The sequence below is a fragment of the Micromonospora sp. A3M-1-15 genome (genome assembly GCF_024213425.1).
Taxonomy (GTDB): Bacteria; Actinomycetota; Actinomycetes; order Mycobacteriales; family Micromonosporaceae; genus Micromonospora; species Micromonospora chersina.
In genome coordinates, this window is the sequence record NZ_JANAVK010000001.1 from 1,772,665 (window position 1) to 1,826,997 (window position 54,333).

Here is a 54,333-nt window from a genome sequence, read left to right on the forward strand (position 1 = left end):
GTGCGCTCCTCGGCGGCGAGCGCGCGGAGCCGGGACCGGCGGGCGCCGGGCGTGCGGGGCAGGAAGCCCTCGAAGCAGAACCGGTCGCAGGGCAGCCCGGACAGCGCCAGGGCGGTGGTCACCGCGCTCGGCCCGGGGGCCGCGGTGACCGGGATCCCGGCATCGAGGGCGGCCCGGACCAGCCGGTAGCCGGGGTCGGAGACGCTGGGCATGCCGCCGTCGGTGACCAGCGCGATCGTGTAGCCGGCGGCCAGCACGTCGACCAGTTCCGGGGTCCGGCGCTCCTCGTTGCCCTCGAAGTAGGAGACGATCCGGCCGGGCACGGTCACCGCGAGGTCCCGGGCCAGCCGGGTGAGCCGGCGGGTGTCCTCGGCGGCGACCACGTCGGCGGTGGCGAGCACCTCCCGGAACCGGGCGGACGCGTCGGCCGGGTTGCCCAACGGCGCGCCGAGCAGCACCAGGCGGCCAACCTCGGACATTTCACCCACGACGTGCGCTCCTTCATCGACGGCCGTACCAATCTCGGAGACGACGGGCGCCACCGGGCACCTTCGCAGCCTACGATCGCCGGGTGACGAGTGCGTCGACAGCACAGAGCGCGAACGCGGGCGGGTCCGCCGACGATGCGGCCGCCGCCGACCGGGCCGCCGGCCCCGCGACGAGCGGTGGCCGCGGCCGGATCCCGGCCGTCGTCCGGCGACGGCTCGACACGGTCGACGCCCACCTCGGCCGGGGGCAGGCGTGGCTGGCCACCGGCGTCGTGGTGGCGATCGCGGCGATCCTGCGCTTCGTCGGGCTGAGCGGCCCCAACGGGAAGATCTTCGACGAGATCTACTACGCCCGCGACGCGTACGGGCTGATCGACCGCGGCGTCGAGTGGAACTACAAGGACAACGGCCCGTCATACGTGGTGCACCCGCCGCTGGGCAAGTGGCTCATCGGCCTCGGCGAGTGGGCCTTCGGCTACCAGGACGCGGAGACGAAGATCTCCGTGCCGGGGCACCTCATGACCACCGCCCCGGAGTTCGGCTGGCGCTTCGCGGCGGCCGTCGCCGGCACCCTGTCGGTGCTGCTGCTGGTCCGGATCGGCCGGCGGATGTTCCGGTCGACGACGTTGGGCTGCGCGGCCGGGCTGCTGCTCGCCCTGGACGGCTTCCACTTCGTGCTCTCCCGCACCGCGCTGCTCGACATCTTCCTGCTGCTGTTCGTGCTGGCCGCGTTCGGCGCCCTGGTGCTCGACCGGGACGCCCGGCGGCGGCGCTGGACCCGGGCGCTGGAGGCGGGGCTCGACCCGTCGCTGCCGGGGCGGGCCGGCCGGCCGCCGTCGACCTGGCGGGACTGGCCGTGGTGGCGGCTGGCCGCCGGGGTGCTGCTCGGCTGCGCCTGCGCGGTGAAGTGGAGCGGCCTCTACTTCGTCCCGGCCTTCGCGCTGCTGGTGCTCCTCTGGGAGGTCGGCGTCCGCCGCTCGGCCGGGGTCCGCCGCCCGTGGCGGGACGCCCTGCTGGACGAGCTGCCGTGGCTCCTGGCGGCCGGTGTGCTGATGGTCGTCACCTACGTGCTCACCTGGTCGGGCTGGCTGCTCGGCGACGACGGCTACTACCGCCTGGCCAGCCGCTACCCGAACACCCCGGGCCTGAGCGACACCCCGGTCATCGGGCCGCTGATCAACCTGTGGGAATACCACAAGGCCGCGTACGGCTTCCACACCCAGCTCGACGACCCGCACAAGTACCAGTCGTGGCCGTGGCAGTGGCTGCTGCTCGGCCGGCCGGTCGCCTTCTACTGGTCCGGCGACGGCAACTGTGGCGCGCCGAGCTGCGCCTCGGAGATCCTGCTGCTGGGCACCCCGCTGCTCTGGTGGTCGTTCCTGCCGGCGCTGGCCGCGACGGTCTGGCTCGGGCTGGCCCGGCGTGACTGGCGGGCCGGGGCGATCCTGCTCAGCGTGGCCGCCGGCCTGCTGCCCTGGTTCTGGTTCGCCCTCGACGGCCGGACGATGTTCTCCTTCTACGCCGCGCCGGCGGTGCCGTTCCTGGTGCTGGCGGTGGTCTACGTGCTCGGCGCGATCATCTCGCCCGCCCCGGCCGTCGGCACGGCGGCGCCGCCGAGCGCCGACGACACCTCCGACCGCCGGCTGGTGGGCGGGATCATCGCGGGCGCCTACGTGCTGCTGGTCGCCCTCTGCTTCGGCTACTTCTACCCGATCTTCGTGGGCCGCCTGATGGCCTACGCGGACTGGTCCGCCCGGATGTGGTTGGACGGTCGCTGGATCTGACCGGCGCGGACCCGGCGGGTGCCCCCGCCGGGTCGGAAAACCGATTGCGATCACGGGCCGGCCCGTTGCCGGTGGCAGGGACCCGGGGCTACGAAAAAGCGCGCCCCGATCGCCTGCCACGGGGGAAGCGGGCGATTGGGGCGCGCAAGACAGAGCTTAACCACAGTGCGGCACTGGCACAACGGGTCGAGCCCGGTCAGATTTCCGACGAATGCGCCACCCCACAAATGGTTTACATCGGGCACCTTACGGTGGGTCACGCAGGGAAAACATTACGAGTTCCTTACCATCCGCCGCCGCACCAGCGAACCGCCGCGCAACACCTGATCATGCCACCTGTTGCATCGACCGTCCTCGATCATCCGACCCGGATGATCTTCCATTGTGGATCTCACTACACTTCGCCCGGTGATCAACAAGAGACGATCGACGGCCGTCCTGCTCGGACTGCTGGCGACGACCGCGCTGATCGGTACGCCGCCCGCCGCGGCCGACGACGAGACCGCCGAACCCCCCGCCGAGCCGCCGAAGGTCGAACTGGTTCTGGACGTCAGCGGCTCGATGCGGGCCCGGGACATCGACGGCCGCAGCCGGATCTCCGTCGCCCAGCAGGCGTTCAACGAGGTGGTCGACGCGCTGCCGGACGAGACCCAGCTCGGCATCCGGGTGCTCGGCGCCACCTACCGCGGCAAGGACAAGAAACAGGGCTGCCTGGACACCCAGCAGATCGTGCCGGTCGGTCCGGTGGACCGTACGCAGGCCAAGGCCGCCGTCGCCACGCTGCGCCCGACCGGCTTCACCCCGGTGGGGCTGGCGCTCCGCTCCGCCGCGCAGGACCTGGGCACCGGCAGCACCGCCCGCCGGATCGTGCTGATCACCGACGGCGAGGACACCTGCGCCCCGCCCGACCCCTGCGAGGTGGCCCGTGAGCTGGCCGCCCAGGGCACCAGGCTGGTCGTCGACACGCTCGGCCTGGCCCCCGACGAGAAGGTCCGCCGGCAACTGCTCTGCATCGCCGGGGCGACCGGCGGCACCTACACCGCGGCGCAGAGCGCCGACGAGCTGACCGGGCGGATCAAGCAGCTGGTGGACCGGGCCCGGGACACGTACACCGCCACGCCGACCGTGGTCGGCGGGTCGGCCGGGTGCGACAACGCGCCGCTGCTCGCCCCCGGCGTCTACACCGACCGGGAGGCGTTCGCCGAGCACCGCTGGTACCGGGTGCCGGTGCGCCCCGGGCAGGAGCTGCGCGCCTCGGTGAGCGTCGCGCTGGACCGCCCGGTCAACCCCGACTACGGCGTGCTGCTGCGGGCCACCGCGCCGGACGGGCGGGAACTCGTCCGGGGGGTGGACGCCGGCAGCGGGCGTACCGACGTGGTGTCGGCCGGGCTGCGCTTGTCGGCCGCCGAGGAGGCGAGCCCCGCCCCCGCCCCGAGCGGGGTGCAACCCGCGCGGACCGTCTGCCTGGTGGTCAGCAACTCGTTCGCCCCGCGCCCCGGCACGCAGGCCACCCCGGGCATGCCGGTGGAGCTGACCGTGGACGTGGTCGCCGCGTCCCCCGCCCCGGACGGACCGGACCTCGGCCGGGGCTGGGCGCTGCTGCTCCTGCTCACCCTGGCCGGGCTGGTCACCGGGCTCGTCGCCGGGCTGCTCACCCGCTGGTGGGTGGCCACGTGGAGGGAGAACTGAGGATGCGTACGCTGATCCGCTCCGCGGCGGCGCTGGCCGCCGCCGGGCTCGCCCTCACCCCGGGGGCCGCCGCGGCCGCGCCGACCCCGTCACCGGGCGCGGCCACCGTCACCAAGGCCGGCACCTCGTTCCTGACCGCCACCACGATCACCCCCGGCCAGCCGGTCCGGGTGGACGCCTCCACCGGCGACCACCTCTACTGGTCGTTCCGCGCCGAGGCGGGCCAGGTCCACGAGGTCACCGCCACGGTCTCCTTCGCCAAGGCGCGCACCGGCGCGTCCACCTGGACCGTCGACGTCTTCGACGGGCTGCGCCGCCGCCAGGCGTGCACGGCCGGCGCGCAGACCCCGACCGCCGCGGCGACCGCGACCAGCGTGGCCCTCGGCTGCACGCTGCGCCGGGTCCGGCCCTGGGCGGAACCGTGGTCCGGCGATCCGCTGCCCGGCACCTACTACCTCCGGCTCTCGGTCACCGACCTGCCCGAGGCCGATCTGGGCCTGCCGGTCGAGGTGGACCTGCTGGCCGGCGCGGACGCCGACGGCGGCGGGTCCGGCGACGACGGGGAACTGGAGGCGCCGCTGGTGCCGAACACCCGGGCCGGCCAGGTGCTCACCGCCGAGCCCGCCCCCGAGCCGGTCGCCGAGGAGGAGGACGGCCTCACCGGCTGGCTTCCGGAGCCCGGCTCCCGGTGGGTGTGGACCAGCATGGGCGGCGTGCTCGCCGCCGTGGCGGGCGTCGTGGGCTTCGCCCTGACCCGCCGGCCCCGCCGCCCCTGAGCCCGCGACCGGTGGCCGCCGCGAACCCGACGCGGCGGCCACCGGAAGCGCGGGTCAGAAGGTACGCGGGCCGCGCGGCACCCAGCCGATGAACCGGTTCTGGAGCGAGGAGACCGGGGCGCTGCGCAGGTCCTGCGAGGCGGCGGCCAGGCAGGAGCCGAGATAGACGCTCAACGAGGCGCGGTCCACCTGGTACTCGTCCAGCAGTTGCCGACGTTTCGTGGCGCACGGCCAGTCGTCGCCGCAGGAGCCACAGGTCCAGTCGGGGGTCACGGGGGCGTGCTCGCCGGGTCGTGATTCCGACGCCTTCGCGCCAGGCGTCATCGGCCGATCCTCTCGTCAATGGACACACGTCTGTGGACGGTCGCCTCCCCGCAACGACCCAACAGCGCCCCGGAACGCTCCGGCGTTACACGGTTGCGGTACGTTTCCGCGTCATGCGGGACCTTCTGCCGCCCGAGGTCGCCGTGGCGGTGGCCGCCGCCCCGGACTGGACCGGCGCGCTGCTCCCGGCCGAGCGGGCCTGCCTGGGCGAACGCGCCGTGGCCAGCCGCCGCCGGGACTTCACCGCCGGCCGGGTGTGCGCCCGGCGGGCGCTGGCCGGGCTCGGGCTGCCGGCCACGCCGGTGCCCGCGGCCTCCGACCGCGCCCCGGTCTGGCCGCCCGGCGTGGTCGGGGCCATCACCCACACCCGGGACTACTGCGCGGCCGCCGCCGCCCGCGCCATCGAGGTCCGCGCGGTGGGCCTGGACGCCGAACGACACCGGGACCTCACCCCGGGGGTACGCCGGAAGGTCTGCCTGCCCGAGGAGGAGGCGGACCTGGACCGGCTGCCCGCCGGGGTGGCCTGGCCGACCGTGCTGTTCAGCGCCAAGGAGACCGTCTACAAGGTCTGGCACCCGCTCGTCGGGACCTGGCTGGACTTCGCCGACGCCCGGGTCACCCTCGACCCCGACGCGGGCACGTTCACGGCCCGGATCGCCCCCGCCCGGCTCGCCGCCGCCCCCATGACCGATCCGCCGCCGTCGATAGCCGGTCGGTTCGCGGTGGACGCCGAACTGGTGCGCACGGCGGCCGTTCTGGTACCCCGGTGAGGGCCTGACGGTCGCGTTGCCGCCGGCTTGTACCGTCGTCCCGACTGACGATCTCGAAGGTGCCCAAGGAGTACGGTGAGCCACCCTCAGCCTCCGTTCGGACCGCAGGACCCGAACCAGCAGCCTCAGGAACCGCCGACCCAGGCGTTCCCCACCGCGCCGATGCCGCCGGTGTCCGGCAGCCCGTACGCGCCGCAGCCGCCGGTCTCCGGCGCGCCGCAGCCACCCACCTCGGGTGCCCCGTACCCGCCGCCGGCGCCGGGTGGTGGCTACCCGCCGGCCCCGGAGTCGCCGTACGCGCCGCAGCCGCCGACGTCCGGCGCCCCGTACCCGCCGCCGGGCGTGGGACAGCCGCCGTACCCGCCGGCCGCGGGCGCGGCGTTCCCGCCGCCTCCCGGGCAGTACCCGCCTCCCGGGCAGTACCCGCCTCCCGGGCAGTACCCGCCGCCCCCGGGTGACGCGTACCCGCCGACCGGGCCGTACCCGCCCGCGCCCGGGCAGTTCGGCCCGCCGGCCAAGAAGTCCAACAAGAACGTCTGGATCACCGTCGGCATCGTGGTGGCGGTCATGCTGCTGCTCTGCTGCGGCGGCGGCATCTTCGCCATCTACAGTGGCGCGAAGAAGACCAAGGACGCCATCGACAACCTGCCCACCCCGGGTGTCACCTACAGCAACCCGGTCGACGACTCCCCGACCGGCGGCACCTCGGCGACGCCCGAGCCGGGCAAGACCGACAGCGAGACCTTCAACATGCCGGCCGGCGACAAGCTGATCGTCAACGACGACGACGGCACCGTCGAGATCACGGTCGGCAACTTCCGGACCAAGGACAAGGCCTGCCAGGAGTTCATGCCGGCGCCGAAGAACGGCATGTACCTGATCGCCGACGTGACCGCCGAGGTCACCAAGGGCACCGGCTCGATAAACCCGTTCTTCTTCAAGTGGGTCGGCACCGACGGCGCCGAGGAGAGCGGCGTCGGCGGCGCCTTCTCCGGCTGCGGCAAGCTGATGGGCTCGGGCAACAACCTGCCCACCGGCAGCAAGCGCAGCGGCCAGCTCATCTTCGACGTCAAGGACAAGAACGGCACGCTGGAGTACGAGCACCACCTGCGTACCGCGGGCTCCTGGAAGCCGTAGCGGCTTCGGCGGCGTCAGCAGGGGGTCGGTCCCGGGTGGACCGGCCCCCTTTCCCGTCGCTTCCGAACGGAGGAGGAAGGCCGCCCACCCCGGGTTTCAGCGCCCGACGGCCGGGGACGCCGCTGGCGGTGGGGCGCGACGGCGCCCACGACGACAGGGGAGGCGGCATGAGCGTCGAACGGGCGAAGGACGACCTCGAGAACCTGGCCGGGCCGGCCCGGGCCCGGTTGGGCGACATGACCCGGGACGAACGGTCCGAGGCGGACCAGGTGCGGCACCAGGACGAGATCCGCGGCAAGCGACCCGGTGAGCACGTCCAGCAGGACGCCCGGGACGCGCGGGACGACTTCTCCGACTGAGGTGTCCCGGTCCCGGCCGGCGGCGACGGCGTGGCGGGAACGCAGCGGTCGCGATCGGTCGCCGGTCCGACCCTGAACCCGGCTGACCAGCGTTTCCGGTGAGCCGGGTAGGGGATTACCACTCGTCGCTCCGGGCAACCGGTCGGGACGTTCCGACATGACAGGGGGTCGAGGTGTCGGCACGGAGGGTGCCGATTGGCCGCTAGCAATTGTTGAGGCCGCAAGCAGACTGAAGTGCGTGACGTACCCACCCCCGCAGGACCCGTGGCACGGGCAGGCGCCGCCGCCTCCGCCCCACCAGCAGCCGACCGCCCAGTTCGGCGCCGTCCCGCCGTACCCGATGGCGCCGCCGCGGCAGTCTTGGTGGCGCCGGCTCTCCCGCGGCGCGCAGATCGCCATCGTGGCGGCGGGCGTCCTGGTGCTCTGCTGCTGCGGCGGCGTGGCCATCGGCGCGGTCGCCGACCCGCCGGCGAGCACCGACAAGAAGGACGCCGCCCCGGCCTCCTCCGCGCCGCCGAACGGCGGCGAGGCCGCCGCACCCGCTCCCGCCGTGGTCGATGTCGCCACGCCGTCGCCGGTGGCCAGCCCGACCGAGGCGGCTCCGAGCGAATCGCCGTCGCCGCAGGTGGAGATCCGGACCGTCACGGCAACCCAGAAGATCGCGTACTCGACCAGGACGGTCAAGGACTCCACCCTGCCGGAGGGCACGAAGAAGGTCCGGACCCCGGGTGTGGCCGGCGTCCGGACCCTCACGTACCAGGTGACCATCACCGACGGCGTGCAGACCGGGCGGAAGCTGGTGCGGTCCGTGGTCACCAAGGCGCCCGTCACGCAGGTGGTCGCCGTGGGGACCAAGCAGACGCGACAGTGCGACCCGAACTACAGCGGGGCGTGCGTGCCGATCGCGAGCGACGTCGACTGCTCGGGCGGCAGCGGCAACGGCCCCGCGTACGTCGACGGTCCGGTCTACGTGGTGGGCCGGGACATCTACGACCTCGACCGCGACGGCGACGGGGTGGGCTGCGACTGACGCGGAACCGCCGGGGCGCGCATCCGCGCCCCGGCGGCCCTCACCTCGCCGGCGGTAGGAACAGGTGCCCGTGCCAGGCGCCGCGGACCGTGCGCGTGGCCACCGTCGCCCAGGCGGCCACCAACAGCCCGTACAGCAGCACCGCGAGCGTGGTCAGCATGGCCGAGCCGGCCCGGGTGGCCAGCCCGGTGACCCCGGTGACCAGCGTGCCGACCGGGAAGGTGAAGCTCCACCAGGTGAGCGAGAAGGGCAGCCCGGCACGCGCGGTGCGCAGCGTGATCGCGGCCGCCAGGGCCAGCCACACCAGGGCGAACCCCAGCACGGGTACGCCGTAGAGCACGGCGAGCATCTGCGCCCCGGCCGCGTACGGTTCGGGCAGCACCCCCTCGGCGGCCCGGCCGAGCAGGTGCGCCGCGGTGATGGACTGGCCGAGCGGCCCCAGCACGATCCACAGGGTGGGGACCATCCGGGCGGCGCCGACCCGGTGGACGACCAGCCGGTTCCAGAGCTGCGGCAGGATGACCAGGGTGGCGACCAGGCTGACGCCGAACATCGCGTAGCAGGCGATCACCAGGTCGAGCCGCGCCTGCCCGGCCGGCAGGTGCGGCACGAGCAGCGCGCCGTTCGCGGCCGAGACCATCGGCGGCACCACCGGCATCAGCCAGCCGCCGAACGCGGCGTCCGGCCCGATCCGGTGCCGGGTCATCATGAGGTACGGGATCGCCACCGCGGTCAGCAGGCCCAGCCCGGTCCCCACGCCCCACAGCAGGAGGTCGACCGCCACGGCGGCGGACTCCCCGATCAGCGCCGGCCCGAGCAGCAGCGCGCCGCCACCCACGGTCATCAGCGCCATGGGCGGCGCGCCCCAGAACTGCGCCATGACCGGGTCGGCCGCGTATCCGAGCGCGGTCTCCCGGTCTCGGCGCAGGTGCACCGCCCAACCGACGACCAGCGCCACGAGCAGCGCCGCCGCCGCGAGCCAGACGACGGTCGCCACGAATCGCAGCCCGGGCAGGTGCACGGGCAGACCGGCCGCGGCGGTGGCCACGATCCCGGTGCCCATCACCGAGGCGAACCAGTTCGGGCCGAGGTGGGCGGCGGTGCTTGGGCGACGCGGCAGGACGGGCGGCTGGTGCAGGGTGGTCATATGCCAACCCTCGGACCGCCGCGGCCGACCCGGTAGGCGGTGATCCCCTACCGAGCCATAACCTCTGCCTATGCCTCTGCCGCCGCAGGTGACCGACCTGAGCAGCCTCGACCTGCTGCTCTCCGTCGCCCGGCTCGGCAGCATCGGCCAGGCCGCGGCGGAACACCGCATCTCCCAACCGGCGGCCAGCGCCCGCCTCCGTCACCTGGAACGCCGGCTCGGCCTCACCCTGCTGCACCGCACTCCGCGCGGGTCCGCCCTCACCCCGACCGGGGCGCTCATCGCCGACTGGGCCCGCACCGTGGTGGACGCGGCCGACTCGTTCGCCGCCGCCGTGCAGGCGCTGCGCGTCACGAAGGAGAGCCGGCTCACCGTCGCGGCCAGCCAGACCGTCGCCGAATACCTGCTCCCGGCGTGGCTCGTGGCACTGCGCGTACGGCAGCCGGACCTCGCCGTCACCCTCCAGGCCGCCAATTCCGCGGAGGTGGCCGCCCGGCTCCTCGCGGACCGGGCCGACCTCGGCTTCGTGGAGGGTCCCGACCTGCCGGGCGGGCTCGACGCCGACACCGTGGCCACGGACCGGCTCACGGTGGTCGTCGCCCCTTCCCACCGGTGGGCGCGCCGGCGGCGCGGCATCACCCCGGCCGAGCTGGCCGCCGCGCCGCTGGTGGCCCGGGAGGCGGGCTCGGGCACCCGCCGGGCGCTGGAGAGCGCGCTGCGCGAGCAGGGTGTCGGCGAGGTCTCCGCGCCGGTCCTCGAACTCTCCTCGACGACGGCGATCAAGCACGCGGTCGGTGCGGGCAGTGGACCGGCCGTGCTGAGTTCGCTGGCGGTCAGCACCGAACTGGCCGCCGGCGCGCTGGTCGCGGTGCCGGTCCACGGGCTCGACCTGCGGCGCCGCCTGCGGGCGGTGTGGCCGGCGGGACGGCAGCTCACCGGGCCGGCGCGGGACCTCCACGCGATCGCCCGCCGGCACGGGTGACCGCTAGGGCGGCGGCGAGGGCGCCTCGCCCGGGTGCCTGCGCTCGCCCGCCGCGTCCCACACCGCCACCCCGGCCAGGATGATCGTGGCGGCAGCGGCGGCGAGCATCGGCGCACGGTGGATCAGCGCCGGCGTCACGGCGGCGAGCGCGACCAGTCCGATCACCCGGGACGGGGAGATCCGTGCGAACACCTCGTACTCCATGCGGGAGCGCCCGGCGAGGAAGAGTGCGGGCCCGCCGAGGATGACGGCGAGCCAGAGCGGTTCCTGGTGCCCGCGCGGTTCCCGGATGACGAGCGCGTAGCCGACGCCGGCGGCCAGCACGCCCGTCACGATGACCAACTGGGTGTAGTAGCCGGACCTGCCGAGGCGGTCCGGACGGGGTGCGACCTGGATGGCGGCGGCGAACACCGCCCCCGCCCGGTGGAAGTAGATCCGCCACATCGACGTCCCGGCGTGCGAGCAGGAGGAACGGATAGGCGGAACCACCGGCGGCCCTAGGGTGGGCGGATGATCCTCGCCGATTTCGCCGGCTCCTGGTCCGGCACCAACGGGTTCCGGTTGATGCCCACCGACCCGCTCGCCGGGTCACCGGCCACGATCACCGTGACGACGGCCGCCGGTGGTCACCTGACCTCGGTCGCCTACTCCTGGGCACACCCGGACGACGGGCCGCAGGACGGCCTGCTCGTCGTCGGGGCCGGCGAGCAGGAGGGCTCACTGGTCGCCGTGTGGGGTGACTCGTGGCACCAGCAGCCCACGCCGATGTCGTTGACCGGCGGCCCGGGAACCGGCGGGACTTTCGAGCTGAGGGGCGAGTACGGCGGCGGTTGGGCGTGGCGGATCGTGTTCGACGCGGCGGACGCCGGGCATCTGCGCATGCGGATGGACAACGTGATCCCCGCGGACCAGGCCACGGCCGAGATGCCCGCCGGGCCGTACCCGGTCATGGTCACCGAGGTCAGCCAAGCCTGACGTCGGGGCCCGCCCACCCGGTCATTCGGGAGCCGTCCGCACGTGGGTGGTGAGGGTGCCCTCGTCGTCGAGGACGTGGAACATCACGCCCGGCGGGTCGGCCAGGTCGGCGGTGTTGCGCCAGGTGAGCTCGTCAGTGGTGGTCCACGGCAGGCGGGTCGTGGACACCACGCCGGGCGCCGCGAGCAGCGGTCGACCGGCGAACGAGCCCGCAGCGGCGGCGTGGGCGTGTCCGCAGAGGACGGCCGCCACCCCGGGGGCCCGCTGGACGATCGCGGCGAACTCGTCGGCGTTGCCGAGCCGGATGCCGTCGACCAGCGGGTTGTGCAGGCGGATCGGATGATGATGCAGTCCGACGAGGACGGGCACATCAGCCTCGGCCAGGACCCCGCGCAGCCATTCCAGGGTCTCGGGAGCGAGCCGGCCGTCATCGCGACCGGGGATGGTGGAGTCGCAGAGGGCGAACAAAACGTCACCCACCCGGTGAAGCTGGTTGATCGGCGCGTCACCGTCGGCCCCCATCAGCACGGTGCGGTACGCCGACCGGTTGTCGTGGTTGCCCGGCAGCATGAGCACCGGAACGTCGGCGACGAGTTCGGCCTTGACCTGCTGGTACTCCGAGACCTCGCCGTGGTCGGCCAGGTCACCGGAGACGAGGATCAGGTCGATGTCGCAGCCGCGCAGGTAGCGCATCACCCGCCGGGTACGGGCCAGGGCGCGGTCACTCCCGTCGAGGTGGGTGTCGCTGATGTGCGCGATGATCATCATGCACCGATGGTGCGCACCGCCGAGGCCGCCGCGAAAGCACCAATCACCCTCGACTGGCCCGGCCACCGCACCATGAGCAGCGGCGCGCGCCACTCGATGCATCGTTGCCGACCGGTTCTAGAGTCCAGCCATGGTCCGACGACGGCCGAGCCGAAGACTCCTGCGGGCGCTCTCGGCGTTCGGCCTGGTCTTCACCTTCGCGCTCACGGCGCTGGCGACCTGGTCCATCGTCGACGACAGTCGCGGATCGGAGGCGGTCGCTGAGGTGCTGGACGTCGAGCATCGCGGGGCGCGGTCCTTTCTGACGGTCCGGTTCACCACAGGTCGGGGCGAGGTGTGCCAGGCGCTCCTCCGCGTCTCGGGCGACGCCAACCGGACCGTGGGCACCGGCGACCGGATCCGCGTCCACCACGCCGGGAGCGACCCGTGCCTCCGGGTGCGTGAAGCCGGCGATCGGTCCGGCTGGCTGATCGCCCTCGTCGCGGTGGTACTTCTGCTCACGTTCGCCATCCTCACCCGCGTCGCGTGGCGCCGGCCCCGACCGCCGCTCCCACTCCGCTACGCGGGCATGCCCTAGACCGGTGAACCTCGCGGGCCGTTCCGGTGTCCTGCTAATTGACGAGGCCGGGAGGTCAGACGGGGGATTCGCGTGCCCATCACTGCTTCTGACGTACGCCGACGGGGAAAAAATCATTCTGGCCCGGCGTCGGATCCGGGGCGAGTCGTTCGTAGAACAGGTGAGAGGCGGCCGGAAAGGGCCGCCGGGACAAGGGAGCCATGGGATGACGCGGTACCTGATCTCGTTCAATGCCGGCGCGATGGACCACATCCCCGAGGAGGAGATCCCCGACGTGGCCAAGGCCACGCACGCGGTGATCCAGGAGGCCGTGAACGCCGGCGTGTGGGTGTTCGGCGCCGGACTGCAGAGGCAGCGGGCGAGCGTCGTGGGCACCGACGGGGTCGTCACCGACGGCCCTTACCCGGAGACCAAGGAGGTGATCGGCGGGTTCTCGGTCGTCGACGTGGCCTCACGCGAGGAGGCGCTGGAGTGGGCCGCCAAGATCGCCGTCTCCTGCCGCTGCGCGCAGGAGCTCCGGGAGCTCCTGCCCGACCCCGAACTGGACGCGATGGTCGGCCAGGCGGACCGGCGACGGTGACATCCCGACGACGACTGATCGACGGAGACCCGCCAGGTTAGAGCGGGACCTGCGTGGCCACTGACGGCGCGGGTCTGCGGCCGGGGACCGGGCGTCGGACGACCCGGTCCCCGGGCCTGGCCGACCCGATCCCGCATGAGGCCACCGGCATCCTCGGCCGGCCGACTCGCGCAGAGAGATTCGTGCGGGATCGCGTCGCCCTCGTCTTCGGCATCGCGCTCGAAATCTTGATCTAGCGGGTGTACCTGGTAGCCGGAATCGGGCGAGGCACCGGCGAGGCAGCTGCTGGCGGCGCCATGCGCACATGATCTGCCCCGTGGCGTTCGTGCCGGCGGTGCCGGTCGAGCGGGCAGGCATTCGGCAACCTGCCCAAGCTGCCAGAAGTAGCGTGACCCCCATGGCCATGGAGAGCGGCGCTGGTGAACAGCCGAGGACGTACAGGCTGTCCGAGCGGGCCGGCTTCGTGGAACTGCTGTTCGACGTGGTTTTCGTGTTCACGTTCACTCGGCTATCCGACCGGATGGTCTCGGACCTCAACTGGCGAAGCGCCTACGCGACGTTCGTGCTGACCCTGGCGCTGTGGTGGGTCTGGTACCGGCTGGTGTGGGCCACGAACAGGTACGACTCGACCCGGCCAGCGATCCAGGTCTTGGTCATCGGCACCACGCTCGGCAGCCTGCTGATGGCCATCGCCGTGCCCGGGGCCTACGGCGACAGTGGTTTGCTCTTCGCGGGGGTCTACGTCGCGATCCAGATAGTGCGCCCGCTTTGGATCATTCTGATCGGCACAAACAAAGAGGTTCGCCTGGTCAGCGTCCGGAACCTCTTCTGGGCCCTCATCTCAGCGGTCCTGTGGATCGCTGGCGCCTTCACATCGATCGGAACGCGCGTGGCCTTGTGGAGCGTTGCCGTCGGCCTGGACTACATAGCCGGCGTCTTCGACTACCCCACGCCGGGACTCGGCCGGGCCGGGTTCCGAGCCCATCCGATCCAAGAAGACCACCTCACGGAGCGCTACCGGCAGCTCCTCATCATCGCGCTGGGCGAGACGATCCTGATCTCTGGCATCCAGATCAGCCCATACGGCCTGGAGCGGGACCGAGCCGCGGCCCTGCTGGTGTCATTCGTCATCACCGTTCTGCTGTGGCAGATCTACTTCTACCGTGCCGGTGAACTGCTTGCCGTCGCCATCGCCTCGGCACAGTCGCCGGCATACGTCGGCAGACTGGCGTCGTACGCGCACCTCATCATGGTCACCGGCGTCGGTCTCAGCGCCGTCGGCGACGAACTGATCATCTCGCACCCGCTCGGCCACACCGAGCGACGCTGGGTCATGGTCATCTTCGGCGGTCCTGCGGTATTCCTTGTCGGGCGGGCCCTGCTCGACTACGTGACCTTCAGCCACGTCTCCTGGTCTCGGCCAATCGGACTGCTAACGCTTGCCGCACTGGCACCCGTGACGCTCCCACTCCCCCCGGTCCTGGTCGCCGTCGCGGCGGCCGCCGTACTCACCGGAGTCGCCATCTCCAACGTGATCTCATGGCGGCTGTTCCCCCGCGTACCCAAACCAGCCGCACCCGGGCGAATGTCCTCCTACCGGCCCTGACCGGCCGACCTGAGACCGCCGGCCCTAACCTCTCCCTCGCCATCCCGTCGGCCTTCGTCCGCACACTGTGGAGGAGGTGGCGCCTGCTCGGCTTTGAACAACATCATGGATTCGGCCGTGGCCGACAAGGTGATGCCCGACAACCCCTGCAAGGCCATCCGGCTGTTCGCCATCCTGCGCAGCTTCTCCCGCGCGCCCAAGTGGGTACCGACCGAAGATGATGTGCTGGCCCTGGTCGACGTCGTGCCCGGCGAGTATCAAGCGGCGATCTGGGCCGGCGCAGGCGAGGGCCTGAGGCTCGGGGAAGTCCTCGGCCTGGAAGACAGCACCAGATGCATCGACCCGGACCGTCAAGAGCTGCACGTGGTTCAGCAACTGCGGTTCCACAAGGCGAGCTAGGGCGGCTTCTACCTCGCCCCACCCAAGGCCGGCTCAGTCGGTGACGTGGACCTGGACGACCACGTAGCGGGCGGCTTCGCGGAGCACGTGCGCAAGTACCCGCCCGCCTTGATCGAGCTGCCCGACATCACCGCCGGCACACCGGACCCGGGCAAGGAGCCCCGCAGCCGCCTGGTCCCGCTGCTTTTCACCGACGACCAGGGCCGACCCGTTCACGACCAGCGGTGGTCGGACCTGTGGCGAACCTGGCGCAAGGCCGCCGGCTGGCCCGACGAGGGCACTTTCCACTACCTGCGCCACTACTTCGCGACCCGCCTGATCACCTCGGGTGCGGACCCGACCGATGTCCAGAACGCGCTCCGACACTCCAGCCTGCGGATCACGCTGGAGACCTACGTGCACTGGTGGCCCAAGAAAGACCGCCGCCGCAACATCATCAGCACTGCCCTTCGCGACGCGAGCGCGCGACGCCGGACGGGCTCAACATCACAGAGTTCGCACTGATCTGGGCCGGATCTGGTCCTAGCGATCTTGCTAGCAAGCGTTGCCGCTGCTCAAAGGTGTTACTGGTGGAGCTGAGGGGATTTGAACCCCTGACCCCCTCGATGCGAACGAGGTGCGCTACCGGTCTGCGCCACAGCCCCTCCGCTGGCGAACCAGCGTCGGTCCCACCCGGCTTTCACCGGGCGGGCCGGCGACAAGGCTAACAGGTTCGGCGCCTCCGAAGCGAACCGCCCCCACCGCCTGAGCAGATCTTGGAGGGAACAGGCCCCCAGAGGGGCCCAAACCCTCCAAGATCTCGAAGCGACCGGATCAGGCGGGGGCGTAGGTCAGGTTCAGGACGCCGCTCTTCAGAGTGGCGCTGTCGACCAGGCGCAGGGGGTAGGTGGGCGTGTCCTCGAAGAGGCGCTGGCCGCGCCCCACGGCGATCGGGTGGACCAGCAGCCGCAGCTCGTCCAGCAGCCCGTTCGCCAGCAGCCACCGGACCGTGGTGGCGCCGCCCGACATGCCGATCTCCCCGTCGGCCTGCTCCTTGATCTCCCGCAGCCGGGCGGCGACCTGGTCGGCGTCGCCGGAGATCAGGTGCGAGTTCTCCCAGGTCGTCTCGGTGAGGGTGTTGGACAGCACGTACTTCGGCACCGAGTTGATGAACGACGCGAACTCCATGTCGTCCCCGGTCTGGTTCGGCCAGAACTCCGACCACTCCTGGTACTGGGTGCGCCCCATCAGGAACGCCGTGGTCGCCTCCACCCCGCGGCCGACGACTGCGCCCATCTCGTCGTCGAAGTAGGGGAAGTGCCACTGGTCGGGCCGCTCCACGACACCGTCCAGCGAGATGAAGAAGTTCGACACGATCTTGGCCATCACAGGCTCCCCTGTCCGCGGCCGGCCCTTGCACCGGCCCTCACCAACCCGTCGAACGGCACCCACCGGATTCGACAACACCGGCGGAAAAATTTCAGGCGCCCCGCCCGCTCTGGTACGGGCGTCCCCGCAGGCCGCCCGCGCGGCGGTAGGAGACCGAGCCGCCGCTCGCCGCGGGCGGCAGGTCCGCGGGCCGGTCCAGCCCCATGGCGGTACGCCGGACCGCCTCGCGCTGGGCGGCCAGCCGGCGCTGCGCCTCCCGCCGGGCGGCGGCACGCCGCGCCTGCTCGCGCCGCACCTCGGCCTGTCGGGCGGCCAGCCACGCCGCCTCCCGGGCCTCCGCGCGCCGCCGCCGGCGCTCGGCCAGGGCCCGCTGCCGCAGGTGTACGACGTACGCCACGAGCAGGGCGCCGGTGACCGAGACGCTGATCCAGAACCCGGGGCTGACCAGCACCACGCCGATCAGCTCGACGAAGTTGAGCAGCAGCAGCGCGGCGAGGACCCGCCGGCGGCGGTAGATGGCCGGGGTGTGCTGCCGGCGCTTCGCTGGGTGCCGTCGGCGGGACCTGGCCGGGGCGGGCGGCACCGACCGGAGCCGGCCCGAGCGACGCCGGGCGGGAGGCGCCGACACCGGACGGGCGAGACCGCCCGTGCCCGAGTCTTCACTGAGGGTGACGACGAGGGAGCGCGGCGGGTGCACCGGCCGCCGTCCGGGCACGGTGCGACGCCGACGGCGGCGCTGGAGCACCCGGGCCGTCGACTGCGCCCGCTCCGCCACCAGCCGCTCGGTGGCGTCGTACCGGCGGACCAGCGCCGGCGCGAGGGCGAGCAGACCGGCGGCGGCGAGGACGGCGAGGAGCACCGAGGTCGGCACCCTCACCCCTCCCGTCACCAAGTTCGGGGCGAGCGCCACACGACCGCAACTTCTTCCGTCGCCCGTCGTTTACGGCGCAGATCGTGCGGGCAGGCAGCGCTTGCCACAGCTTGCAGTTACTTGAGGTTACGGGCCGCCGACCGACTTCACCGTGCGCCGCGCCGGGCGTGGCGGGTGGGACGCTTCACCCGCGGTTGTCACGTACGCGGTGCCACCGGGCCAGCAGCCCGCCCTCGGCGGCCACTTCCTCACTGGTCATCGCGTATCCGATGTGGTCCCGCCAGGCGCCGTCGATGTGCATGTAGCGCACGTGGTAGGCCTCCTCGCGGAAGCCGAGCTTCTCCACCACCCGGCGGGACGGCTGGTTCTCCGGCCGGATGTTGACCTCGATCCGGTGCAGCCCGCCGGGGCCGAACGCGTGGTCCACGGCCAGGGCCACCGCCGTGGGGATGACGCCGCGACCGGCCACCCGGGAGTCCACCCAGTAGCCCACGTAGCCGGAGCAGAACGCGCGCCGCACGATGCTGCCCACGTTGACGTGGCCGACCAGCCGCTCCTCGCCGGCCTCGCGCAGGCAGACCGCGAACGGCATGCCGTCGCCGGTCCGCGCGGACCTCCGCTGGTCGGCGTGGACGAAGCGGAACGCGGCCGGCGAGTTCGTCTCGTCCCAGCTGCCCGGCACGTGGGACTCCCAGGGGGACAGCCAGGCCCGGTTGGCCCGCCGGATCTCCGACCAGGCCAGCGCGTCGGAACGCCGGTACGGCCGCAGCACCACCGGACCGTCCACCAGCACCGCTGGCCATCCGGGCGTCCGCCGGAACCAGCTCACCGGTTCAGCCTTCCACACGCGACCCGGGGGTCCGCAAGCTCACTTCCGACGCTCACCGGCGCCGGTCCAGCAGGAGCACGTCCACCGTGGAACCGGCCGCCGCGGTGGTGACCCGCTCGCCGAGGACGAGCAGGCCGTTGGCCTCGGCCAGGCCGGAGAGGGTGAACGGCCCACCGGCGAGCGGCTGCACCGTGTAACCCCCGCCACGCCGCTCCGCGACGTGCGCCGGGCGGAACTCGCGCAGACCCACCGGGGACGAGACCGTCTCCAGCAGGTGCGCCCGGACGCTGGGCCGGAACACCGGCTCGGCGCCGGCCAGCAGCTGGATGGCGGGGCGGGCCAGCACCTCGAAGCCGATCAGCGCCGCGCCGGGCTCACCGGGAAGACACACCACCGGCACCTCCTCGGCGCCGACCGTACCGAATCCGAGGGCCGTTCCGGGATAGAGGGCGACCTCGGTGAAGGCGACCGGCCCGGCCCGGCCGCCCTCCTTGCGGGACAGGATCCGGCGGACCATGTCGCCGGGGCCGGTGCCCGTGCCGCCGGTGGTGATGATCAGGTCGGCCCGCAGGGTCTGGTCCTCCAGCAGGCCCCGCAGCGCCTCCGGGTCGTCGTCGCAGATCCCGACCCGGTACGCCAACGCGCCCGCCTCGGCCGCCGCGGCGGTCAGCGCGTGCGAGTTGGTGTCCACCACCTGGCCGGGCTGGCTGCCCCGGCCGACGTCGACCAGCTCGTCGCCGGTGGCCACGACGACCACGCGCGGGCTGGGCCGGACCACCACGTGCCCGATGCCGGTGGCCGCGAAGACCGCGACCAGGGCGGGCGAGACGTACGTGCCGGCGCGGGCGAGCAGGGTGCCGGCGGGCAGTTCCTCACCGGCGCGCCGGACGCCGTACCCCCGCTTGGGGGCGCGGAAGATCTCCACGGCGGCCATGCCCTGGTCGGTCCACTCCACGGGGACCACCACGTCCGCGCCGACGGGCAGCGGCGCGCCCGCGGCCACGGAGAAGCAGGAGCCGGGGGTGAGCCGGACCGGCCGCCAGCTCGCCGCGCCCAGGTCACCGACCACGTTGAGCCGGATGCTGCGGCCACCGGGGATACCGGAGGGGGCCGGGACGTAGCCCGGCCCCCGGCTCCCTCCGGAGATGTCCTCCCAGCGCGCGGCGTACCCGTCCACCGCCGCCTGGTCGAAGGCGGGGTACGAGTGCGGGGCGACCACGTCCTCGGCGAGGACGTTGCCGTACGCCTGGGTGAGGTCGAGGTCGAGCGGAGGCAGCGCGCGTAACCTGCGCAGCACGCTGCCCAGGTAGTCGGCGAGCGGCGTCAACTCGTTCGCGGCCGCCTCGGCGTCGGCCGTCGCGGTCATGTACCGGCACCGCCGGACCGGTCACGCATGCCGTTCAGGATCGCCGCGGTGACCGTCTCGTCGCCGTTGTTGACGAAGTCGGTCAGCCACTTGCGGAACTCGGCGCCCAGGTCCTCGCGCTCGACGGCGATCTGCACCACGGTCTGGAGGTAGCCGAGCGGCTGGCCGGTGTCGTAGCGGGTGCCCCGGTAGACGATGGCGTGCACCGGCACCCCCTCGGTGCGCAGGAGCTCCATGGCGTCGGTCAACTGGATCTCCCCGCCGCTGCCCGGCTCGGTGCGCCGGATCGCGTCGAAGATCTTCCCGGGGAGCACGTACCGGCCGAGGACGGCGAGGTTGCTCGGCGCGTCCTCCGGCTTCGGCTTCTCCACCATGCCGGTGACCTTGACGACCTCGGCGAGGTCGCCGAACTCGTCACCGGCCGACTCGACGGAGGCGATCCCGTAGCGCGACGTCTCCCCCGGGTCGACCTCGAAGAAGGCCAGCACGATGCCGCCGGTGCGGGCCTGAAGGTCCAGCATGGCCGGCAGCAGCGGCTCGTCCATCTTGACGAACTCGTCGCCGAGCAGCACCGCGAAGGGCGCGTCACCCACGTGCGACTCGGCGTAGCCGACGGCGTGGCCGAGGCCGAGCTGCTCGGGCTGGCGGCAGGTGTAGATCTCGGCCAGCTCTTCGGGGCGGCGTACGGCCTCCAGCAGGTCGGGCTTGCTCTCCAGCCGCGCCTCCAGGTCGGGCCGGCGGTCGAAGTGGTCCACCATCGACGTCTTGCCGCGGCCGGTGATCAGCAGCACGTCGGTCAGGCCGGCCTGTGCGGCCTCCTCGACGATGTACTGGAGCACCGGCCGGTCGACGACCGGCAGCAGCTCCTTGGGGATCGCCTTCGTGGCCGGCAGGAACCGGGTGGCCAGGCCGGCGGCCGGGATGACGGCCTTGACCGCGCGGGAGCGACCGGTCGCGGCGGTCGCTGAGGGGTTCGCTGAGTGCTCCGACATGTCGCGAGACTATCGGCCACGGCTCTGCCGCGGCGGGTGAGGACCGGAAGACGCGCCGCCCTGTGCCACCGGCGCGGCGTCCCCGGCGCCGGCCCGGGGCAGTCCGTCGGGCGGGCTGACCGCCGCCGCCACCACGGGGATCTCCTGGGTGGGGACCGGGTCGGGGGCCCGGGCCAGCCGGTAGCCGTCCCGGCCGGCGGCCTTGGCCGCGTAGAGCGCGTCGTCGGCGGCGTCGAGCACCTGCTGGCCGCCGGCCGCGTGGTCTGGGTAGACGGCGATGCCGATCGAGACGGTGACCGGCACCGCGATCGGCTCCCCGGTGTGCCCCTCCACCCGCACCGGCTGGTCCCGGACCACCGAGCCGAGCCGCTCGGCGACGATGGTGGCGCCGCGGGCGTCGGTCTCCGGCAGCAGCACCACGAACTCCTCGCCGCCCTGCCGGAACGCCAGGTCGACCTCGCGGATCTCGCCGCGCACCCGGCGGGCGAACTCGACCAGCACCGCGTCCCCGGCGGCGTGCCCCCAGGTGTCGTTGACGTCCTTGAACCGGTCCAGGTCGAGGGCGAGCACGCTGAGCATCCGGCCGAACCGGTTGGCCCGTTCCACCTCGCGCCGGATCGACTCGCGCAGGTAGCGGTAGTTCCACAGCCCGGTCAGCGGGTCGGTCAGGGAGAGCCGCTGCGCCTCCTCGTGCACCCGGACGTTCTCCACCGCCACGGCCGCGTGGCCGGCGAAGGTCCGCAGCGTGACCAGGTCGCCGTCGTCGAACTCGTCCGCACCGGGCCGGTCGTAGAGGGCCAGCACACCGAGCGCGCCACATTCTGCGGCGTCGTCGTCGGCCGGCGGATGGCCGGGCCGGTCCGGGCCGCCGCGCGGTTCCGCGGCGCGGGGGGCGGCGAAGGGCACCGCCACGTACGTCTCGCAGGACGGCTCCCCGGTCGGCTGCTCCGCCGGCTCCCACCGGCCGCGCAGCGGCTCCCCGGTGGCGGCCACCCTGCCCAGGACCCCGGCGCCGACCGGCACCCGCAGTGTCGCCGGATCGGCCGGGTCCTCGGTCGGCCAGCGCCCGTCCAGCCCTTCGACGCACTGGCCGACCAGGACGCCGTCGCCGTCGAGCAGCAGCACCGCGCCGGCCCGGGCGCCCGTGGCGGCGATCGCGCTGTGCAGGATCACCCGCAGGATGCGCTGCAGGTCGTGGGTGCTGGCCAGGGTGTCGCCGAGCACGGTCAGGTGGCCGCGGAGCTGGTCCCGGCTGCTGGTCAGCGCGGCCACGTAGCTGCCGGTCTCCCGGGTCATCCGGTTGAACGCGCCGGCCAGCCGCCCGATCTCGTCCCGGCTGCGGACCGGCACCCGGGCGGTCAGGTCGCCGTGCGCGACCCGGTCCACCGCGCCGGCCAGCTCGACCAGGGGCCGGGTGGTCACCCGGGCCAGCCGCCAGGCGGCCAGGACGGCCAGCAGGGCGGCCAGCACCACCGCGCCGACCAGGGCGGCGTAGAGGCCGGGCGGGCGCTCCCCCGGCACCGAGAGCACCAGCGGCAGCGGCTGGCCAGGAGACGGGCCGACCCGGCGCACGTATCTTCCGTCCGCCGTGTCGGTCACCCGGTCCCCGTCCGCCTCGCGGGCGGCGGCCAGCACCGCTGCGCGTACCTCCCGGTCCTCGGTCGTGTGGGTGATCCGGCCCGGGTCGTCGAGGAGGGTGACCCCGACGCCGGTCACCGCGGCGAGCCGCGCCACGAAGGCCGGGTCGACGGGCTGCGCGGCGGCGACCGTGCCCAGGTCGGCGCCGGCCGGATCGCGGAGCCGGACCCGGGCGGCGAGGGCGCGGACCGGGCCGGTCGCCGCGTCGGCGGCGCAGTCCTGCCAGGGCCCGGCCGGGCCGCCGAGGGTGGCGTAGCTGGTCCGGCCCGTGGTGTCGACGATCTGCACGGCGGCGGCCAGTCCGCGGCCGACCACCTGGTCGGCCGCGCGAGGCCGGGCGGCCGGGTCGGCGACGAGCGCGACCGCGTCGGCCGCCGCGCGGAGCTGTTGACAGAGGGCGTCGACGGAGGTGCGCACGCCGGCCGCCGCCAGGCCCAGCCGCTCGGTGGCGCGGCCGCGGTCGACGGCGCTCAGGGTGGACCCGACGAAGAACGCGCCGAGCAGGACAGGGCCGAGCACCACCGTGAGGAACGCCGCCGTCAACCGCCCGCGTAGCGTCAAGCTTCCCCCCGGAAGTTCCGCGCCCCTTCCTGCGATGCTGACACAGAGCGACCGGGAGGCAAGCGTTGCGTCAGGAGTGTTGCGTGCCGGAATTTTCTGATGGAGCGGATGTGGCCAAGCGGGACCTGCGTATCACCCTGCTCGCCCACCGCCGGTCGCTGCCGGCGCCGCGCCGGGCGGAGGCGGCGGCGTCCGTCCAGGCCGAGCTTGTCGCTCTGGTACGCCGGCTGCGCCCGGCCCGGATGACCGCGTACGTGCCGGTCGCCTCGGAGCCCGGCGGCGACGACCTGCCCGCGGTGCTGCGGGCGGCGCTGCCGCCGGCGGCGGAGCTGCTGCTGCCGGTGCTCCTCGACGACCTCGACCTGGACTGGGCGGCCTACACCGACCCGGAGTCGCTGCGGGCCGCCGGCCGGGGCCTGCGCGAGCCGACCGGCCCGCCGCTGGGGAGCGCGGCGGTGGCCGGGGCCGACCTGGTGGTGGTGCCGGCGCTGGCGGTGGACCGCCGGGGCTTCCGGCTGGGCCGGGGCGGCGGCTCGTACGACCGCGCTCTGGCCCGGGTGCCCGCCACGGTCCCCACGGTGGCGCTGCTGCACGACGGGGAGCTGGTCGAGGCGGTACCGGCCCACCCGCACGACCGGCCGGTGCGCTTCGTGATCACGCCGGGCGGCGGGCTGGTGGCGGTGCCGGATGTGGCCCGGGGCGCTTCCGCTGGACGAACCCGGGTCCCATGACGCACCATTGGCACTCGAATCCGTCGAGTGCCAACCGGCCGTGCCGAGATCCGGAGGAGAACGTGCCCACGTACCAGTACGCCTGCACCGCGTGCGGCCACCAGCTCGAGGCGGTGCAGTCCTTCTCTGACGCGCCGCTGACCGAGTGCCCGGCGTGTGAGGGGCGGCTGCGCAAGGTCTTCAACTCGGTCGGCATCGTGTTCAAGGGCTCCGGCTTCTACCGTACGGACTCCCGTTCGTCCGGTTCCGAGAGCGCCACGAGCACCGCGAGCAAGCCGACCAAGTCGGAGTCGTCGACCAGCGGCTCGTCCAGCAGCTCCACGACCGGCTCGAGCAACGGCTCGTCCGCCGCGTCTTCCGGCTCGTCCTCCGGCTCGTCGTCCGGCTCGTCGACCAGCAAGGCGGCAGCCAGCAGTTCCTCCTGACCGAGTCAAACTCCCGGAAAGTGGTCATCCCGCGCGGATGGCCACTTTTCGCGTTCCCGGGCTTGTTCCCCCGGCACGTGGCGCCCGCCATCCCCGGCGTTGATCAAGAAGTTTGCGTCAAAATCTCACGCCATCCTGACGCAAACCTCTTGATCAACGACGTCTAAGGCGGGCCACGCCCGCACCGAGGTCGTCGGTCCTTGGGCAGGCGTTTGCCGGTGCTTGTCCACAGGCCGGCGGGTTTTCCACAGGTGAGCTCGCTGGGGCGGCGGCCACCGTCGGCTGCCGCCTAACCTGCCCGCGTACTGGTCGGATCGGTGGGCGGGAGGGCGACGTGGCGGGTGGGGAGGCATCGCTGCGGCCGGTGCGCTGGCGTGGGCTGCCCCGGGGCCGGACGCTGCTGCGGGTGGTGCTGGTCGCGATGCTGCTCGGGCTGGCCGCAGCCGTTCTGAAGACTCCGGCGGGCTGTCGGCCCGGCGGGAGCCCGGCCGGGGCTCCCACCCCGACCGGCGGCGCCCCGGCTGCCGGCGCCCCGGCCTCCGGTGGCGGCGCGCCGGGTGACGGCGTCCAGGCGGGTGGTGGCGGTCCGCCGGGTGGTGGCGTCCAGGCCGGTGGCGATCGTCGGGCCGCTGCCCTTCCGCTGCCGGCCGGGGCGGTCGGGGTGCCGATCCGGCTCGCCGAGCCGGCCGCGCTGGCCGTGCTCCGCCCCGGCGCCCGGGTGGACCTGCTGGTCGTGCCGGCCGGTGGGGCGACGGGAGCGGCGGCCACGCTGCTCGCGCCGCGGGCGCTCGTCCTCGACGTGGTGGGCGCTGCCGGGGCGGTCGACGGCTCCTCGGCGCTCTACCTGGCGCTCCGCCCCGAGCAGGCCCAGCGCGCGGTCGGCGTGCCCGAGGGCAGCCGCTTCGCCGTGGTGGTCCGCGAATGACCCGGTTGGTCCGGGCGGCCTTCACCGCCGGGGCCGGCTCCGGAGCCTTCGCTCGCAGCAGGGGCCGGCGGCCGCGATGGCGTCAATCGGCCGCAGGCGGGTCAGTCCCAGTGCGGGGGGCGCTCGGCGAGCAGCCAGTCCTCGTTGCCGGACGACCGCTCGCCCCAGCCGCGGTCGGTGTCGTCGGTGGTCTGCTCGGGCAGCACCACGAAGTCTTCGCTGAGGTCGACCACGCGGTCGTCGTCGCCGCGCGGGACACGGATGCCGGGATCGCTCACGAGCGGCAAGGATACCGCCGGAAGGACGCCAGCTCGACCGTCGCGGCCCGAGCGCCGGCCACGGTGGGCCACCCGGGTGCGGCAGGCGGGGGTTCCGCGCGGTCGACCCGGCCCGCCCCGTCGCGTCGGGCGGCCGACCGGCCGGGGCGTTGGTAGCGTCGGACGGCGTGACGACGCCGAGCGGTGGCAGCCCCGAGGACGAGACCTGGCGACGCCCGGACGAGCCGGCCGGCGAGGCCCCGGCACCCGGCACCCCGCGACCGGGCACAGGCCGCTCGGTGCCGGCGGCGGGCACCGACCAGGCCGCCGGCTCGACCTCCGACACGGCCGAGACCCCGGGCGAGTCCGGGATCACCGGCTCGACCTCAGGCGAACCCGAGACCACCGGCGAGTCCGAGACCACCGGCGTGGCGGAGACCGGCCGCGAATCCGGGCGCGGCGGCTCGACCCCCGGCGTGGCCGAACCCGCCTCGACCTCCGCTGCGGTCGGCATCGGTCCCGGCCCGGAGGCCAGCCCCTGGTCGCGCGCCGGCCACACCGACAACCCGTGGGCGCGGCCCGGCCAGGGTGCCGCCTCGACCGGCGGCTGGCCCGGACAGGCTGGCCCCACCGGAGGCTCGCCCGGCCAGGCAGCCCCGGTCGGCGGCTGGCCGCAGCAGGGTGGCTGGGGCCCGGGTGGCGCGCCGGGCGGCTACGCGGGGCCGCCGCCGACCATCCCGCCGCCGCCGGGCTGGCGCCCGCCGGTGCACGTGCGGCCCACACCGCCCCGCCAGCTCCCGCCGCAGGACATGGCCGCCATGGACCAGGCCGAGGGGCGGGCCCAGCGGCTCACCTACGGCATCGGCGCCGTCGTCGGCGTCGTGCTGGTGCTGCTCACCTGCCTGCTCTGCTCGCGCCTGCTCTTCTGAGCCGGTCTTCTGAGCCGGCCGGCGCGGCCGATCCGAGCGCCCCGGCCGACCCGGGGTCAGACGATGCCGCTCCAGACCATCTTGGCTCCGCTGTCACCGGTCAGGTAGACGTACACGAGCGCGAAGACGGCCAGCACGACCGCCACGCCGGTGAGCACCAGGGGCAGCCAGCGGGGCAGGTCGCGGGTGCGGGGCAGGCCGCTGGTCACCAGCAGCAGCAGGAGCGCCGCGACGGCCAGCCCGACGGTGAACCAGAGCAGGTTCTCGCCGTACTCGGAGTGTTCGTGGATCTTCTGGAGGCCCTCGGGCGGGTAGCCCCGCTTGCGGAGCACCTCCTCCAACTCCTCGCCGGACTCCGTCGCCACCCAGGTGACGATGGGGGTGAGCACGGCGAGGACCGCCACCGCCCAGCCCATCCGGGGCCGCCAGCGGGGCAGCAGCCCGTACGCGACGGAGAGCAACGCCAGCAGCGGCACCAGCACCACGGCGGCGTGTACGACCAGGACGTGGCCCGGCAGGCCGTTGACTTCCCTGAACACCGACACCTCCGGCGAGTGGACGGGATCGCGCGGTCAGCGTACGACGGGATGATCCGCCGTCGCCCGTTCCGTACATCGACACACGCACGTGTGCCCGCCATGGTTCACCTGTGGTCCGGGCCACCCGCGGTCACGCTCGCTTGTCGGTCCGGGGGCACCGTGCTGTCATGGACGCATGTCCACCGGTGAGGAGCTGCTCCGGTCGAGGGGCCTGCGGGTCACCCGACCGCGCCTCGCCGTGCTGGACGTGCTCGCCGCCGGCGGTCACCTCGAGGTCGACGAGATCACCCGCCGGGTCCGCGAGCGCCTCGACTCGGTCTCCACCCAGGCTGTCTACGACGTGCTCGGCGCGCTCTCCCGGGCCGGGCTGTCCCGCCGGATCGAGCCGGCCGGCAGTCCCGCCCGGTACGAGGCCCGCGTCGGGGACAACCACCACCACGTGGTGTGCCGGGGCTGCGGCGAGATCGCCGACGTGGACTGCGCCACCGGCGACGCCCCGTGCCTCGACCCGAACGTGTCGCACGGCTTCGAGGTGGACGAGGCGGAGGTGACCTTCTGGGGTCTCTGCCCGGCCTGCCAGGCCCGCCGCTCCGCCGACGACTGACGGCCGCCGGCCGGGAGACGGCCGGGTCCGCCCGGCGCGTGGCACTCTTGGGCGGTGGATTCCGATGACCTCGGCCTGTTCGGTCCGGGATCGGTCACGTGGAAGGTGCACGAGGAGCCGATCCTGATCGTCGCCGGCCTGCGTTCGCTCTACCTCCAGGCGCTGCACCCCCGGGCGATGGCCGGCGTGGCGCAGAACAGCAACTACAAGTCGGACGCCTGGGGCCGGCTGATCCGCACGGCCACCTACGTGGCGACGACGATCTACGGCACCACCGCCGAGGCGGAGGCGGCCGGCCGGCGGCTGCGTACGCTGCACGCCCGGATGCGGGCCACCGACCCGTTCACCGGCGAGCGGTTCCGGATCGACGATCCCGACCTGCTGCGCTGGGTGCACGTCACGGAGGTCGAGTCGTTCGTGAGCACCGCCCGCCGGGCCGGGCTCGCGCTGACCGACGACGAGGTGGACGGCTACTACACCGAGCAGCGCCGGGCGGCGGCCCTGGTCGGGCTGGACCCGGCCGGGGTGCCGGGCACCGCCGACGAGGTGGCCGACTACTACCGCCGGGTCCGGCCCGAGCTGCGGATGACCAAGGAGGCGGCCGAGACGGCGCTCTTCCTGACCGCCCCGCCGATCCCGTGGAAGCTCAGCCTGCCGGTGAAGCTGGGCCTGCACCTCGGCCCGCCGCGCTGGGCTTACCTGGGGATCGCCGGCACGGCGTTGGCGCTGCTGCCGGCCTGGGCCCACCGGCTGTACGGCGGCCTCGGCCTGCCCACCACCGCGCTCTCGGCGGACCTGAGCGTCCGCGCGTTGCGACTGGCCCTGGCGGCGGTGCCGCGCCGCTACCGGGAGGGCCCGTTGCAGCAGGCCGCCAAGGAGCGCGCCGCCCGCCTCGCCGCCGCCTGACGGGGGCGTCGGGTCAGTCCTGGTCGGCGGCCGGCTCGGCGGGGCGCTCCACTGCCGCCCACGGGTCCTTGCCGGGTGCCTGCGCGCCGGCCGGGCAGGTGCGCCGGTAGTCGCACCAGCCGCAGCGCGGCCCCGGCTCGGTGGGGAACGCCGCGTCGGGGTCGGCGCCGCCGGCGACGGCCCGTTCGGCGGCCATGATGTCCCGGGCGGTGTCCTCGGCGCGGGTGAGCTGCCGCTGCAACGACTCCGGGCTGTGCTCGTGCGCGGCGACCGTGCCGGTGGGCAGGTGGTGCAGCTCGACCCGGCGGCACGGGCGGCGGAAGACCCGCTCGGCGGCGTACGCGTAGAGCGCGAGGGCCTGCGAGCCCCGCGCGTCGTCGCTGTCCAGCCCGGTGCGGCCGGTCTTGTAGTCGACGATGACCAGCTCGGGGCGGCCGTCGGGGCCGGGGCGGGAGTCGATCCGGTCGGTGCGGCCGTTGAAGGCGAGCACCGCCGTCTTCACGGCGACCACCCGCTCCACCCCGACCGGCTCGTCGGCCGGGTCGAGCCCCGCCACGTAGGACTCCAGCCAGGACAGCGCCCGCCGGAAGGCGTCCCGCTCCTGCTCGTCGTCGCGGTAGCCCTCGCGCACCCAGGTGCCCTTGAGCAGGGTGCCCAGCACCTCGGGGCGGCGGCGGTCGGGGGCCAGCGCGTACCAGTTCTTCAGGGCGGTGTGGACGCTGGCGCCCAGCGAGTTGTGCGCCCACGGCGGGCCCTTGGGCGGCGCGGGGCGGTCCACGTACGAGTAGCGGTAGCGGCGGGGGCAGTCGGCGTAGGCGCCGAGCTTGCTGGGCGTGCAGACGAAGAGCCGCTCCGGCATGCCCTCGAAGCCGAGCTGCTCGGCCTGCTCGGCGCGGGGCCGGGGTGGCCGGCCGCCGGTGGGTCGCCCGGTCGGGGAGGGTCGTCGCACGCCTGAGATCCTGCCACCTCGGTACGACAGCGCCGCGACGGCTCAGCCCATGGTGAGGTACTGCGTGACGAACGCGGCGATCGCGTCGGCGATGAGCTGCACGGCGATGGCGGCCAGCAGCAGGCCGGCGATGCGGGTGAGCACCTCGATCCCGCCCGGCCGGAGGACCTTGACGATGCCGCCGGAGAAGCGCAGCACCACCCAGACCGCGACCATGACCGCGACGATCGCGGCGGCGATGGCGAGGTAGTCGGTGAAGCCGCCGGCCTGCTGCACGAAGAGCATGGTGGCGACGATGGCGCCGGGACCGGCCAGCAGCGGGGTGCCCAGGGGCACCAGCGCGATGTTGGAGGTGGCCTGCTGGTTCGGGTCGTCGGACTTGCCGGTCAGCAGCTCCAGGGCGACGAGGATCAGCAGCAGCCCGCCGGCGGCCTGCAAGGCGGGCAGGTCGACGTGCAGGTAGGCCAGGATCGTCTGGCCGGCCACGGCGAACACCACGATCACCCCGAGCGCCAGCGCGACGGCCTGCCACGCGGCCCGGTTCCGGTCGCGGGCGGCCAGCGGGCCGGTCAGCGCGAGGAAGATGGGCATCATGCCGGGCGGGTCGACGATCACCAGCAGGGTCACGAAGACCTCGCCGAAGAGCTTGAGATCCACCCGGACACGGTAGCCGCGCGGCCGGAACGCTTCAGCCTGAAGCGACCGGGGTCACCCCCCGGGCCAGCTCGATGATCCGCTCGTACGCCTCCACCCCGGTGGTGTACGCGCCGAGCCGGACGGTCTTGTGCGTGCCGTGGAAGTCCGATGATCCGGTGACCAGCAGGCCCAGATCGGCGGCGAGCGCGCGGACGTGCTCCCGCTCGGCCGGGCTGTGGTCCTCGTGGTCGGCCTCCAGGCCGGCCAGGCCGGCCGCCGCGAGCTCCACGATCAGCTCGTCGGGCACGATCCGGCCGCGGCGGCTGGCCCGGGGATGGGCGAAGACCGGCACCCCGCCGGCCGCCCGGACCAGCGCCACCGCCCGGAACACGTCGATGTCCTCCTTGGGCAGCCGGTACCGCTCCCCCAGCCAGCGCGGACCGAACGCCTCGGTGGTGGTGGCGACCAGCCCGGCCCGGATCAGCGCCTGGGCGATGTGCGGCCGGCCGACGGTGCCGCCGGCCGCGCCGGCCAGGATCTCGGACCAGCTCACCCGGATCCCGTCGGCCTGGAGGAGCCGCACGATGCGCTCGCCGCGCTCCTCCCGGGCGCGCCGGACCCGGGCCAGCTCGGCGGCCAGCTCCGGCTCGGTCGGGTCGAAGAGGTACGCGAGCAGGTGCAGCGGGATCGCCGGCTCGACGCCGAACCAGCGGCAGGAGAGTTCGGCGCCCCGGACCAGGGTGAGCCCGGGCGGCAGGGCCCCGACCGCCGGCTCCCAGCCGGACGTGGTGTCGTGGTCGGTGAGCGCCACGACGTCGAGACCGGCGTCGGCGGCGGCCCGGACCAGCTCGGCGGGGCCGAGGGTCCCGTCGCTGGCGGTGGAGTGGGTGTGCAGGTCGATCCGGGCGCTCACCCCGCCGACGCTACCGCCCCGCCCGGTCAGGAGCGGGTGTCGCCCACCACCACGGGCCGCTCGCCCGGGGCCACCCCGTCGAGCACCGAGGCGGTGGGACGCTCGCCGGCCAGCACCCGCTCGGGCCGGACCCGGACCAGGCCGCCGGTGGCGTCGACGTGCAGGGCCGCGCCGCTGCGGGTCCAGGCCACCGCCCCGGCGACCGCCGGGCCGGCGGGGTGGTTCGCGGCGGCGGCGCCGAGGCCGGCCAGGTCGACCAGCAGGGCGCTCCGACCGGCGGTGTTGAGCAGCAGCCACCGCCCGTCGGCGGAGACTCCGCCGAGGCCGTCGGTGGCCAGCGCCGGGCCGCAGCCGGTGCGGACCGGCGTGAGGCCGCGGGCCGGGTCGAGCAGGCCCACGCAGGGCTGCCGGGGCGTGCCGGCGGAGACCAGGCCGACCACCCGGCCGTCGGGCAGCGCGCCGTAGACGGCGAGCACGTCCGGGTTCGCCGCGCCCGGCAACCTGCCCTCCGCCCGCCGCCAGACGCTGACCCCGCCCCGCTCGGGCTGCCGGACCAGGATGGCGCCGCCGGCGAAGCCGACAGGCGTCGCGCCCGTCGGGGCCGCCGCCCGGCTCCCGGCCAGGAGCTGGCCGCCGACCACGGCGGCGGCCTGCAGGTAGGGACCGTCGCGCCAGGCGACCTGCCGCCCGTCGGGGGAGACCACCACGGCGTCCGCCCCGGCGAGCAGCACCTGCGGCGCGCTGCCGTTGGGCGGCACCCACCAGAGGGTACGGCCGGCCGGGGTGACCGCCGAGGTGACCAGCCAGCCGCCGTAGTCGGGGACCCGCTGCGCCCGGTCGACGCCGCTCACGCCGGTCAGTTCCCGGCGCTCGCCCCCGCTGGTGTCCAGCCACGCGCCGACGATCAGGTCCAGCTCGGCCCGGACCGGGCCCTTCCCGGGCACCGGGCTGGAGGCGGTGGGCAGCGGGGAGGCCGAGAAGCCGCGCGGGTCACCGAGCACGACGGTCGGCGTGCCGCCCTGTCCGGCGGGGCCGCCGAGCTGGGCCATGCCGGTGGTGACCAGCACGGTCGCCACCCCGGCCAGGGCGAGCCCGGTCAGGGTGCGACGCCGGCCGGTGCGCCGGGCCCGCCGGAGCACGGCGCCGGCCGGGTCGGCGGCGAGCGGCCGGGGCGTGGCGACGCGGCCGGCCAGCGTCTGCCGCAGCGCCCGCTCCAGCTCGTCCTCGGTCACGGGGAATGGACGCTCCGGGCCGCCCGTCCGGTTGTCGAAGGAGCTCGGCGTGCGCGTCATCGGGACTCCACCGGCACGGACGCGACGGATCGTGGCGGGGTCGCGTCGGCGGGGACCGCGGCCGGCCGGACCACCGGCGGCGCCGGGGCGGGCGGCGGCGCGGCGGCGGCCTGCCGGAGCACCCGCGGCGGCGTACGCGGCGCGGGCTGGGCGGCCTTCTCCTCCGGCTCGACCGGCAGGCCGAGGGCGGCCTCGGAGCCGAGCCGGCGGCGCAGCGTGTTCAGCGCCCGGGAGGTCTGGCTCTTCACGGTGCCCGGGGAGATCTCCAGCAGCGCGGCGGTCTGCGCCTCGGACATGTCCTCGTAGAAGCGGAGCACCAGCACGGCCCGCTGCCGGGCCGGGAGCGCCTGGAGGTGCCGCCACAGGGCGTCCCGGTCGAGCTGCTGCTCGATCTCGTCGACGCCGGCCCGCTCGGGCAGCACCTCGGTCGGGCGTTCCCCGTGCCACCGCCGGCGCCACCAGCTGGTCGAGGTGTTGACCAGGACCCGGCGGGCGTAGGGCTCGAGGGCGTCGATCCCGCCGAGCCGCTTCCAGGCCAGGTAGGTCTTGGTCAGCGCGGTCTGGAGCAGGTCCTCGGCCGTGGCCCAGTCACCGGCCAGCAGGTAGGCGGTGCGCAGCAGGGCGCCGGAGCGGGCCGCGACGAACTCGCGGAACTCCTCCTCCAGCGGGTCCCTGTTCGCCACGCTCACCTCCGCACCCGGTCCTGCCTGGCAGGTTCCCACGCCCGACGGGGCCGGGTCGACGGCAAATGGTGCGCAGTTCATCCGATGTTCGGACGAAAACTTTCAGGCGCCGTCGTCGGCCTTCGCCTCGTCGGCCTCCTTGCCCAACCGCGCCTCGACAGCCTGCGGCTCGTACATCTCTTCGACGACGCGCAGGTAGAGCTCGTTCGGGTTGGGGAGATTCTTGATCTCGCGGAGCGCCTGCTCCTGGCCGGCCGACTCCAGCACGAAGGTGCCGTAGTTGAGCGCGCGGCCGGTCGGGGTCTGCTCGTACTTCATGTCGGTGACCCGGACCAGCGGCATCATGGCCACCCGGCGGGTGATGATCCCGTTGACGACCATGACCCGCTTGTTGGTGAGGATGAAGCGGTCGTACCACCAGTCGGCGACCCGCCAGGCGACCCAGCCCATCACGGCGAACCAGAGCAGCACCGCGACGGTGGTCAGCGCCCCGACGTCGCGCCCGGCCAGGAAGCCGGAGAGGTAGCCGAGCACGAAGGTCGCCGCGATGCCGACGACGATCGGAGTGGAGAGGTGGATCCAGTGCCGCTTCCACTCACCCCGGTAACGCTCGGTGGGGAAGAGGTAACGCGCGACCAGCGAGCTGGGCTCGTCCTCCAGCGGCAGCACCCGGCGGGGAGCCATGCCGGAGGCGTCGGCCCGCAGGCCGGCCAACTCGTCCTCGGAGATCTGCGGATCCTGGTAGCCGGCCTCGGGGTCGCGGATCCAGGCGCGGCCGGACCGCCCCTCCCCGGCGAACCCCGGCCCGTCACCGAAGGCGGCCTCGTCCGAAAGAGAGGGACCACTGCCGTAGCCGGACCCCGAGCCGAAGCCGGGGCCGTCGTCGGGGTCGATCCGCGGGATCGGCTCGGTGTCGCGCTCCCGGCGCTCCCGGTCGGGATCGTCGGGGTCGAAGGGTGGACCGGAGGGGCTTCCCATCGGCGGCTAGGCGACCAGGTTGGTGAAGAAGTCGCCGAAGCCCTGCGCGATGTCCATGATGCCGCCACCGAGAGACTTGAACACGTCGGCGGCGGAGTTCGGCCGGTAGGCGATGAAGAAGATCAAGAATGCGAGGCCGGCCCAGGTGAGGACCTTCTTGACCATAGCGGGCCATCCTCTCGCGCGGAGCCGGGTCCGTTTACCGCAGCGGCACCCAGAGTATCAGCATGGTGTCGTAGAGTGAATATCTGCGTCTGTCCCTCCGACTTGCCCGTGCCGGCCGGTCAGGCCCGCCCGTGCAGGTACGGAGATGGTGCGCCGTACACGAGTTCGGGCGGTGTCCACTCGGTGAGGTCGTGCAGCACGACTTCTTCCGCGAGGAGGTGACCCGCACTCGCCGGCCAGGCTATCGCATGGAGCCACATTCCCCGAGCCTCGCCGGCGTACGCGCTTCGATCCGTCGGCGAATTCACAAGCCACAGTGGAGTGGGATGGCCTCCCACCCGGATCTTGGCGTGCGGCACCCGCTCGGGATGACCAGGGCCGGGATCGCAGAGCGCCTCCGCCACCTCGGGCCCCGGATCGGGGCCGGGCAGGCCGGCGAGGCGGGAGCCGAGCCCGACACCCGGCTCCTCGGCGACGAAGAGCAGGTCGGCCGGTCCACCGTCGAGTGGGGCCGGACCGGCGCAGGCCACCGCGGTGGCGCGCACCCCGGAACGGTCGTCCCCCACCCAGGCCACCCCGGTCAGCGTCCAGCCGGTGGGCAGCGGCCACGGGCACCAGAGCGGCACCCCGGGCTGCCCGGCCGGATCGGCGTCGGCGGCCACCCGCTCCACCACGCTCGCCATGATCTCCGCGCCGATGTGCTCCGGCACGTGCAGGGGCGGCACCGGCCCGCAGCGCAGGCACCGGTACTCACCGTGCATCAGGTCCGGCTCCCGGACCGGGCCCGCGCACCTGGGACAACTCACCGCGACACTCACGTCTTCACGGTCACCCGGGACCGGCGGGGCGTCAAGCCGAGCGGGCGGACGGGCCCCGGGATTTCCGTCCGTCGGCGGAACCGACATGGGAATTCCCGCGAAGCGGGGGCCGGCCGGTGCGTGCGCGCTCAGTCCGGCGGCGGGCCGGCGTACTGCCGGATCCAGGCGTGCATGGCGATCCCGCTGGCCACGCCCGCGTTGATCGAGCGGGTGGAGCCGTACTGGGCGATCGAGAAGAGCTGGTCGCAGGCGCCCCGCGCGACCTCGGAGAGCCCCGGCCCCTCCTGGCCGAAGAGCAGCACGCAGCGCCGCGGCAGGGCGCCGGTCTCCAGCGGCTTCGAGCCGGGCAGGTTGTCGATGCCCACCACCGGCAGCCGCTCCCCGGCCGCCCAGGCCACGAACTCCTCGATCGTCGGGTGGTGCCGGACGTGCTGGTAACGGTCGGTCACCATGGCGCCCCGCCGGTTCCACCGCCGCCGCCCCACGATGTGCACCTCGGCGGCGAGGAAGGCGTTGGCGTTGCGCACGACCGTGCCGATGTTGAAGTCGTGCTGCCAGTTCTCGACCGCCACGTGGAAGTCGTGCCGGCGCCGGTCCAGGTCGGCCACCACGGCCTCGCGCCGCCAGTAGCGGTAGCGGTCCACGACGTTGCGCCGGTCGCCCTGGGCGAGCAGCTCCGGGTCGTAGCGCGGGTCGTCCGGCGGGTCGCCGGGCCAGGGCCCCACACCCACGTCGAGCTGGTCGTCGGTCACGGTCTGAAGAGGGTACGGCCCGCCGCGCCGCCGGTCCGGCCGGCCCGGCTCAGCGGAGGTCCAGGGCGCCGGCGAGCCGGTCCAGGAAGCGCCGGTCGGCGGGGCTCGGCGCGGTACCGCCGGCCCGGCACACCCGGGCCGCCACCGATTCCACCCACTGCCGGTACGCCGCCGAGTCGGCGGGGTCGGCGCGGCGCCGGAGCACGCGCACCGCGGCCCGGGCGGCGGCGAGCAGGTCGACCAGGTCGGTGAGGCGCTCGTCCCGCTCGGCGGCGCCGTCGTGGCGGGCGTAGATCGCGGCGACCACGGCCCGGATCAGGTCGCTGTCGAAGGCCCGGCCGGCCGCCACCGCGTCCAGCCCGGCGAGCCCGGCGGCGACGCCGCGCGGCGGGCGGCCCGGACCTGGTGAGGCGGCGGCGACGAGGACCCGGCCCGGCAGGTCGGTCAACAGGTCCCACTCCGCCGCGGAGTAGACGGCGGTGGTCAGCGGTGCGGCACGGCGGCCGGCAGAGGGCGGCTCTCCGGCGACGGAGTGGCTCATGGGGACCTCCGGCGTCAGCATATGCCCCGGAACGGGAAAAGGGCCCCTTCCCCGCGGATCGGAAAAGAGGCCCTTCTGGGCATACGTGAAGGTCAGCGCGGCTCGGGGAAGCTGGGCCGCTCGGGGTCGACGCCCTCGGGCAGCGCGGCGGCCGCGTACTCCTTCTTGGGGACCATGACCTTGCGGCGGAACACGCAGACCAGCGTGCCGTCCTGGTTGTAGCCCCGGGTCTCCACCGCGACCACGCCGCGGTCCGGCTTCGAGGAGGACTCCCGCTTGTCCAGCACCGTGGTCTCGCCGTAGATGGTGTCGCCGTGGAAGGTCGGGGCGACGTGCCGCAGCGACTCGATCTCCAGGTTGGCGATCGCCTTGCCGCTGACGTCCGGCACCGACATGCCGAGCAGCAGCGAGTAGATGTAGTTGCCGACCACCACGTTGCGCTTGAACTGGCTCGCCGACTCGGCGTAGTGGGCGTCCATGTGCAGCGGGTGGTGGTTCATGGTGAGCAGGCAGAAGAGGTGGTCGTCGTACTCGGTGACCGTCTTGCCGGGCCAGTGCCGGTAGACGGCGCCGACCTCGAACTCCTCGTAGTAGCGGCCGAACTGCATCCTTGTCCCCTTCGACGGGCGGCGATGGAGTTCGGCACAGCATGCCTTACCGCTTGTTAAGGCGGTGGGCGGGGCGTGGCGGGTGCGGAAAAGTCACACCCGGACCGACCCGGGTGGAGACGCAATGAGCGGCGGGGCCCTCCCCGGCACCCGCCGCCCACGCTCTGATGTGAGAGATTCTGCCGTACGGCGGTACTGTATCGACAGAGACGGACGTCACATTTATCTTTTCGTAACACTACTCATAGTGACGCACGCTCACTCCACAAGCGATCTCCGGTGGCCGGATCGCTGCTTGTCAAGCGTCAAGTTACCGATTCGTAGCTCGTACGCAGCGTGATCTTCCTGGAAGCGCTCCCATCACGTCCCGTCACGCAAATGCGTCGTGCACTTGCGTTCCGCAGGGGCGGCGAAACAGACTGCGTTCGATGCGTCGCAGCGTCACCGTCGTGCTGCGCAGCGTTTCGTCGCGCACGTCACGGGAATGCGGAGGCTTGCACCCTGGTTCCACGGGACGTAGGCAATACGCGCTGATCGGAGAGTGCAATGGCAACGGTTGAGCTGACCACGGCCAACTTCGACGAGGTGACCGAACGCGACGGCATCGTCCTGCTCGACTTCTGGGCGGACTGGTGCGGCCCGTGCAAGCGCTTCGCCCCCGTCTACGAGCGCTCGTCCGACAAGCACCCGGACATCGTGTTCGGCAAGGTCGACACCGAGGCGCAGCAGGAGTTGGGCGCCAAGTTCAACATCAGCTCGATCCCCACGGTGATGGCGATCCGCGACGGCGTGATCGTCTACGCCCAGCCGGGCGCCCTGCCGGAGTCGGCGCTGGAGAACCTGATCGAGCAGGTCCAGCAGCTCGACATGGACGACGTCCGCAAGAAGCTGGCCGAGCACGGCCACAAGCACTGAGCCGACCGGCTCCGGCACACCGGCCGGGTCCCCACCGCGGGGACCCGGCCGGTGTCGTTCGCGCCTGCCCGGAAGGCCCGGAAAGAGCGACACGGGCAGCCAGGAATGGACGACGGACCGACGCCGTCCGGACATGTTTCTCCCGTATCGTCACGAGCCGATGGAGACCTTGACCACCCGCGGGCGTGCCGTCCGACTGGGCGCCACGCTGCTCGGGCTGGCGCTGCTCCTGCTCGGCACGGTGCGCGGCACCGACGACGACTTCCCGTTCGGGCCGTTCCGGATGTACTCCACCTCCGACCCGCCGGACGCGCCCGCCCCCGACACGCGGGTCGAGGGCGTCGACCGGACCGGGGCGGTGGTGCCGCTCGGCCAGGACGCCACCGGCATCCGGCGCGCGGAGATCGAGGGCCAGCAGGACCGGTACGCCGCGGACCCGAGCCTGCTGCGCCGGGTCGCCGAGGCGTACGCCGAGCGCCACCCCGCCGCCCCCGACCTGGTCGAGGTCCGCATCGTGGTCCGTTGGTACGACATCCAGGGCGGCCGCCCGACCGGCCGCTGGACCGATCGCACCGCCGTACGGTGGGAGACCGCCCCGTGACCGGCTGGCTGACCGAGGCGGTCCCGCGCGGCCGGGTGGCCGCCTTCCGCACCCTGGTCTACCTCTTCGTCGCCGCCGACCTGGTGGTGTTCACCCCCTGGGTCCGGACCCGGGTCGACGTGCCCGGCGACCTCTACCAGCCGTTGCTGATCGGCCGGCTGCTCCCGCTGCCCACCCCCACGTCGGCCCTGGTCGGCGTGATCTTCTGGGTGCTGCTGGCGGCCGCCCTGCTCGCCGCCACCGGCCGGGCGCCCCGGCTGCTCGGCTGGACGGTCTTCGCCCTCTACTTCGAGTGGATGATCGTCGCGATGAGCTACGGCAAGGTCGACCACGACCGGTTCGGGCTGCTCGTCGCGCTGGCCGTCCTGCCCACGGCCGGGCGGGCCCGGCACGGCGACGCGACCCGCACCGAGGCGGGCGGCTGGGCCCTGCGGGTCACCCAGATCGCGGTGATCTGCACCTATTTCCTGGCCGCCTGGGCCAAGTTCCGCTTCGGCGGCCTGGACTGGGCCACCGGCTCGGTCCTGGCCCGGGCGATCATCCGGCGCGGCACCGACCTGGCCGACGTGATCGCCCAGGTGCCGCACCTGCTGATCGTCGCCCAGTTCGGCATCCTGGCCTTCGAACTGCTCAGCCCGGTGGTGTTCCTGCTGCCGGAGCGGTGGCGGCTGGCCATGGTCGGCTTCTTCTACTCGTTCCACCTGGTGACCATCGCGACGATCACCATCTCGTTCGCCCCGCACCTGGCGGCCACGACCAGCTTCCTCCCCCTGGAGAAGGTCCGCCCGGTGTTCTGGCTCCGGCGCCTGCTCAGCCGCCGCCGTGAACCCGCGGGCGGCGAGCCCACCCCGGTCGCCGGCCCCGAGCCGGCCGTCGACCCCGCCTGAGCCCCGGCCGCCGGCTCACGCGTCCAGCGACGGGAGTGCGGTCAGGAGGTTGGGCCGGGGCGGCCGGTGGGGCCGTAGAGACGCTCCCGGGCCTCCTGCGGCAGGGAGCACGCGGCCGTGCCGCCGGGCATCCGGTGCCGGTTCCGGGCCACCCACCGGTACGCCGGCCAGGCCGCGGCGCGCACCGGCGGGAGGCGCAGCCCGGCGCCGGCGACCCGCCAGGCCGGCCCGCTGCCGCCGAGCAGCTTGGCGATGGCGTCGGGACCGGCGGCGCGGGAGCCGTCGGCGCCCACCCACTGCACCGCCTCCTCGCACTCGGCCTCCGTCAGGCCCAGCGCCGCCAGGTCGGCGAACTGCCAGGGCACCACGCGGGCGCCGGTGGGGATCCGGCGCTCGATGAACTGCGCACAGCGGGTGCAGAACGCGCAGTCGCCGTCGTAGACGAAGGTCGACGTCTCCATGTCACCATCCTGCACCCCGCCCACCCCGTTCCGGTGGGCGGTGTCCGGCGGGTCACTTGCGCTTCGTTCGTACGCATGTTCGAATGAAGCACATGCGCTGGGACAACCTCTCCGCTCCCCCGGACGAGGGGACTCCCGACGGGGCAGCGCCAGCGACTCCACCCCTGCCGCTGGCGCTCCCCGGCGCGATCGCCCGCACCTTCGACACCCCCGGCTTCGCCGGCATGACCTTCTACGAGGTACGGGCCAAGTCGATCATCAACCGGGTGCCCGGCCAGTCCCGCGTCCCGTTCGAGTGGACGGTCAACCCCTACCGGGGCTGCTCCCATGCCTGCGTCTACTGCGTCTCCGGCGACACACCGATCCTCATGGCCGACGGACGTACTCGGCCAATCTGCGAACTCAAGCAGGGAGACCGGATCTACGGCACCGAGCGGCGAGGTGCCTACCGGCGGTACGTGGTGACCGAAGTTCTCGCCAAGTGGACGACGGTGAAGCCGGCTTACCGGATCACGCTCGAGGATGGCACCACCCTGGTCGCCAGCGGCGACCACCGCTTCCTGTCCGACCGGGGGTGGAAGTACGTCACCGGTGCGATGGGCGGCACGGCGCAGCGTCCCTACCTGACCACCAACAACCGCCTGATCGGCACCGGGCGCTTCGCGATCCCGCCCAAGGAGTCGGCCGACTACCGCCGGGGCTACCTCTGCGGCATGGTGCGTGGCGACGGGACGATTGGCGTCTACTCCCTTCGCAACAGTTGGTCACATCAGTTCCGGCTCGCACTGATTGATTGTGAGGCACTCGATCGAGCTGAGCGGTTCCTGGCGGAAGCAGGCATCGAGACGAGGCGCTCACCGTTCGGAAAGCCCCTTCCCAACCGGCAGCCCATGGAGGCCATCCGCGCGTCAGGAGAGGCGAATATCAATGCCATCAGGGAGCTGATCAGCTGGCCAGACACGCCGACGAACGACTGGCGGCTCGGTTTCCTCGCCGGCATCTTCGACGCCGAGGGCAGTTGCAGTCGGGGCATTCTGCGGATCAGCAACTGTGCAGACGACATCCTCGACCGGACCGCCGACGCCTTGGACCACTTCGGCTTCCATTGGGCTGTTGAGGATCGCGGCCGCCCCAATCGGCTGCGGCAGATCCGGCTGGCCGGCGGCTTGCCCGAGCGGCTGCGCTTCTTCCACTTGACAGATCCCGCCATTGCGCGCAAGCGAAACATCGAGGGCACCGCGCTCAAGTGCCAAGCCGCGCTGCGCGTGATCACGATCGAGGATCTCGGGCTGGAGCTGCCGCTGTGGGACATCACCACCGGCACCGGCGACTTTATCGCCAACGGCGTGGTCAGCCACAACTGCTTCGCCCGCAACACGCACACCTACCTCGACCTCGACGCCGGCGCGGACTTCGACCGGAAGGTGATCGTCAAGGTCAACGCCGGTGAGCTGGTACGCCGGGAGCTGGCCGCCCCGAAGTGGCGCGGCGCGCACATCGCCATGGGCACCAACGTGGACTGCTACCAGCGGGCCGAGGGGCGCTACCGGCTGATGCCCCAGATCATCGAGGCGCTGCGCGACTTCGCCAACCCGTTCTCGATCCTCACCAAGGGCACGCTCCTGCTGCGCGACCTGCCACTGCTGCGGCAGGCCGCCGAGGTGACCCGGGTCGGGCTGTCCTACTCGGTGGGTTTCGTGGACGAGGCGCTCTGGCGGGCCGTCGAGCCGGGCACCCCGAGCCCGCGCCGCCGCCTCGACGCCGTCCGCCAGCTCACCGACGCGGGCTTCTCCGTCGGGGTGCTCATGGCGCCGATCCTCCCGGGGCTCAGCGACGACGACGAGTCCATCGACGCCACGGTGGCCGCGATCGCCGCCTCCGGCGCCACCAACGTCACCCCACTGCCGCTGCACCTGCGCCCCGGCGCCCGCGAGTGGTACGCGCGCTGGCTGGCCCGGGAGTTCCCGCACCTGGTCCCCCGCTACCGGCAGCTCTACCAGGCCGGTGCGTACGCGCCGCAGGCGTACCAGCGGGAGGTGACCGCACGGGTGCGGATGGCCGCCCGCCGGCACGGGCTGCACCGGGGCGAGGCCGGCGACAACCGTCAACTGCCCGAGGCGCCGCCCGCCCCGGCGGCCGAGCAACTCTCCCTGCTGTGAGGACGAGCCGGGCCGGTTTGCGGGGCGCCGACGAGGGCTAGGCTCGGGGAATGCGTTCCGCCCAGCAGATCCTCGCCGACTCCGCCGTCATCGCCGTCGTGGGCGCGTCCCGCGACCCGGGCAAGGCCGCGCACCGCGTACCGCTGGAGATGCAGCGGCACGGCTGGCGGATCATCCCGGTGAACCCGACCGTGGACGAGCTGTTCGGCGAGAAGGCGTACCCGACGCTGGCCGACATCCCGCACCCCGTCGATCTGGTCGACGTGTTCCGCCCGGCCGCGGACGCCGTCGAGGTGGTCCGGCAGGCGGTGGCGATCGGCGCGCCGGCGGTCTGGTTGCAGCTCGGGATCTTCTCGGCGGAGGCGCGGCGGATCGCCGAGGAGGCGGGCATCGACTACGTCGAGGACCGCTGCCTCATCATCGAACGCGCCGCCGGCGGCCTGACCCGCCGGGGCTGAGCTCGACTCACGGCCGGGTGACCACCACGACGTGCGGGCGCTCAGCTCGTGTGGTCCACCGGGCCGAAGAGCAGGTCGAGTTGGGTGTCGAGGGCGGCCAGCGCGGTCTCCGGCGGGTAGTGACCGCCGAGCAGGTAGATGCCGAGCCCCTCCATCACCGCCAGCAACCCGACCGCGGCCCGCTCCGGGTCCACCGTCGTGGGGGCTCCGGCCCGGATCAGGCCGGCGATGAAGCCCAGCAGGGCGGCCGTCTCGTCGTGCAGCGCGGCGGCGACGGCCGGACGTACGGCGGTGTAGGCCAGGAACGCCAGCGCCACCCTGCCGTCCGCTCGGCGCTCCTCGTCCAGCGGCAGCAGCGCGGCCAGCATGGTCCGCAGCAGTTCGCGCGGTGCCGGTGCCTCCCCGAGCGCCGCGATCGCCCGGGTCACCCGGGCCTCGTTGCGGTCGCGGACCACGGCGAGCGCGAAGGTCATCATCTCGTCGCGGGTGCGGAAGTAGTGCTGCACCATTCCGGAGCTGACGCCGGCCGCGGCGGCCACGTGCCGGAGGCTGACCGCCTCCAGTCCCTGCTCGGCCGCGACCCGCATGAGCGCGTCCGCGATCAGCGCGCGGCGCTCGCGGTGGTCGACCCGCTTCGGCATCCACCCATGCTTTCACAATGCGACTGCATTGACACGTCACCCCGCCAGCGTTTACGTTGCAACTGCAATGCAAAAACGGAAGGTGGGCCGGGGATGGCAGACGTCGACGTGGTCAGGCTGGCTCGCCGCGCGGTCGCGTACGAGTGGGGCATGTGGCGCAGCCTGGCCCGGTGGGTCCTGCGGCGGCCGTACCCGCTGGCGCCCGGCGCGGAGACGTTCGCCTACGTCGGCGTGGTGCAGCCGATCCTCGGGGTGTTCATCGCGCTGTCGACAATCGAGATCCCGGTCCTCGACCTGATCCTCCGGCACACCGTCGGCTGGCCCACGGTCCGGCATGCCGCCATCGGCCTCGGCGTCTGGGGCGTGCTGTGGATGGTCGGGCTGCTCGCCAGCCTGCGGATCCACCCGCACGTCGTCGACGACACCGGCCTGCGGATCCGCAACGGCGTCTCGCTGGACGTCATGATCCCGTGGACCGCGATAGCCCGGGTCGAGGCCCGCTACCGGTCGCTGCCGTCCAGCCGGGCCGTGCAGTACGACCCGGACGACCCGACGGTGCTGAACCTCGGCGCGGGCAGCCAGACCGCGGTGGACGTGCTGCTGCGGGAGCCGCTGACGGTAGGCCTACCAAAGGGCCCGAGCACCTCGGTACGGGAGATCCGCATCTACGCCGACAACCCAAAGGCCCTGGTAACCAAAGCCCGCCAGCACCTCCCGGCGCCCGACCCCACCCAGCCCCGTTGATCAAGAAGTTTGCGTCAGCGGCACGGCCGGATCCGACGCGAACTTCTTGATCAACCCCGGGGTCGGGCGTGGCTAGAGCTTGTACTCCTTCAGCAGGCCGCGGCTGATGATGGTCTTCTGGATCTCCGAGGTGCCCTCGCCGATGAGCAGGAACGGCGCCTCGCGCATCAGCCGCTCGATCTCGTATTCCTTCGAGTAGCCGTAGCCGCCGTGGATGCGGAACGCCTCCTGGACGACCTCGGCGCAGTACTCCGAGGCCAGCAGCTTGGCCATCCCGGCCTCGACATCGTTGCGCTGGCCGGCGTCCTTGAGCCGGGCCGCGTTCACCATGAGGGCGTGCGCGGCCTCGATCTTCGTACCCATCTCGGCGAGCTTGAACGCGACGGCCTGGTGCTTGGCGAGCGGCTGGCCGAAGGTGCGGCGCTGCTGGGCGTACGCGACGGCCAGCTCGAAGGCGCGGATGGAGATGCCGCAGGCGCGGGCGGCCACGTTGACCCGGCCGACCTCGATGCCGTCCATCATCTGGTAGAAGCCGCGGCCGACCTTGTCCTCGCCGCCGAGCACGGCGGAGGCGGGGACGGTGACGCCGTCGAGCACCATCTCGGTGGTCTCGACGCCCTTGTAGCCCATCTTGTCGATCTTGCCGGGGATGGTCAGGCCGGGGGCGGTCTCGCCGAAGCCGGGCTCCTTCTCCAGCAGGAAGGTGCTCATGTTGCCGTAGACCGAGTCGGCCCCGGTGTCCGTCTTGACCAGGGTGGCGACCACCGAGGAGTACGCGCCGTTGGTCAGCCACATCTTCTGGCCGTTGAGCACGTAGTTGTCGCCGTCGCGGACCGCCTTCGACTTGATCGCCGAGACGTCCGAGCCGCACTCGGGCTCCGACATCGAGAAGGCGCCGCGCACCTCGCCGGTGGCCATCCGGGGCAGCAGCCGGGCCTTCTGGTCGGCCGAGCCGTGCTGGGAGATCAGGTACGCCACGATGAAGTGGGTGTTGACGATGCCGGAGATCGACATCCAGCCCCGGGACAGCTCCTCCACCACGAGGGCGTAGGTCAGCAGGGACTCGCCGAGACCGCCGTACTCCTCGTCGATGGTGAGGCCGAACAGCCCCATCTCACGCATCCCGTCGAGGATGTCGGTGGGGTACTCGTCGGCGTGCTCCAGCCGCTGCGCGTGCGGGATGATCTCCTTGTCGGCGAACTCCCGGACCGTTTCCAGGATCGACCGCTGCACATCGGTCAGGCCGGGCGTCTGGGCGAGTCGGGCCATCTCAGCCTCCGGGGGATCGGCGCACTACTCGTGGGTAACTGAACGCTGGGTCAGTATCGGCCCCGCGACCGGCGGAGCCAAGGTGACCAGTCCACACAACCGCTGTGAAAAGGTTCACCGCTGCGGGTAGCGTCCGCAAGAGAGAGGGCCGTCGACCTGCGAGGCGAGGGGGCGAGGAGGGCGTGAGCCAACCACCCGGTGAGCCGGACCAGCCGCCGTCGCCGTACGAGCCGCCCACCTACGGCCAGCCGTACGGGGAGCCCCAGCAGCCGTACGGACAGCAGCAGCCGCACTGGGGGCACCAGCCACCCGGTGGTGCCCAGCCGCCCTACGCCCCGCAGCCCCCGTACGGCCAGTACGGGCCGCCCGGGCCCGGACAGCAGCCGCGCGGCGGCGGGCCGAACGTGCTCGCCATCCTGTCGCTGGTCCTCGCCTTCGTGTTCGCCCCGGCCGGCATCGTCTGCGGCCACCTGGCCAAGCGGCAGATCCGGCAGACCGGCGAGGAGGGCGACCAGCTCGCCACCTGGGGGCTGATCCTCAGCTACGTCTTCACCGCGATCGGCCTGCTGGTCTGCTGCGGCTGGATCGGCCTGGCCTTCTGGGCCAACTCGGACAACGGCCGCGGCTACTGACCCTCAGCGGAAGTCCGCCTCGCGGACGCTGTTGCCGCCGTCGACCACCAGCATCTGCCCGGTGATGTAGGAGGCGGCCGGCGAGCAGAGGAAGGCGATGGCAGCGGCCACCTCGTCCGGCGTGCCGGGGCGGCCCACCGGAGTGCCGAGACCCTGCTTGATCTCGACCATCGTGGACGCCGCCGTGTGGATGATCCCCGGCGCCACCGCGTTCACGGTCACCCCGTCCGCGATCATCTCCATGGCCAGGGCCCGGGTCAGTCCGACCACGCCGGCCTTCGCGGCGGCGTACGCGGCCTCGGTGGGCAGCGCGTTGACCGGCCCGGCGGTGGCCGCCAGGTTGACGATGCGCCCCCAGCCCCGCTCGGCCATCCCGCCGATGAACGCGCGGCTGCACAGGAACGCGGTGGTCAGGTTGCGGTCGATCTCGCCGCGCCACTCGTCGTAGGTCAGCTGGGCCACCGGCCGGAGCACCTCCGGGCTGGCCCGACTGGCCAGGCCGGCGTTGTTGACCAGCACCTCGACGTCGCCGAGCTGCTCGGCCACCGCGTCGGCGAGCGCGCCCACCTCGGACTCGTCGGTGAGGTCGGCGACGAAGCCGGTGACACCCAGCTCGCCGGCCCGGTCGTGGATCCGCCGCGTGGTGGAGACGATCGCCACCCGGGCGCCCAGGTCGGCCAGGCGGCGCGCGGTCGCGTACCCGATGCCGTCCGGACTGCCCGCGCCGGTGACCAGCGCGACCCGGCCGTCCAGGCGCATGGTGGCCGGCTCTTCGAGCGGTGCCGGCTGGTCCTGGTCGGCGGAGCCGGTCGGGCCGCCGCCGCGCGGCCGGCGCACCAGCCCCGGCCGGCTGACGTCCCGTCGCGACCGACCGCCGCGCGCGTCAAGTGCCATGCCGCGATCCTGCCCGTTGTGGACGTCCCGGGCAACGCGGCACCCGGAAAGGGGGTCCTGCGACTTGCGCGCCGATGGCTACCCTGACCGCACCACGTCCATGGAGATGATCTGATGACCTATCCCCCACCGTCCGGTGGTTGGCACGACCCGTCGGCGGCGGCCGGACCGCAGTCGAGCCCGCCGGCCGACCCGACGCTGCCGATGGCGGGCAATCCCATCCCGACCCAGCCGACCTCGGCGGACCCGTACGCGCCCGCCGACCCGTACGCCGGCATGAAGTCCGGCGACCCGTACGCCGCCCCCGGCTACCCGCCGGCCGGCACCCCGTACGCCGCGCCCGGCTACCCGGCGCCCGGCTACCCGACGCCCGGCGACCCGTACGCGGCGGCCGGCTACCCGGCGCCGGCGTACCCCGGCTACGCGCCCCCGTCGAGCAAGACGAACACCCTGGCCATCGTGGCGCTGGTGCTCTCGCTGATCGGCTTCACCTCCTGCATCACCGCCCCGATCGGCGCCATCATGGGCCACGTCGCCCGAAAGCAGATCCGGGAGACCGGCGAGCAGGGCGAGGGCATGGCGAAGGCGGCCATCATCGTGGGCTGGATCCTCACCGCCCTGCTGGTGCTGCTGATCATCTTCTACGTCGTGATGATCGTGATCGCCGTCAACTCGGACAGCTCCAGCGGCTACTGACGCGGACGGGCCGCCCCGGTCGGCCGGGGCGGCCCGTCGCGGTCAGCGGCTCGCGGTCACTCCGAGGGCGGGGTGAACGAGGAGGTACGGCTCATCCCGGCGGCCCGGCCCTTGGCCGCGATCACCAGCGCCATCTTGCGGGACGCCTCGTCGATCATCTCGTCGCCGAGCATCACGGCGCCGAGCTTGCCGCCCGCCTCCGAGGTGTAGAAGTCGTACGCGTCGAGGATCAGCTCGGCGTGGTCGTAGTCGTCCTGGGCCGGGGAGTAGACCTCGTTGGCCGCGTCGATCTGGCCCGGGTGCAGCACCCACTTGCCGTCGAAGCCGAGCGCCGCGGAGCGCTTGGCCACCTCGCGGAACGCGTCCACGTCCCGGATCTGGAGGAACGGGCCGTCGATGGCCTGCTTGTCGTGCATCCGGGCGGCCATCAGGATCCGCATGAGGATGTAGTGGTAGGGGTCGCCCGGGTAGTCCGGGATCAGCGCGCCGACCACCAGCGACTTCATGTTGATCGAGGCCATGAAGTCGGCCGGGCCGAAGATGATCGTCTCGACCCGGGGCGAGGCGGCCGCGATGGCGTCGACGTTGACCAGGCCGGCCGCGTTCTCGATCTGCGCCTCGATGCCGATCCGGCCTACCTCCAGGCCGAGGGTCTTCTCGATCTGGGTGAGCAGCAGGTCCAACCAGTGCACCTGCTCGGCGTTCTGCACCTTCGGCAGCATGATGCAGTCCAGGTTGGCCCCGGCGCCCTCGACCACCTCGATGACGTCCCGGTAGGTCCACGGCGTGGTCAGGTCGTTCACCCGGACCACCCGGGTCTTGCCGGCCCAGTCGCCCTCGTTCAGCGCGGCGACGATGTTCTTCCGGGCGTCCGGCTTGGCCAGCGGCGCGACCGCGTCCTCCAGGTCGAGGAAGACCTGGTCGGCGGGGAGGCCCTGGGCCTTGCCGAGCATCTTGACGCTGGAACCGGGTACCGCGAGGCAGGACCGGCGGGGGCGACCGACTGCGGCCATGGATGCGCTCCTTCCAGCGTCCGGCGGGCACGCCGACGCCACCAGGTGAAAGACGAGAAACTTAACGATCCCAAAGGGCGTTGTGACGCCACGGTAACCTCGTGCCGTGACCGGGGTGAATGGACCTGTGGAAGATCTCACTGAGCGGCGGACCGTGGTGGTGACCGGCGCCAGCTCGGGCATCGGACTGGCCGCCGCGGTCGACCTGGCGGGCCGCGGCGACCGGGTGGTACTGGTCGGCCGGGATCCGGCCCGGCTGCGCGCCGCCGGGGAACGGGTCCGCGAGTGCTGCGGCGAGCAACCCGAGCTGTTCCGCGCCGACTTCGCCGTGCTGGACGACGTACGCGGGCTCGCCGAGCGGCTGCGCGCCGCGTACGACCGGATCGACGTGCTGGCCAACAACGCCGGGGCGATCGTGCTCCAGCCCGTCACCACGGTCGACGGCTTCGAGCTGAGCATGCAGGCCAACCACCTCGCGCCGTTCCTGCTCAGCAACCTGCTGCGGGACCGGATCGGCCGGATGGTGGTGACCGCCTCGGGCGCCCACCGCAGCGGGGCGCTCGACCCGGACGACCTCAACGCCGCGCTGCGCCGCTACCGGCCGATGCGCGCGTACGGCACCAGCAAGCAGGCGAACATCCTGTTCACCGCCGAGGCGGCCCGGCGCTGGCCCGAGGTGCCGGCGTACTCGTTCCACCCCGGCGTGGTGCGGACCCGGTTCGGCAACGACAGCCGGCTCGTCGCCCTCGGCATGCGGCTGCTGCCGTTCCGCAGCCCGGAGCGGGGGGCGGAGACCCTGGTCTGGCTGGCCAACCAGGACCCGGCCCGGCTGGTCGACGGCGGCTACTACGCCGACCGGCGACTCCGCCGGCCGCTGCCCAAGGCGGCCGACCCGGTCCTCGCCGCCCGGCTCTGGACCGCCAGCGCCAAGGCCGTCGGGCTCGACGCCTGAGTCCTCGCGGGGGGCCGTCCGCTGCCATACTCCGCCGCATGACCGAGCACGAGGGAGCGACCCTGCACGTCGGGGGCGCGGACGACGAGCTGGCCGCCCGGATCGACCGGGAACTGACCGCCTTCAACAACGCCGCCACGGGCGCCACCGACGAGGCCGACCTGACGGTGCGCGTCGTCGACCCGGGCGGCGAGCTGGTGGCCGGGCTGACCGGGTGGACCTGGGGCGGCCGGGCCGGCATCAACACCGTGTGGGTGCGGGCGGACCGCCGCCGCGAGGGCTGGGGCGGCCGGCTGCTGGACGCCGCCGAGGAGGAGGCCCGGGGACGTGGCTGCACCGAGATCTCGGTGGCCTCGTTCTCCTTCCAGGCGCCGGACTTCTACCGCCGGCACGGCTACACCGACACCGGCATCCGGGACGGCATCCCGGGCGGCCACGTCGACCACCAGTTCTGGAAGCCGCTCGTCGACGACCCGGCCGGGGTGCTCCGGGTCGTCGCCCTTGTCGACCTGAGCGCCGACCCGGAGGCCGGCCGGCGGTACGAGGACGACGTGCTGGCCCTGCTCGGGCGGCACGGCGGCCGGCTGGAGCGGCGGCTGCGTACCGGGGACGGACGGACCGAGGTGCACGTGATCCGGTTCGCCGCGCGGGCCGGCTACGACGCGTTCCTGGTCGACCCGGAGCGGGTGGCGCTGCGCGCCGCGCTCGGCGACGCCGCCCCCACCACCCAGGTCCTCGACGTCCACGACGTCTGACCCGACTTCCTTCCCTCCCTCACTTCACCACGGCCGGCCGGCGGGAACAAGACTTGATCTTGCGGTTGACCACGCGCATGGTCGAGGCATGGACTTCGATCCCCTCGCCACCGCGCGCCGGGCCCTCTGGATCGGTGGCGCCCAGTGGGCCGGCAAGACGACCCTCGCCGTCACGCTCGCGCTGCGCCACGGGCTGACCGCGTACCTCTACGACCGGCACGACGCCCGGGGGCACGAGGACCGGCGGGTGGCCGACCGGGTCCGCCGCGGCGATCCGCCCGCCGGCCCCGGCCCGGACGCGGTCTGGGTGGACCTCGCCCCGGAGCGGATGGCGGCCGAGACGCTGGCCGCCTTTCCGCGCCGGTTCGCCTGGGTGCTGGACGACCTCAGCGCGCTGGTCAGCGGCCGCCGGGTGGTCGCCGAGGGCTGGGGGCTGCGGCCGGAACTGGTCGCGCCCGTCGTCGAGTCGACCGGGCAGATGGTGGTGCTGGTGCCGACGCCGGAGTTCCGCGCGTACCAACTGGAGCGGCTGCCCCGGGCGACAGCGCGCCACCCCGGGGTCCGCGACCCGGAGCGGGCCTGGCGCAACCGGATCGACCGCGACGAGCTGGTCGCGGCCGACGCCGTGGCCCGGGCCCGGGACCTGGGGATCCGGGTGGTCGAGGTGGACGGGAGCCGGGACGCGGAGACGGTCGCCGCGCTGGTGGCCGACCACTTCGCGGCGTACCTGTGACCGTCACTCGGCCAGGTGGACCGGGACGGTGGTGACCACCACGCCGGGCAGCGCCCGTAGGGCCACGCGGAGCCGCTGCTCGACGCGGCTGTGCAGCGGGCGGTGCCAGCGGCGGCGGAGCACCACCTCCGGCACGATCACCGTCAGGGTCAGCTCCGGTCGCGTGGTGCGCAGCGCCTCCAGGTAGTGCGCCAGCGGCCCGATCACCGCCCGGTACGGCGACACGATCGTCTCCAGCCGCAGGTGGTCGCCCCAGGCCTGCCACTGCTCACGGAACCGGTCCGCCTCGGCCTCCTCGGGAGCGATGTGCACGGCCAGCGTGGGCTGGCCCAGCGACGCCGCGTACGCCAGGGCCCGCAGCGACGCCCGGTTGAGCCGGGCCACCGGCACGACAACCAGGTGGCGTACCTCCTGGGGCAGCTCCTCGCCCTCGGCGGACCCGGCGGGGCCGGACGGCGCGGGCGCGGGCGGGTGCAGCGCGAGGGCGTGGTGCAGCGCGGCGTAGTGCCGGCGGATCCGCCGGAAGAGCAGCACCAGCAGGGGCACCGCGACCACCACCACCCAGGCGCCCTCGCTGAACTTGGCCACGGCGGCGGTGAGCAGCACCAGCCCGGAGAGGGTGGCGCCGACGGCGTTGAGCGCCAGGCGCCGGTGCCAGCCCGGCCCGCGGCGGCGCCGCCAGTGCACCACCATGCCGGTCTGCGACAGGGTGAAGGCGAGGAAGACGCCGACGGCGTACAGCGGGATCAACGACGCGGTGTTGCCGCGGAAGGCCACGAAGATGAGCCCCGCGGCGAGCGACAGCGCGACCAGGCCGTTGCTGAACGCCAGCCGGTCGCCCATGTGCAGGAACCGGCGGGGGGCGTGGCCGTCCCGGGCCATGAAGAAGAGCAGCCGGGGAAAGTCGTTGAACGCGGTGTTCGCCGCCAGCAGCAGGATGAGCGCGGTGGTGGCCTGGAGGAGCGCGTACCAGGGGCCGGTCGGGAAGGTCTCCCGGCCCAGCTGGGAGAGCAGCGTCTCGCCCGGCCGCGGGACCAGGCCGTCCAGGTGGATCAGACCCACCAGGCCGGCGAAGAGCGCGACCAGCATGGCGACCATCCAGCCCAGCGTGGTGCGGGCGTTGCGCCACTCGGTGGGCCGGAAGGCGGGGACCGCGTTCGACACCGCCTCGATGCCGGTCATCGACACCGCGCCGGAGGAGAACGCGCGCAGCACCAGCAGCAGGCCCAGTCCCTCGGCGGCCGGCACCGGCGGCGGCGACACCGGCGCGAAGCCCCGGCCCGCCGCCCGCGCGTAGCCGACCACCAGCAGCGCGAGGACCGCGAGCACGAAGGCGTACGTGGGGAGCACGAAGAGGTTCCCGGCGGTGCGCACCCCGCGCAGGTTGCCGGCGAGCAGCACGGCGATCACCAGCACCCCGAGCGGCACGGTGAGCGGGGCCAGCCCGGGCAGCGCCGAGGTGACCGCGTGCACCCCGGCCGCCACCGACACCGACACGGTCAGCACGTAGTCGAGCATCAGCCCGGCCGCCGCCGCCAGTCCCGGGGTACGGCCCAGGTTGTCGCCGGCCACGATGTACGAGCCGGCCCCGTGCGGGTACGCCGGGATGGTCTGCCGGTAGGACAGCCCGACCGCGACCATCAGCAGCACCAGCAGGGCGGCCAGCGGCAGGGAGAGCCCGAGCGCGGCGCCGCCGGCCAGCACCAGCACGCTCAGCATGGCCTCCGGGCCGTAGGCCACGGAGCTGAGCAGGTCGGAGGAGAGCACGGGCAGGGCGACCAGCTTGCGCATCCGCTCGTAGAGCACCGAGGCGCTGGAGAGCGGCGGGCCGAACAGCGTCCGGCGGGCCCGGGTGAGGAGCCGCCCGGCCCGCGAGCCGGGCAGGTGGGCCGGCTCGGTGGCGACCAGCTCGTCCGGCTCCTCGACGGTGAACATCTCGATCGGCACGAGCCGGCCGAAGCGGGTCGGTCGCGGGGGCCCCCCGCTACGCCCGAGGGTCGGGTCGACGGGCAGCTCGTCCGGGTCGCGCGGCTCCCGCCAGCGCTCGCCGATCCGGCCCAGGGCCGCCCGTTCCTCGGGGCCGAGCGGCGGCAACTCGGCCGACGGGGTGACGATCGTCCCCCGCTCGGCCGCGTCATCGCGTTCCCCTGCCGCCCCCACCCTCCGCACTTTCACGGAATCGAGTCGGGTCGGGGGCACTTTCCGCGAAAGCGGGTCAGTCGGCCAGCGGGGCGGGGTCGGCGGGCACCGCGACCGGTTCGGTGCGGCGGCCGGCCCGGGCCCCGCCGAGGATGACGACGGCGACGCCGGCCAGCAGCAGACCCAGCCCGGGCAGGGCCAGCGTGCGGGGCAGCTGGCCCAGCCAGACCCAGCCGATCAGCGCCGCGCCGGGCGCCTCCAGCAGGATCAGCACGCTGACCGTGGTGGCCGAGACCCGGTGCAGGGCGTAGTTGAACATCGAGTGGCCGAGCAGTTGGGCGCCGGCCACCAGGCCGAGGATCGCCAGCCAGGTGGCGCCGTCGTAGCCGTGCAGGCGTACCCCGCCGGCCAGGCAGACCACCAGCAGGATCGCGGCGCAGACGCCGTAGCAGATGGTGGTGTAGGTCGTGGTGCTGATGCTGGCCCGGGCGCGCTCGCCGAAGGCGGTGTAGACCGCCGCGAACATGCCGCCGGCGACCGCCAGCAGGTCGCCCGTGAAGGCCCGGCCGGAGACGCTGAAGTCGGCGCCGGTGGCCAGCGCCGCACCGAGCACCGCGACCGCGATGCCGGCCCACACCGCCGCGGGCAGCCGCCGCCCCTGCCAGCGGGCGATGAGCCCCTGCCAGACCGGCTGGGTGGCGCCCAGCGCGGTGGCCGCGGCCACCGAGGTGAGCTGCGCGCTCGGCATCCAGGTGGCGAAGTGAGCGGCCAGCGCCACCCCGGAGAGTACGCAGAACAGCCCCTCCCGCCGGCCCGCGCCGACGGTCAGCGCCCGGAACTCGGCCCGCCGCCGGGTCAGCGAGACCGGCCCGAGCACGGCCAGCGAGAGCACGTTGCGCCAGAAGGCGATGGCCAGGGCCGGCGCGGCGGCGAACGCGACAAGCGGCGCCGAGGACGAGACGGCGGTGACGGCCAGCGCGAGCGCGCCGACGGTCAGCGCGTCGAGCGGCGGGCGGTGCGGAGGGTGGGACACGGAGAGCAATACTCACACGCCATCCGACACCACGGAACGTCAGCACTCCGTTACGATCATGCGCGTCCCGGCGATCCCCCCTCGACGTCCGGAGGCAGTTCCCCCATGCCCAGGTACCAGGCGGTGCTGTTCGACTTCTTCGGCACGCTGACCCGCTGCGTCCAGCGCGGGTCCGCCCACCGGACCATCGCCGATCTGCTCGGCTGCTCCACCGAGACCCTGATCGACGTGCTGGACCGCAGCTACTACCAGCGCGCCAGCGGGCGGTTCGGCAACGCCGAGGCGACCCTGCGCTGGGTCTGCGGCCAGGCCGGCGTGCACCCCTCCGACGAGGCGGTACGCGCCGCCGTCGCCTCCCGCCACCGGGCGGTACGCGCCGACACCCGGCTGCGCGCCGAGGCGGTTCCGGTGCTGGCCGCGCTGCGCGGGCAGGGCGTCCGCACCGGCCTGATCAGCGACTGCACGCACGAGCTGCCGGCGTTCCTGCCTCAGCTTGCGGTCGCGCCGCTGCTCGACGTGCGGGTCTTCTCGGTGCAGGTCGGGCGGTGCAAGCCCGATTCGGCGCTCTACCTGGCCGCCTGCCAACTGCTCGACCTCACGCCGGCCGACTGCCTCTACGTGGGCGACGGCGGCAGCCAGGAACTCACCGGCGCGGAACGGGCCGGCATGACGGCGGTGCGGCTG

At 73.5% G+C, this 54,333-nt stretch carries 63 protein-coding genes, 1 tRNA gene and 1 pseudogene (2 of these 65 cut by a window edge); 32 read left to right on the plus strand and 33 right to left on the minus strand.

Going from position 1 to position 54,333, the window contains the following annotated elements; genetic code table 11:
- Nucleotides 1-479 carry the 5' portion of a 16S rRNA (cytidine(1402)-2'-O)-methyltransferase gene (rsmI, locus tag NLX85_RS08180; RefSeq protein ID WP_256566578.1) on the minus strand. The gene continues 361 nt to the left of window position 1, outside the view, so only the first 479 of its 840 coding nucleotides appear in the window; the start codon lies at nt 477-479; the stop codon falls past the left edge of the window.
- A gap of 200 nt (nt 480-679) precedes the next feature.
- Here rsmI and NLX85_RS08185 point away from each other — a divergent pair, with 200 nt between their 5' ends.
- The 3 genes from NLX85_RS08185 to NLX85_RS08195 all read left to right on the plus strand — a co-directional run bounded on the left by NLX85_RS08185 (nt 680) and on the right by NLX85_RS08195 (nt 4,737).
- The gene (locus tag NLX85_RS08185) at nt 680-2,272 is read left to right on the plus strand and encodes a dolichyl-phosphate-mannose--protein mannosyltransferase (RefSeq protein WP_374628070.1); all 1,593 of its coding nucleotides are present in this window, start codon (nt 680-682) and stop codon (nt 2,270-2,272) included.
- A 408-nt stretch (nt 2,273-2,680) separates the two neighbouring features.
- The gene (locus tag NLX85_RS08190; RefSeq protein ID WP_254332966.1) at nt 2,681-3,961 is read left to right on the plus strand and encodes a VWA domain-containing protein; all 1,281 of its coding nucleotides are present in this window, start codon (nt 2,681-2,683) and stop codon (nt 3,959-3,961) included.
- Nucleotides 3,962-3,963: 2 nt separating this feature from the next.
- A complete protein-coding gene (locus tag NLX85_RS08195) occupies nt 3,964-4,737 on the plus strand; it encodes a peptidase (protein WP_254332968.1) in 774 nt (257 codons plus the stop codon).
- A 54-nt stretch (nt 4,738-4,791) separates the two neighbouring features.
- On the opposite strand, the gene NLX85_RS08200 is transcribed toward NLX85_RS08195, so the two are convergent.
- Nucleotides 4,792-5,061, minus strand: a complete 270-nt coding sequence (locus tag NLX85_RS08200) for a hypothetical protein (RefSeq protein ID WP_254332969.1) — start codon at nt 5,059-5,061, stop codon at nt 4,792-4,794.
- Nucleotides 5,062-5,174: 113 nt separating this feature from the next.
- Here NLX85_RS08200 and NLX85_RS08205 point away from each other — a divergent pair, with 113 nt between their 5' ends.
- The 4 genes from NLX85_RS08205 to NLX85_RS08220 all read left to right on the plus strand — a co-directional run bounded on the left by NLX85_RS08205 (nt 5,175) and on the right by NLX85_RS08220 (nt 8,357).
- A complete protein-coding gene (locus tag NLX85_RS08205) occupies nt 5,175-5,831 on the plus strand; it encodes a 4'-phosphopantetheinyl transferase (protein WP_254332971.1) in 657 nt (218 codons plus the stop codon).
- A 75-nt stretch (nt 5,832-5,906) separates the two neighbouring features.
- Nucleotides 5,907-6,968, plus strand: a complete 1,062-nt coding sequence (locus NLX85_RS08210; protein ID WP_254332973.1) for a hypothetical protein — start codon at nt 5,907-5,909, stop codon at nt 6,966-6,968.
- Between the two features lie 167 nt (nt 6,969-7,135).
- On the plus strand, nt 7,136-7,327 hold the full coding sequence (locus tag NLX85_RS08215; protein ID WP_254332976.1) for a general stress protein CsbD: 192 nt from the start codon (nt 7,136-7,138) through the stop codon (nt 7,325-7,327).
- A gap of 238 nt (nt 7,328-7,565) precedes the next feature.
- A complete protein-coding gene (locus tag NLX85_RS08220; RefSeq protein WP_254332978.1) occupies nt 7,566-8,357 on the plus strand; it encodes a G5 domain-containing protein in 792 nt (263 codons plus the stop codon).
- Nucleotides 8,358-8,397: 40 nt separating this feature from the next.
- Here NLX85_RS08220 and NLX85_RS08225 read toward each other — a convergent pair whose 3' ends face one another.
- A complete protein-coding gene (locus NLX85_RS08225) occupies nt 8,398-9,504 on the minus strand; it encodes a TDT family transporter (protein WP_254332980.1) in 1,107 nt (368 codons plus the stop codon).
- Nucleotides 9,505-9,574: 70 nt separating this feature from the next.
- On the opposite strand from NLX85_RS08225, the gene NLX85_RS08230 reads away from it, so the two are divergent.
- The gene (locus NLX85_RS08230) at nt 9,575-10,486 is read left to right on the plus strand and encodes a LysR family transcriptional regulator (protein ID WP_254332982.1); all 912 of its coding nucleotides are present in this window, start codon (nt 9,575-9,577) and stop codon (nt 10,484-10,486) included.
- Between the two features lie 3 nt (nt 10,487-10,489).
- Here the strand turns inward: NLX85_RS08230 and NLX85_RS08235 are convergent, their stop codons facing one another.
- Complete coding sequence (locus tag NLX85_RS08235) at nt 10,490-10,975, minus strand: low temperature requirement protein A (protein WP_254332984.1); 486 nt, start codon at nt 10,973-10,975, stop codon at nt 10,490-10,492.
- Between the two features lie 21 nt (nt 10,976-10,996).
- On the opposite strand from NLX85_RS08235, the gene NLX85_RS08240 reads away from it, so the two are divergent.
- Nucleotides 10,997-11,461 carry a DUF1579 family protein gene (locus NLX85_RS08240; protein ID WP_254332986.1) on the plus strand — a complete coding sequence of 155 codons (465 nt, stop codon included), beginning with the start codon at nt 10,997-10,999 and terminating at the stop codon, nt 11,459-11,461.
- A gap of 21 nt (nt 11,462-11,482) precedes the next feature.
- On the opposite strand, the gene NLX85_RS08245 is transcribed toward NLX85_RS08240, so the two are convergent.
- Nucleotides 11,483-12,229 carry a metallophosphoesterase gene (locus NLX85_RS08245; protein ID WP_254332988.1) on the minus strand — a complete coding sequence of 249 codons (747 nt, stop codon included), beginning with the start codon at nt 12,227-12,229 and terminating at the stop codon, nt 11,483-11,485.
- Nucleotides 12,230-12,359: 130 nt separating this feature from the next.
- On the opposite strand from NLX85_RS08245, the gene NLX85_RS08250 reads away from it, so the two are divergent.
- The 5 genes from NLX85_RS08250 (at nt 12,360) to NLX85_RS08270 (ending at nt 15,895) form a co-directional block, all read left to right on the plus strand.
- Nucleotides 12,360-12,806, plus strand: coding sequence for a DUF3592 domain-containing protein (locus NLX85_RS08250; RefSeq protein WP_254332990.1), 447 nt, complete (start codon nt 12,360-12,362; stop codon nt 12,804-12,806).
- 205 nt (nt 12,807-13,011) lie between these two features.
- Nucleotides 13,012-13,386, plus strand: coding sequence for a YciI family protein (locus NLX85_RS08255; protein WP_254332998.1), 375 nt, complete (start codon nt 13,012-13,014; stop codon nt 13,384-13,386).
- 316 nt (nt 13,387-13,702) lie between these two features.
- Nucleotides 13,703-14,992, plus strand: coding sequence for a low temperature requirement protein A (locus NLX85_RS08260; RefSeq protein ID WP_254332999.1), 1,290 nt, complete (start codon nt 13,703-13,705; stop codon nt 14,990-14,992).
- Nucleotides 14,993-15,109: 117 nt separating this feature from the next.
- On the plus strand, nt 15,110-15,391 hold the full coding sequence (locus tag NLX85_RS08265) for a hypothetical protein (RefSeq protein WP_254333001.1): 282 nt from the start codon (nt 15,110-15,112) through the stop codon (nt 15,389-15,391).
- 45 nt (nt 15,392-15,436) lie between these two features.
- Entirely contained in the window at nt 15,437-15,895 is a 459-nt protein-coding gene (locus NLX85_RS08270) for a tyrosine-type recombinase/integrase (RefSeq protein ID WP_254333005.1), read from the plus strand.
- Nucleotides 15,896-15,958: 63 nt separating this feature from the next.
- Here the strand turns inward: NLX85_RS08270 and NLX85_RS08275 are convergent.
- The 7 genes from NLX85_RS08275 to NLX85_RS08305 form a co-directional block, all read right to left on the minus strand.
- Nucleotides 15,959-16,035: transfer RNA gene (locus NLX85_RS08275), tRNA-Ala, on the minus strand.
- 169 nt (nt 16,036-16,204) lie between these two features.
- Nucleotides 16,205-16,756: a dihydrofolate reductase family protein gene (locus NLX85_RS08280; RefSeq protein WP_254333007.1), complete on the minus strand. Its 552-nt coding sequence runs from the start codon at nt 16,754-16,756 to the stop codon at nt 16,205-16,207.
- Between the two features lie 94 nt (nt 16,757-16,850).
- Nucleotides 16,851-17,636, minus strand: coding sequence for a hypothetical protein (locus tag NLX85_RS08285; protein ID WP_254333009.1), 786 nt, complete (start codon nt 17,634-17,636; stop codon nt 16,851-16,853).
- Nucleotides 17,637-17,814: 178 nt separating this feature from the next.
- The gene (locus NLX85_RS08290) at nt 17,815-18,423 is read right to left on the minus strand and encodes a GNAT family N-acetyltransferase (RefSeq protein ID WP_254333706.1); all 609 of its coding nucleotides are present in this window, start codon (nt 18,421-18,423) and stop codon (nt 17,815-17,817) included.
- An 88-nt stretch (nt 18,424-18,511) separates the two neighbouring features.
- A complete protein-coding gene (gene glp / locus NLX85_RS08295; protein ID WP_254333011.1) occupies nt 18,512-19,825 on the minus strand; it encodes a gephyrin-like molybdotransferase Glp in 1,314 nt (437 codons plus the stop codon).
- Nucleotides 19,822-20,817: a UTP--glucose-1-phosphate uridylyltransferase gene (locus NLX85_RS08300; RefSeq protein ID WP_254333012.1), complete on the minus strand. Its 996-nt coding sequence runs from the start codon at nt 20,815-20,817 to the stop codon at nt 19,822-19,824. The genes glp and NLX85_RS08300 overlap by 4 nt, the downstream gene beginning before the upstream one ends.
- 9 nt (nt 20,818-20,826) lie before the next feature.
- A complete protein-coding gene (locus NLX85_RS08305) occupies nt 20,827-23,016 on the minus strand; it encodes a diguanylate cyclase (protein WP_254333014.1) in 2,190 nt (729 codons plus the stop codon).
- Between the two features lie 83 nt (nt 23,017-23,099).
- On the opposite strand from NLX85_RS08305, the gene NLX85_RS08310 reads away from it, so the two are divergent.
- Nucleotides 23,100-23,747, plus strand: coding sequence for a 5-formyltetrahydrofolate cyclo-ligase (locus NLX85_RS08310; RefSeq protein WP_254333016.1), 648 nt, complete (start codon nt 23,100-23,102; stop codon nt 23,745-23,747).
- A pseudogene (locus NLX85_RS08315) lies at nt 23,744-23,902 on the plus strand (FmdB family zinc ribbon protein); the annotation flags it as partial. The gene NLX85_RS08310 and the pseudogene NLX85_RS08315, both read left to right, overlap by 4 nt.
- A gap of 62 nt (nt 23,903-23,964) precedes the next feature.
- Here the strand turns inward: NLX85_RS08315 and NLX85_RS08320 are convergent.
- On the minus strand, nt 23,965-24,147 hold the full coding sequence (locus tag NLX85_RS08320) for a hypothetical protein (protein WP_254333018.1): 183 nt from the start codon (nt 24,145-24,147) through the stop codon (nt 23,965-23,967).
- A 359-nt stretch (nt 24,148-24,506) separates the two neighbouring features.
- Between NLX85_RS08320 and NLX85_RS08325 the strand changes: the two genes are divergently transcribed.
- Nucleotides 24,507-25,097, plus strand: a complete 591-nt coding sequence (locus NLX85_RS08325; protein WP_254333020.1) for a flagellar biosynthesis protein FlgA — start codon at nt 24,507-24,509, stop codon at nt 25,095-25,097.
- Between the two features lie 101 nt (nt 25,098-25,198).
- Here NLX85_RS08325 and NLX85_RS08330 read toward each other — a convergent pair whose 3' ends face one another.
- The gene (locus NLX85_RS08330; RefSeq protein WP_107079836.1) at nt 25,199-25,384 is read right to left on the minus strand and encodes a hypothetical protein; all 186 of its coding nucleotides are present in this window, start codon (nt 25,382-25,384) and stop codon (nt 25,199-25,201) included.
- Nucleotides 25,385-25,542: 158 nt separating this feature from the next.
- Here NLX85_RS08330 and NLX85_RS33635 point away from each other — a divergent pair, with 158 nt between their 5' ends.
- On the plus strand, nt 25,543-26,283 hold the full coding sequence (locus NLX85_RS33635) for a hypothetical protein (RefSeq protein WP_374628059.1): 741 nt from the start codon (nt 25,543-25,545) through the stop codon (nt 26,281-26,283).
- Between the two features lie 56 nt (nt 26,284-26,339).
- Here NLX85_RS33635 and NLX85_RS08340 read toward each other — a convergent pair whose 3' ends face one another.
- Nucleotides 26,340-26,822, minus strand: a complete 483-nt coding sequence (locus NLX85_RS08340) for a DUF2231 domain-containing protein (RefSeq protein ID WP_254333022.1) — start codon at nt 26,820-26,822, stop codon at nt 26,340-26,342.
- A 175-nt stretch (nt 26,823-26,997) separates the two neighbouring features.
- Here NLX85_RS08340 and NLX85_RS08345 point away from each other — a divergent pair, with 175 nt between their 5' ends.
- Together NLX85_RS08345 and NLX85_RS08350 are read left to right on the plus strand one after the other, a co-directional pair.
- The gene (locus tag NLX85_RS08345) at nt 26,998-27,426 is read left to right on the plus strand and encodes a Fur family transcriptional regulator (protein ID WP_091314440.1); all 429 of its coding nucleotides are present in this window, start codon (nt 26,998-27,000) and stop codon (nt 27,424-27,426) included.
- A 54-nt stretch (nt 27,427-27,480) separates the two neighbouring features.
- Nucleotides 27,481-28,332: an oxygenase MpaB family protein gene (locus NLX85_RS08350; protein ID WP_254333024.1), complete on the plus strand. Its 852-nt coding sequence runs from the start codon at nt 27,481-27,483 to the stop codon at nt 28,330-28,332.
- 13 nt (nt 28,333-28,345) lie between these two features.
- Here NLX85_RS08350 and NLX85_RS08355 read toward each other — a convergent pair whose 3' ends face one another.
- From NLX85_RS08355 to NLX85_RS08405, 11 genes are all read right to left on the minus strand, one after another.
- On the minus strand, nt 28,346-29,191 hold the full coding sequence (locus NLX85_RS08355) for a PD-(D/E)XK nuclease family protein (RefSeq protein WP_254333711.1): 846 nt from the start codon (nt 29,189-29,191) through the stop codon (nt 28,346-28,348).
- A gap of 132 nt (nt 29,192-29,323) precedes the next feature.
- Nucleotides 29,324-29,938 (minus strand): MarC family protein, encoded by a 615-nt coding sequence (locus NLX85_RS08360; protein ID WP_091260721.1) that lies wholly within the window; start codon nt 29,936-29,938, stop codon nt 29,324-29,326.
- Nucleotides 29,939-29,969: 31 nt separating this feature from the next.
- Entirely contained in the window at nt 29,970-30,830 is an 861-nt protein-coding gene (locus NLX85_RS08365) for a PHP domain-containing protein (RefSeq protein WP_254333026.1), read from the minus strand.
- A 26-nt stretch (nt 30,831-30,856) separates the two neighbouring features.
- Complete coding sequence (locus NLX85_RS08370) at nt 30,857-32,122, minus strand: hypothetical protein (protein WP_254333032.1); 1,266 nt, start codon at nt 32,120-32,122, stop codon at nt 30,857-30,859.
- Entirely contained in the window at nt 32,119-32,805 is a 687-nt protein-coding gene (locus tag NLX85_RS08375; protein WP_254333034.1) for a SigE family RNA polymerase sigma factor, read from the minus strand. Before NLX85_RS08375 ends, NLX85_RS08370 begins: the two co-directional genes overlap by 4 nt.
- Nucleotides 32,806-32,907: 102 nt before the next feature.
- The gene (locus NLX85_RS08380; protein WP_254333036.1) at nt 32,908-33,783 is read right to left on the minus strand and encodes a PH domain-containing protein; all 876 of its coding nucleotides are present in this window, start codon (nt 33,781-33,783) and stop codon (nt 32,908-32,910) included.
- Between the two features lie 6 nt (nt 33,784-33,789).
- Nucleotides 33,790-33,948 carry a hypothetical protein gene (locus NLX85_RS08385; RefSeq protein WP_167544553.1) on the minus strand — a complete coding sequence of 53 codons (159 nt, stop codon included), beginning with the start codon at nt 33,946-33,948 and terminating at the stop codon, nt 33,790-33,792.
- A 119-nt stretch (nt 33,949-34,067) separates the two neighbouring features.
- Nucleotides 34,068-34,766: a DUF6758 family protein gene (locus NLX85_RS08390; protein WP_308210687.1), complete on the minus strand. Its 699-nt coding sequence runs from the start codon at nt 34,764-34,766 to the stop codon at nt 34,068-34,070.
- A gap of 128 nt (nt 34,767-34,894) precedes the next feature.
- The gene (locus NLX85_RS08395) at nt 34,895-35,518 is read right to left on the minus strand and encodes an RNA methyltransferase (RefSeq protein ID WP_254333040.1); all 624 of its coding nucleotides are present in this window, start codon (nt 35,516-35,518) and stop codon (nt 34,895-34,897) included.
- A 49-nt stretch (nt 35,519-35,567) separates the two neighbouring features.
- Nucleotides 35,568-36,059, minus strand: coding sequence for a hypothetical protein (locus NLX85_RS08400; RefSeq protein ID WP_254333042.1), 492 nt, complete (start codon nt 36,057-36,059; stop codon nt 35,568-35,570).
- Between the two features lie 92 nt (nt 36,060-36,151).
- Entirely contained in the window at nt 36,152-36,667 is a 516-nt protein-coding gene (locus tag NLX85_RS08405) for a MaoC family dehydratase (protein WP_091314480.1), read from the minus strand.
- A 546-nt stretch (nt 36,668-37,213) separates the two neighbouring features.
- On the opposite strand from NLX85_RS08405, the gene trxA reads away from it, so the two are divergent.
- The 3 genes from trxA (at nt 37,214) to NLX85_RS08420 (ending at nt 39,070) form a co-directional block, all read left to right on the plus strand.
- Nucleotides 37,214-37,582: a thioredoxin gene (trxA, locus tag NLX85_RS08410; RefSeq protein WP_091314483.1), complete on the plus strand. Its 369-nt coding sequence runs from the start codon at nt 37,214-37,216 to the stop codon at nt 37,580-37,582.
- Nucleotides 37,583-37,742: 160 nt separating this feature from the next.
- Nucleotides 37,743-38,183 (plus strand): hypothetical protein, encoded by a 441-nt coding sequence (locus NLX85_RS08415; RefSeq protein WP_254333044.1) that lies wholly within the window; start codon nt 37,743-37,745, stop codon nt 38,181-38,183.
- On the plus strand, nt 38,180-39,070 hold the full coding sequence (locus tag NLX85_RS08420; protein ID WP_254333046.1) for an HTTM domain-containing protein: 891 nt from the start codon (nt 38,180-38,182) through the stop codon (nt 39,068-39,070). Before NLX85_RS08415 ends, NLX85_RS08420 begins: the two co-directional genes overlap by 4 nt.
- A gap of 41 nt (nt 39,071-39,111) precedes the next feature.
- Here the strand turns inward: NLX85_RS08420 and NLX85_RS08425 are convergent, their stop codons facing one another.
- Nucleotides 39,112-39,531 (minus strand): thiol-disulfide oxidoreductase DCC family protein, encoded by a 420-nt coding sequence (locus tag NLX85_RS08425; protein ID WP_254333047.1) that lies wholly within the window; start codon nt 39,529-39,531, stop codon nt 39,112-39,114.
- A 92-nt stretch (nt 39,532-39,623) separates the two neighbouring features.
- Between NLX85_RS08425 and NLX85_RS08430 the strand changes: the two genes are divergently transcribed.
- Together NLX85_RS08430 and NLX85_RS08435 are read left to right on the plus strand one after the other, a co-directional pair.
- Entirely contained in the window at nt 39,624-41,690 is a 2,067-nt protein-coding gene (locus tag NLX85_RS08430) for an intein-containing Rv2578c family radical SAM protein (RefSeq protein WP_254333718.1), read from the plus strand.
- Nucleotides 41,691-41,740: 50 nt separating this feature from the next.
- Nucleotides 41,741-42,148 (plus strand): CoA-binding protein, encoded by a 408-nt coding sequence (locus NLX85_RS08435; RefSeq protein WP_148426536.1) that lies wholly within the window; start codon nt 41,741-41,743, stop codon nt 42,146-42,148.
- Nucleotides 42,149-42,189: 41 nt separating this feature from the next.
- Here NLX85_RS08435 and NLX85_RS08440 read toward each other — a convergent pair whose 3' ends face one another.
- Complete coding sequence (locus tag NLX85_RS08440) at nt 42,190-42,789, minus strand: TetR/AcrR family transcriptional regulator (protein ID WP_254333049.1); 600 nt, start codon at nt 42,787-42,789, stop codon at nt 42,190-42,192.
- Between the two features lie 93 nt (nt 42,790-42,882).
- On the opposite strand from NLX85_RS08440, the gene NLX85_RS08445 reads away from it, so the two are divergent.
- The gene (locus NLX85_RS08445; protein WP_254333051.1) at nt 42,883-43,533 is read left to right on the plus strand and encodes a hypothetical protein; all 651 of its coding nucleotides are present in this window, start codon (nt 42,883-42,885) and stop codon (nt 43,531-43,533) included.
- 72 nt (nt 43,534-43,605) lie between these two features.
- Here NLX85_RS08445 and NLX85_RS08450 read toward each other — a convergent pair whose 3' ends face one another.
- Nucleotides 43,606-44,802 (minus strand): acyl-CoA dehydrogenase family protein, encoded by a 1,197-nt coding sequence (locus NLX85_RS08450; protein WP_148426540.1) that lies wholly within the window; start codon nt 44,800-44,802, stop codon nt 43,606-43,608.
- A gap of 182 nt (nt 44,803-44,984) precedes the next feature.
- Between NLX85_RS08450 and NLX85_RS08455 the strand changes: the two genes are divergently transcribed.
- Complete coding sequence (locus NLX85_RS08455; protein WP_254333052.1) at nt 44,985-45,434, plus strand: DUF4190 domain-containing protein; 450 nt, start codon at nt 44,985-44,987, stop codon at nt 45,432-45,434.
- Nucleotides 45,435-45,437: 3 nt separating this feature from the next.
- Here NLX85_RS08455 and NLX85_RS08460 read toward each other — a convergent pair whose 3' ends face one another.
- Nucleotides 45,438-46,328 (minus strand): SDR family NAD(P)-dependent oxidoreductase, encoded by an 891-nt coding sequence (locus NLX85_RS08460; protein ID WP_254333054.1) that lies wholly within the window; start codon nt 46,326-46,328, stop codon nt 45,438-45,440.
- A gap of 114 nt (nt 46,329-46,442) precedes the next feature.
- On the opposite strand from NLX85_RS08460, the gene NLX85_RS08465 reads away from it, so the two are divergent.
- Nucleotides 46,443-47,024, plus strand: a complete 582-nt coding sequence (locus NLX85_RS08465) for a DUF4190 domain-containing protein (protein WP_254333056.1) — start codon at nt 46,443-46,445, stop codon at nt 47,022-47,024.
- A 56-nt stretch (nt 47,025-47,080) separates the two neighbouring features.
- Here the strand turns inward: NLX85_RS08465 and NLX85_RS08470 are convergent, their stop codons facing one another.
- Nucleotides 47,081-48,037, minus strand: coding sequence for a CoA ester lyase (locus tag NLX85_RS08470; RefSeq protein WP_148426544.1), 957 nt, complete (start codon nt 48,035-48,037; stop codon nt 47,081-47,083).
- A 127-nt stretch (nt 48,038-48,164) separates the two neighbouring features.
- Between NLX85_RS08470 and NLX85_RS08475 the strand changes: the two genes are divergently transcribed.
- The 3 genes from NLX85_RS08475 to NLX85_RS08485 all read left to right on the plus strand — a co-directional run bounded on the left by NLX85_RS08475 (nt 48,165) and on the right by NLX85_RS08485 (nt 50,477).
- Nucleotides 48,165-48,989: an SDR family NAD(P)-dependent oxidoreductase gene (locus tag NLX85_RS08475; RefSeq protein ID WP_254333057.1), complete on the plus strand. Its 825-nt coding sequence runs from the start codon at nt 48,165-48,167 to the stop codon at nt 48,987-48,989.
- Between the two features lie 38 nt (nt 48,990-49,027).
- The gene (locus NLX85_RS08480) at nt 49,028-49,744 is read left to right on the plus strand and encodes an N-acetyltransferase (RefSeq protein WP_254333061.1); all 717 of its coding nucleotides are present in this window, start codon (nt 49,028-49,030) and stop codon (nt 49,742-49,744) included.
- An 88-nt stretch (nt 49,745-49,832) separates the two neighbouring features.
- The gene (locus NLX85_RS08485; protein WP_254333063.1) at nt 49,833-50,477 is read left to right on the plus strand and encodes a hypothetical protein; all 645 of its coding nucleotides are present in this window, start codon (nt 49,833-49,835) and stop codon (nt 50,475-50,477) included.
- Nucleotides 50,478-50,480: 3 nt separating this feature from the next.
- On the opposite strand, the gene NLX85_RS08490 is transcribed toward NLX85_RS08485, so the two are convergent.
- Both NLX85_RS08490 and NLX85_RS08495 read right to left on the minus strand, forming a co-directional pair.
- Nucleotides 50,481-52,637 (minus strand): APC family permease, encoded by a 2,157-nt coding sequence (locus NLX85_RS08490; RefSeq protein WP_254333064.1) that lies wholly within the window; start codon nt 52,635-52,637, stop codon nt 50,481-50,483.
- Between the two features lie 55 nt (nt 52,638-52,692).
- Entirely contained in the window at nt 52,693-53,658 is a 966-nt protein-coding gene (locus tag NLX85_RS08495; protein WP_256566155.1) for a DMT family transporter, read from the minus strand.
- A gap of 96 nt (nt 53,659-53,754) precedes the next feature.
- Here NLX85_RS08495 and NLX85_RS08500 point away from each other — a divergent pair, with 96 nt between their 5' ends.
- Nucleotides 53,755-54,333 carry the 5' portion of an HAD family hydrolase gene (locus NLX85_RS08500; protein ID WP_254333074.1) on the plus strand. 117 nt of this gene lie beyond the right edge of the window, so only the first 579 of its 696 coding nucleotides appear in the window; it begins with the start codon at nt 53,755-53,757; its stop codon lies beyond the right edge, outside the window.

Coding starts and splice junctions, on each gene's coding strand:
- NLX85_RS08195 (WP_254332968.1), top strand. CDS start 3,964: ATGCGTACGCTGATCCGCTCCGCGGCGGCGCTGGCCGCCGCCGGGCTC.
- NLX85_RS08200 (WP_254332969.1), bottom strand. CDS start 5,061: ATGACGCCTGGCGCGAAGGCGTCGGAATCACGACCCGGCGAGCACGCC.
- NLX85_RS08205 (WP_254332971.1), top strand. CDS start 5,175: ATGCGGGACCTTCTGCCGCCCGAGGTCGCCGTGGCGGTGGCCGCCGCC.
- NLX85_RS08215 (WP_254332976.1), top strand. CDS start 7,136: ATGAGCGTCGAACGGGCGAAGGACGACCTCGAGAACCTGGCCGGGCCG.
- NLX85_RS08225 (WP_254332980.1), bottom strand. CDS start 9,504: ATGACCACCCTGCACCAGCCGCCCGTCCTGCCGCGTCGCCCAAGCACC.
- NLX85_RS08230 (WP_254332982.1), top strand. CDS start 9,575: ATGCCTCTGCCGCCGCAGGTGACCGACCTGAGCAGCCTCGACCTGCTG.
- NLX85_RS08240 (WP_254332986.1), top strand. CDS start 10,997: ATGATCCTCGCCGATTTCGCCGGCTCCTGGTCCGGCACCAACGGGTTC.
- NLX85_RS08245 (WP_254332988.1), bottom strand. CDS start 12,229: ATGATGATCATCGCGCACATCAGCGACACCCACCTCGACGGGAGTGAC.
- NLX85_RS08250 (WP_254332990.1), top strand. CDS start 12,360: ATGGTCCGACGACGGCCGAGCCGAAGACTCCTGCGGGCGCTCTCGGCG.
- NLX85_RS08255 (WP_254332998.1), top strand. CDS start 13,012: ATGACGCGGTACCTGATCTCGTTCAATGCCGGCGCGATGGACCACATC.
- NLX85_RS08280 (WP_254333007.1), bottom strand. CDS start 16,756: ATGGCCAAGATCGTGTCGAACTTCTTCATCTCGCTGGACGGTGTCGTG.
- glp (WP_254333011.1), bottom strand. CDS start 19,825: ATGACCGCGACGGCCGACGCCGAGGCGGCCGCGAACGAGTTGACGCCG.
- NLX85_RS08300 (WP_254333012.1), bottom strand. CDS start 20,817: ATGTCGGAGCACTCAGCGAACCCCTCAGCGACCGCCGCGACCGGTCGC.
- NLX85_RS08345 (WP_091314440.1), top strand. CDS start 26,998: ATGTCCACCGGTGAGGAGCTGCTCCGGTCGAGGGGCCTGCGGGTCACC.
- NLX85_RS08355 (WP_254333711.1), bottom strand. CDS start 29,191: ATGCCGGAGCGGCTCTTCGTCTGCACGCCCAGCAAGCTCGGCGCCTAC.
- NLX85_RS08370 (WP_254333032.1), bottom strand. CDS start 32,122: ATGACGCGCACGCCGAGCTCCTTCGACAACCGGACGGGCGGCCCGGAG.
- NLX85_RS08380 (WP_254333036.1), bottom strand. CDS start 33,783: ATGGGAAGCCCCTCCGGTCCACCCTTCGACCCCGACGATCCCGACCGG.
- NLX85_RS08385 (WP_167544553.1), bottom strand. CDS start 33,948: ATGGTCAAGAAGGTCCTCACCTGGGCCGGCCTCGCATTCTTGATCTTC.
- NLX85_RS08400 (WP_254333042.1), bottom strand. CDS start 36,059: ATGAGCCACTCCGTCGCCGGAGAGCCGCCCTCTGCCGGCCGCCGTGCC.
- NLX85_RS08405 (WP_091314480.1), bottom strand. CDS start 36,667: ATGCAGTTCGGCCGCTACTACGAGGAGTTCGAGGTCGGCGCCGTCTAC.
- trxA (WP_091314483.1), top strand. CDS start 37,214: ATGGCAACGGTTGAGCTGACCACGGCCAACTTCGACGAGGTGACCGAA.
- NLX85_RS08415 (WP_254333044.1), top strand. CDS start 37,743: ATGGAGACCTTGACCACCCGCGGGCGTGCCGTCCGACTGGGCGCCACG.
- NLX85_RS08425 (WP_254333047.1), bottom strand. CDS start 39,531: ATGGAGACGTCGACCTTCGTCTACGACGGCGACTGCGCGTTCTGCACC.
- NLX85_RS08430 (WP_254333718.1), top strand. CDS start 39,624: ATGCGCTGGGACAACCTCTCCGCTCCCCCGGACGAGGGGACTCCCGAC.
- NLX85_RS08435 (WP_148426536.1), top strand. CDS start 41,741: ATGCGTTCCGCCCAGCAGATCCTCGCCGACTCCGCCGTCATCGCCGTC.
- NLX85_RS08440 (WP_254333049.1), bottom strand. CDS start 42,789: ATGCCGAAGCGGGTCGACCACCGCGAGCGCCGCGCGCTGATCGCGGAC.
- NLX85_RS08445 (WP_254333051.1), top strand. CDS start 42,883: ATGGCAGACGTCGACGTGGTCAGGCTGGCTCGCCGCGCGGTCGCGTAC.
- NLX85_RS08450 (WP_148426540.1), bottom strand. CDS start 44,802: ATGGCCCGACTCGCCCAGACGCCCGGCCTGACCGATGTGCAGCGGTCG.
- NLX85_RS08460 (WP_254333054.1), bottom strand. CDS start 46,328: ATGGCACTTGACGCGCGCGGCGGTCGGTCGCGACGGGACGTCAGCCGG.
- NLX85_RS08465 (WP_254333056.1), top strand. CDS start 46,443: ATGACCTATCCCCCACCGTCCGGTGGTTGGCACGACCCGTCGGCGGCG.
- NLX85_RS08470 (WP_148426544.1), bottom strand. CDS start 48,037: ATGGCCGCAGTCGGTCGCCCCCGCCGGTCCTGCCTCGCGGTACCCGGT.
- NLX85_RS08480 (WP_254333061.1), top strand. CDS start 49,028: ATGACCGAGCACGAGGGAGCGACCCTGCACGTCGGGGGCGCGGACGAC.
- NLX85_RS08485 (WP_254333063.1), top strand. CDS start 49,833: ATGGACTTCGATCCCCTCGCCACCGCGCGCCGGGCCCTCTGGATCGGT.